General features: G+C 40.4%; 61 protein-coding genes, 1 pseudogene and 4 riboswitches (2 of these 66 running past the window's edge). Of the genes and pseudogenes, 51 read left to right on the plus strand and 11 right to left on the minus strand.

Annotation, left to right across the window (positions count from 1 at the left end; genetic code table 11):
* From hutG to ABIE66_RS11560, 5 genes are all read left to right on the plus strand, one after another.
* Positions 1-499, plus strand: the 3' portion of a protein-coding gene (gene hutG, locus ABIE66_RS11540) for a formimidoylglutamase (RefSeq protein WP_289324797.1). 458 nt of this gene lie to the left of the window's left edge; 499 of the gene's 957 nt are visible here — the last part of the coding sequence; its start codon lies beyond the left edge, outside the window; it ends in the stop codon at positions 497-499.
* Between the two features lie 294 nt (positions 500-793).
* Positions 794-949 (plus strand): hypothetical protein, encoded by a 156-nt coding sequence (locus ABIE66_RS11545; RefSeq protein WP_370014768.1) that lies wholly within the window; start codon positions 794-796, stop codon positions 947-949.
* 60 nt (positions 950-1,009) lie between these two features.
* On the plus strand, positions 1,010-1,681 hold the full coding sequence (locus ABIE66_RS11550) for an SOS response-associated peptidase (RefSeq protein ID WP_370014770.1): 672 nt from the start codon (positions 1,010-1,012) through the stop codon (positions 1,679-1,681).
* A 336-nt stretch (positions 1,682-2,017) separates the two neighbouring features.
* Positions 2,018-2,126: riboswitch (SAM riboswitch) on the plus strand.
* Positions 2,127-2,187: 61 nt separating this feature from the next.
* Complete coding sequence (locus ABIE66_RS11555) at positions 2,188-2,316, plus strand: hypothetical protein (RefSeq protein ID WP_370014771.1); 129 nt, start codon at positions 2,188-2,190, stop codon at positions 2,314-2,316.
* Positions 2,300-3,616 carry a Na+/H+ antiporter NhaC family protein gene (locus ABIE66_RS11560; protein WP_370014772.1) on the plus strand — a complete coding sequence of 439 codons (1,317 nt, stop codon included), beginning with the start codon at positions 2,300-2,302 and terminating at the stop codon, positions 3,614-3,616. The genes ABIE66_RS11555 and ABIE66_RS11560 overlap by 17 nt, the downstream gene beginning before the upstream one ends.
* A 199-nt stretch (positions 3,617-3,815) precedes the next feature.
* Here the strand turns inward: ABIE66_RS11560 and ABIE66_RS11565 are convergent, their stop codons facing one another.
* Both ABIE66_RS11565 and ABIE66_RS11570 read right to left on the minus strand, forming a co-directional pair.
* A complete protein-coding gene (locus ABIE66_RS11565) occupies positions 3,816-4,358 on the minus strand; it encodes a chromate transporter (RefSeq protein WP_289324800.1) in 543 nt (180 codons plus the stop codon).
* An 87-nt stretch (positions 4,359-4,445) separates the two neighbouring features.
* The gene (locus ABIE66_RS11570) at positions 4,446-5,069 is read right to left on the minus strand and encodes a chromate transporter (protein ID WP_370014773.1); all 624 of its coding nucleotides are present in this window, start codon (positions 5,067-5,069) and stop codon (positions 4,446-4,448) included.
* Positions 5,070-5,319: 250 nt separating this feature from the next.
* Between ABIE66_RS11570 and ABIE66_RS11575 the strand changes: the two genes are divergently transcribed.
* The 3 genes from ABIE66_RS11575 to ABIE66_RS11585 all read left to right on the plus strand — a co-directional run bounded on the left by ABIE66_RS11575 (position 5,320) and on the right by ABIE66_RS11585 (position 9,183).
* Complete coding sequence (locus ABIE66_RS11575) at positions 5,320-6,198, plus strand: LysR family transcriptional regulator (RefSeq protein ID WP_370014774.1); 879 nt, start codon at positions 5,320-5,322, stop codon at positions 6,196-6,198.
* 109 nt (positions 6,199-6,307) lie between these two features.
* Positions 6,308-6,448: a hypothetical protein gene (locus ABIE66_RS11580; protein WP_370014775.1), complete on the plus strand. Its 141-nt coding sequence runs from the start codon at positions 6,308-6,310 to the stop codon at positions 6,446-6,448.
* A gap of 743 nt (positions 6,449-7,191) precedes the next feature.
* Positions 7,192-9,183, plus strand: a complete 1,992-nt coding sequence (locus tag ABIE66_RS11585; protein WP_370014776.1) for an alkyl/aryl-sulfatase — start codon at positions 7,192-7,194, stop codon at positions 9,181-9,183.
* Here the strand turns inward: ABIE66_RS11585 and ABIE66_RS11590 are convergent.
* Complete coding sequence (locus ABIE66_RS11590; protein ID WP_370014777.1) at positions 9,153-9,320, minus strand: hypothetical protein; 168 nt, start codon at positions 9,318-9,320, stop codon at positions 9,153-9,155. The genes ABIE66_RS11585 and ABIE66_RS11590 overlap by 31 nt on opposite strands.
* Positions 9,321-9,479: 159 nt before the next feature.
* Here ABIE66_RS11590 and ABIE66_RS11595 point away from each other — a divergent pair, with 159 nt between their 5' ends.
* The 6 genes from ABIE66_RS11595 to ABIE66_RS11620 all read left to right on the plus strand — a co-directional run bounded on the left by ABIE66_RS11595 (position 9,480) and on the right by ABIE66_RS11620 (position 15,679).
* Positions 9,480-10,718: an MFS transporter gene (locus ABIE66_RS11595; protein ID WP_289324807.1), complete on the plus strand. Its 1,239-nt coding sequence runs from the start codon at positions 9,480-9,482 to the stop codon at positions 10,716-10,718.
* Positions 10,719-10,842: 124 nt separating this feature from the next.
* Positions 10,843-11,748 carry a LysR family transcriptional regulator gene (locus ABIE66_RS11600; RefSeq protein WP_370014779.1) on the plus strand — a complete coding sequence of 302 codons (906 nt, stop codon included), beginning with the start codon at positions 10,843-10,845 and terminating at the stop codon, positions 11,746-11,748.
* 169 nt (positions 11,749-11,917) lie between these two features.
* Positions 11,918-13,093, plus strand: coding sequence for an acyl-CoA dehydrogenase family protein (locus ABIE66_RS11605; RefSeq protein ID WP_370014780.1), 1,176 nt, complete (start codon positions 11,918-11,920; stop codon positions 13,091-13,093).
* Positions 13,094-13,121: 28 nt separating this feature from the next.
* A complete protein-coding gene (locus ABIE66_RS11610; protein ID WP_370014782.1) occupies positions 13,122-14,696 on the plus strand; it encodes a class I adenylate-forming enzyme family protein in 1,575 nt (524 codons plus the stop codon).
* Positions 14,697-14,834: 138 nt separating this feature from the next.
* On the plus strand, positions 14,835-15,206 hold the full coding sequence (locus ABIE66_RS11615) for a hypothetical protein (protein WP_370014783.1): 372 nt from the start codon (positions 14,835-14,837) through the stop codon (positions 15,204-15,206).
* Positions 15,207-15,481: 275 nt separating this feature from the next.
* Positions 15,482-15,679, plus strand: a complete 198-nt coding sequence (locus tag ABIE66_RS11620; RefSeq protein WP_370014784.1) for an AbiH family protein — start codon at positions 15,482-15,484, stop codon at positions 15,677-15,679.
* Between the two features lie 307 nt (positions 15,680-15,986).
* On the opposite strand, the gene ABIE66_RS11625 is transcribed toward ABIE66_RS11620, so the two are convergent.
* Positions 15,987-16,772, minus strand: coding sequence for an IclR family transcriptional regulator (locus ABIE66_RS11625; protein WP_370014785.1), 786 nt, complete (start codon positions 16,770-16,772; stop codon positions 15,987-15,989).
* Positions 16,773-17,014: 242 nt separating this feature from the next.
* On the opposite strand from ABIE66_RS11625, the gene ABIE66_RS11630 reads away from it, so the two are divergent.
* The 6 genes from ABIE66_RS11630 (at position 17,015) to ABIE66_RS11655 (ending at position 23,840) form a co-directional block, all read left to right on the plus strand.
* Positions 17,015-17,671 (plus strand): CoA transferase subunit A, encoded by a 657-nt coding sequence (locus tag ABIE66_RS11630; RefSeq protein ID WP_370014786.1) that lies wholly within the window; start codon positions 17,015-17,017, stop codon positions 17,669-17,671.
* Positions 17,672-17,677: 6 nt separating this feature from the next.
* Positions 17,678-18,343 (plus strand): 3-oxoacid CoA-transferase subunit B, encoded by a 666-nt coding sequence (locus tag ABIE66_RS11635; RefSeq protein ID WP_370014787.1) that lies wholly within the window; start codon positions 17,678-17,680, stop codon positions 18,341-18,343.
* A gap of 24 nt (positions 18,344-18,367) precedes the next feature.
* Complete coding sequence (locus ABIE66_RS11640; protein WP_370014788.1) at positions 18,368-19,549, plus strand: thiolase family protein; 1,182 nt, start codon at positions 18,368-18,370, stop codon at positions 19,547-19,549.
* A 70-nt stretch (positions 19,550-19,619) separates the two neighbouring features.
* Positions 19,620-20,894 carry an Nramp family divalent metal transporter gene (locus ABIE66_RS11645; RefSeq protein ID WP_370014789.1) on the plus strand — a complete coding sequence of 425 codons (1,275 nt, stop codon included), beginning with the start codon at positions 19,620-19,622 and terminating at the stop codon, positions 20,892-20,894.
* Positions 20,895-21,975: 1,081 nt separating this feature from the next.
* Positions 21,976-23,403, plus strand: coding sequence for an alanine/glycine:cation symporter family protein (locus ABIE66_RS11650; protein ID WP_370014790.1), 1,428 nt, complete (start codon positions 21,976-21,978; stop codon positions 23,401-23,403).
* Between the two features lie 215 nt (positions 23,404-23,618).
* The gene (locus ABIE66_RS11655; protein ID WP_370014791.1) at positions 23,619-23,840 is read left to right on the plus strand and encodes a YozQ family protein; all 222 of its coding nucleotides are present in this window, start codon (positions 23,619-23,621) and stop codon (positions 23,838-23,840) included.
* Between the two features lie 104 nt (positions 23,841-23,944).
* On the opposite strand, the gene ABIE66_RS11660 is transcribed toward ABIE66_RS11655, so the two are convergent.
* The 4 genes from ABIE66_RS11660 to ABIE66_RS11675 are packed head-to-tail and all read right to left on the minus strand — an operon-like array spanning position 23,945 to position 26,628.
* Entirely contained in the window at positions 23,945-24,790 is an 846-nt protein-coding gene (locus ABIE66_RS11660) for an energy-coupling factor ABC transporter ATP-binding protein (protein WP_370014792.1), read from the minus strand.
* A gap of 18 nt (positions 24,791-24,808) precedes the next feature.
* The gene (gene cbiQ / locus ABIE66_RS11665) at positions 24,809-25,585 is read right to left on the minus strand and encodes a cobalt ECF transporter T component CbiQ (protein ID WP_370014793.1); all 777 of its coding nucleotides are present in this window, start codon (positions 25,583-25,585) and stop codon (positions 24,809-24,811) included.
* On the minus strand, positions 25,572-25,883 hold the full coding sequence (locus tag ABIE66_RS11670) for an energy-coupling factor ABC transporter substrate-binding protein (protein WP_289324814.1): 312 nt from the start codon (positions 25,881-25,883) through the stop codon (positions 25,572-25,574). Before ABIE66_RS11670 ends, cbiQ begins: the two co-directional genes overlap by 14 nt.
* A 1-nt stretch (position 25,884) precedes the next feature.
* The gene (locus ABIE66_RS11675; RefSeq protein WP_370014795.1) at positions 25,885-26,628 is read right to left on the minus strand and encodes an energy-coupling factor ABC transporter permease; all 744 of its coding nucleotides are present in this window, start codon (positions 26,626-26,628) and stop codon (positions 25,885-25,887) included.
* 175 nt (positions 26,629-26,803) lie between these two features.
* A riboswitch (cobalamin riboswitch) is annotated at positions 26,804-26,999 on the minus strand.
* Between the two features lie 202 nt (positions 27,000-27,201).
* A riboswitch (cobalamin riboswitch) is annotated at positions 27,202-27,392 on the plus strand.
* 149 nt (positions 27,393-27,541) lie between these two features.
* Between ABIE66_RS11675 and ABIE66_RS11680 the strand changes: the two genes are divergently transcribed.
* The 18 genes from ABIE66_RS11680 (at position 27,542) to ABIE66_RS11765 (ending at position 43,218) form a co-directional block, all read left to right on the plus strand.
* Positions 27,542-27,910, plus strand: coding sequence for a (2Fe-2S) ferredoxin domain-containing protein (locus tag ABIE66_RS11680; RefSeq protein WP_370014796.1), 369 nt, complete (start codon positions 27,542-27,544; stop codon positions 27,908-27,910).
* A 14-nt stretch (positions 27,911-27,924) separates the two neighbouring features.
* The gene (gene cobJ / locus ABIE66_RS11685; RefSeq protein ID WP_289324816.1) at positions 27,925-29,580 is read left to right on the plus strand and encodes a precorrin-3B C(17)-methyltransferase; all 1,656 of its coding nucleotides are present in this window, start codon (positions 27,925-27,927) and stop codon (positions 29,578-29,580) included.
* A gap of 18 nt (positions 29,581-29,598) precedes the next feature.
* The gene (locus ABIE66_RS11690; protein WP_370014797.1) at positions 29,599-30,513 is read left to right on the plus strand and encodes a sirohydrochlorin chelatase; all 915 of its coding nucleotides are present in this window, start codon (positions 29,599-29,601) and stop codon (positions 30,511-30,513) included.
* Positions 30,510-31,277, plus strand: coding sequence for a precorrin-6A reductase (gene cobK / locus ABIE66_RS11695; protein WP_289324818.1), 768 nt, complete (start codon positions 30,510-30,512; stop codon positions 31,275-31,277). Before ABIE66_RS11690 ends, cobK begins: the two co-directional genes overlap by 4 nt.
* A gap of 15 nt (positions 31,278-31,292) precedes the next feature.
* Positions 31,293-31,940 carry a precorrin-8X methylmutase gene (locus ABIE66_RS11700; protein WP_230156409.1) on the plus strand — a complete coding sequence of 216 codons (648 nt, stop codon included), beginning with the start codon at positions 31,293-31,295 and terminating at the stop codon, positions 31,938-31,940.
* Between the two features lie 5 nt (positions 31,941-31,945).
* A complete protein-coding gene (locus ABIE66_RS11705) occupies positions 31,946-33,079 on the plus strand; it encodes a cobalt-precorrin-5B (C(1))-methyltransferase (protein ID WP_289335531.1) in 1,134 nt (377 codons plus the stop codon).
* A complete protein-coding gene (cbiE, locus tag ABIE66_RS11710) occupies positions 33,054-34,256 on the plus strand; it encodes a precorrin-6y C5,15-methyltransferase (decarboxylating) subunit CbiE (RefSeq protein ID WP_370014798.1) in 1,203 nt (400 codons plus the stop codon). Before ABIE66_RS11705 ends, cbiE begins: the two co-directional genes overlap by 26 nt.
* Complete coding sequence (cobI, locus tag ABIE66_RS11715) at positions 34,249-34,956, plus strand: precorrin-2 C(20)-methyltransferase (RefSeq protein ID WP_289316648.1); 708 nt, start codon at positions 34,249-34,251, stop codon at positions 34,954-34,956. The genes cbiE and cobI overlap by 8 nt, the downstream gene beginning before the upstream one ends.
* Positions 34,953-35,729 (plus strand): precorrin-4 C(11)-methyltransferase, encoded by a 777-nt coding sequence (cobM, locus tag ABIE66_RS11720; protein ID WP_289324822.1) that lies wholly within the window; start codon positions 34,953-34,955, stop codon positions 35,727-35,729. Before cobI ends, cobM begins: the two co-directional genes overlap by 4 nt.
* Positions 35,726-36,850: a cobalt-precorrin 5A hydrolase gene (locus tag ABIE66_RS11725; protein ID WP_370014800.1), complete on the plus strand. Its 1,125-nt coding sequence runs from the start codon at positions 35,726-35,728 to the stop codon at positions 36,848-36,850. Before cobM ends, ABIE66_RS11725 begins: the two co-directional genes overlap by 4 nt.
* Positions 36,851-36,866: 16 nt before the next feature.
* On the plus strand, positions 36,867-38,282 hold the full coding sequence (locus ABIE66_RS11730; RefSeq protein ID WP_370014801.1) for a cobyrinic acid a,c-diamide synthase CobB: 1,416 nt from the start codon (positions 36,867-36,869) through the stop codon (positions 38,280-38,282).
* Between the two features lie 14 nt (positions 38,283-38,296).
* Positions 38,297-39,106 (plus strand): uroporphyrinogen-III C-methyltransferase, encoded by an 810-nt coding sequence (gene cobA / locus ABIE66_RS11735; RefSeq protein WP_370014802.1) that lies wholly within the window; start codon positions 38,297-38,299, stop codon positions 39,104-39,106.
* Positions 39,085-39,648 carry a nitroreductase family protein gene (locus tag ABIE66_RS11740; protein WP_289335526.1) on the plus strand — a complete coding sequence of 188 codons (564 nt, stop codon included), beginning with the start codon at positions 39,085-39,087 and terminating at the stop codon, positions 39,646-39,648. Before cobA ends, ABIE66_RS11740 begins: the two co-directional genes overlap by 22 nt.
* Before the next feature lie 14 nt (positions 39,649-39,662).
* Positions 39,663-40,199, plus strand: coding sequence for a cob(I)yrinic acid a,c-diamide adenosyltransferase (locus tag ABIE66_RS11745; RefSeq protein ID WP_370014803.1), 537 nt, complete (start codon positions 39,663-39,665; stop codon positions 40,197-40,199).
* A 12-nt stretch (positions 40,200-40,211) separates the two neighbouring features.
* Positions 40,212-41,729 (plus strand): cobyric acid synthase, encoded by a 1,518-nt coding sequence (locus tag ABIE66_RS11750; RefSeq protein ID WP_370014804.1) that lies wholly within the window; start codon positions 40,212-40,214, stop codon positions 41,727-41,729.
* Between the two features lie 187 nt (positions 41,730-41,916).
* Positions 41,917-42,189, plus strand: coding sequence for an HU family DNA-binding protein (locus ABIE66_RS11755; protein WP_063233522.1), 273 nt, complete (start codon positions 41,917-41,919; stop codon positions 42,187-42,189).
* A 206-nt stretch (positions 42,190-42,395) separates the two neighbouring features.
* Positions 42,396-42,788 (plus strand): hypothetical protein, encoded by a 393-nt coding sequence (locus tag ABIE66_RS11760; protein ID WP_370014805.1) that lies wholly within the window; start codon positions 42,396-42,398, stop codon positions 42,786-42,788.
* Positions 42,789-43,095: 307 nt separating this feature from the next.
* Positions 43,096-43,218 (plus strand): hypothetical protein, encoded by a 123-nt coding sequence (locus tag ABIE66_RS11765; RefSeq protein ID WP_289324830.1) that lies wholly within the window; start codon positions 43,096-43,098, stop codon positions 43,216-43,218.
* Here ABIE66_RS11765 and ABIE66_RS11770 read toward each other — a convergent pair.
* Positions 43,211-43,996: a protein kinase domain-containing protein gene (locus tag ABIE66_RS11770; RefSeq protein WP_370014806.1), complete on the minus strand. Its 786-nt coding sequence runs from the start codon at positions 43,994-43,996 to the stop codon at positions 43,211-43,213. The two genes, ABIE66_RS11765 and ABIE66_RS11770, sit on opposite strands and share 8 nt — an antisense overlap.
* Positions 43,997-44,378: 382 nt before the next feature.
* On the opposite strand from ABIE66_RS11770, the gene ABIE66_RS11775 reads away from it, so the two are divergent.
* Positions 44,379-44,783: a flavin reductase family protein gene (locus ABIE66_RS11775; protein ID WP_370014807.1), complete on the plus strand. Its 405-nt coding sequence runs from the start codon at positions 44,379-44,381 to the stop codon at positions 44,781-44,783.
* Here the strand turns inward: ABIE66_RS11775 and ABIE66_RS11780 are convergent.
* Together ABIE66_RS11780 and ABIE66_RS11785 are read right to left on the minus strand one after the other, a co-directional pair.
* Positions 44,769-45,131, minus strand: coding sequence for a hypothetical protein (locus ABIE66_RS11780; protein WP_370014808.1), 363 nt, complete (start codon positions 45,129-45,131; stop codon positions 44,769-44,771). The two genes, ABIE66_RS11775 and ABIE66_RS11780, sit on opposite strands and share 15 nt — an antisense overlap.
* 37 nt (positions 45,132-45,168) lie before the next feature.
* Positions 45,169-45,402 carry a hypothetical protein gene (locus tag ABIE66_RS11785; RefSeq protein ID WP_370014809.1) on the minus strand — a complete coding sequence of 78 codons (234 nt, stop codon included), beginning with the start codon at positions 45,400-45,402 and terminating at the stop codon, positions 45,169-45,171.
* A 107-nt stretch (positions 45,403-45,509) separates the two neighbouring features.
* Between ABIE66_RS11785 and ABIE66_RS11790 the strand changes: the two genes are divergently transcribed.
* From ABIE66_RS11790 to thiO, 12 genes and pseudogenes are all read left to right on the plus strand, one after another.
* Positions 45,510-45,938, plus strand: a complete 429-nt coding sequence (locus tag ABIE66_RS11790) for a MaoC/PaaZ C-terminal domain-containing protein (RefSeq protein ID WP_289335517.1) — start codon at positions 45,510-45,512, stop codon at positions 45,936-45,938.
* A 5-nt stretch (positions 45,939-45,943) separates the two neighbouring features.
* Positions 45,944-47,266: a sigma-54 interaction domain-containing protein gene (locus tag ABIE66_RS11795; protein WP_370014810.1), complete on the plus strand. Its 1,323-nt coding sequence runs from the start codon at positions 45,944-45,946 to the stop codon at positions 47,264-47,266.
* Between the two features lie 271 nt (positions 47,267-47,537).
* Positions 47,538-48,691 (plus strand): annotated as a pseudogene (locus ABIE66_RS11800) (acyl-CoA dehydrogenase family protein).
* A 388-nt stretch (positions 48,692-49,079) separates the two neighbouring features.
* Positions 49,080-49,880 (plus strand): 1,4-dihydroxy-2-naphthoyl-CoA synthase, encoded by an 801-nt coding sequence (gene menB / locus ABIE66_RS11805; protein WP_370014811.1) that lies wholly within the window; start codon positions 49,080-49,082, stop codon positions 49,878-49,880.
* An 18-nt stretch (positions 49,881-49,898) separates the two neighbouring features.
* The gene (locus tag ABIE66_RS11810; protein ID WP_370014813.1) at positions 49,899-51,536 is read left to right on the plus strand and encodes an AMP-binding protein; all 1,638 of its coding nucleotides are present in this window, start codon (positions 49,899-49,901) and stop codon (positions 51,534-51,536) included.
* A gap of 51 nt (positions 51,537-51,587) precedes the next feature.
* Positions 51,588-52,334 (plus strand): SDR family NAD(P)-dependent oxidoreductase, encoded by a 747-nt coding sequence (locus tag ABIE66_RS11815; RefSeq protein ID WP_370014814.1) that lies wholly within the window; start codon positions 51,588-51,590, stop codon positions 52,332-52,334.
* A gap of 135 nt (positions 52,335-52,469) precedes the next feature.
* Positions 52,470-52,598: riboswitch (TPP riboswitch) on the plus strand.
* Between the two features lie 136 nt (positions 52,599-52,734).
* The gene (tenA, locus tag ABIE66_RS11820) at positions 52,735-53,418 is read left to right on the plus strand and encodes a thiaminase II (RefSeq protein ID WP_289316638.1); all 684 of its coding nucleotides are present in this window, start codon (positions 52,735-52,737) and stop codon (positions 53,416-53,418) included.
* Between the two features lie 13 nt (positions 53,419-53,431).
* Positions 53,432-54,016 carry an ECF transporter S component gene (locus ABIE66_RS11825; protein ID WP_289316637.1) on the plus strand — a complete coding sequence of 195 codons (585 nt, stop codon included), beginning with the start codon at positions 53,432-53,434 and terminating at the stop codon, positions 54,014-54,016.
* A 12-nt stretch (positions 54,017-54,028) separates the two neighbouring features.
* A complete protein-coding gene (locus ABIE66_RS11830; RefSeq protein ID WP_370014815.1) occupies positions 54,029-55,498 on the plus strand; it encodes an ABC transporter ATP-binding protein in 1,470 nt (489 codons plus the stop codon).
* Complete coding sequence (locus ABIE66_RS11835; protein WP_289324842.1) at positions 55,499-56,281, plus strand: energy-coupling factor transporter transmembrane component T family protein; 783 nt, start codon at positions 55,499-55,501, stop codon at positions 56,279-56,281.
* A 32-nt stretch (positions 56,282-56,313) separates the two neighbouring features.
* A complete protein-coding gene (gene tenI / locus ABIE66_RS11840; protein ID WP_370014816.1) occupies positions 56,314-56,925 on the plus strand; it encodes a thiazole tautomerase TenI in 612 nt (203 codons plus the stop codon).
* Between the two features lies 1 nt (position 56,926).
* On the plus strand, positions 56,927-57,437 hold the start of the coding sequence (thiO, locus tag ABIE66_RS11845) for a glycine oxidase ThiO (RefSeq protein WP_370014817.1). Its footprint extends 614 nt past the window's final position; the window shows 511 of its 1,125 coding nt (coding positions 1-511); its start codon is at positions 56,927-56,929; the stop codon falls past the right edge of the window.

A 57,437-nucleotide genomic window follows, 5' to 3' on the forward strand; every position in this document is an offset into this window, starting at 1 on the left:
AATCATTAATATTGATGCTCACTTTGATATGAGGCCTTATGAAAAAGAAAGTTCATCAGGAACGATGTTTAAGCAGATTTTGGACGAGGATCAAAGTTGTGGATATTTATGTGTCGGAATTCAGAAACAGGGAAATACGAAGGCCCTGTTTGAAACTGCTGAGAGGAATAAGGTCGATTACATATTGGAAGAAGATTTGTCATTGAACGAAATGGATGAAACCAAGCAGCGGATAAATGAATTCGTTAAGAAAAATGACTTCATTATTCTTACATTATGTACGGACGTTATTGATTCAGCCTACGCACCTGGGGTAAGTGCCCCCTCTCCGTTTGGACTTAATCCGAAATTGGTCCGTGCGATTATTAGGCATGTCGTATCAAATGAAAAGATCCTCTCCTTTGATATCTCGGAAGTGAATCCTTCGTTGGACGAAAATAATAAAACGGTTACTTTGGCAGCACATTTAATAAATGAGGTTTTGCTGAATTTTAAATAATATATGGACATGGATTATGGGTAACTCCCACGCAATAACAAGAGGTATTCCTCATCGACCTTTTTGCTATCCCCATTATCATCATCAGTAAAAATTTGTTGAAGTGAAAAACCTTTTGACCAGACTGTCTGTGATCATTCATGGACAGTCTTTTTTATGTATATGTAAATAGCGGTGAACTCCTATATAGACTCAGCATTAGTGGATTAACTACGACTCTACTAAAGGTCAATAATGATACTTGAGGGTTTTTGGTTTATAATAACAACCATCTAACCTAATGAGGGGGATCCTATGAATGAATATAATGTAACGGTCAGGAATGGCAGTACCTTAATTTTGTCAGAAATCATTAAAGCTGAAGATGAGAGAGAAGTCCTGGGCACACTTTTGATTTCCAGCGAATTATTTAATCAATCATTTACTGACATCAGGATTTTAGAACGCTGATTTGTACCTGCCCGTCCCATTTGTTACACTGTAATAAATCCTAAAACGGTAGGCGATATTATGTGCGGACGTTTCACGCTTTTCACGGACATTGAAGAAATAAAAGAACGGTTTAATATTCAAGGACCTTTTGATGAAGAATACCAATTCAGCTACAATATTGCACCTTCCCACTCCGTGCTATCCGTCATTAATGACGGGGCAAGGAATCGACTTGGATATCTTCGGTGGGGACTCATTCCTTTCTGGGCAAAAGATGAAAAACTGGGCTACAAAATGATCAATGCCAGAGCGGAAACCATTGCTGAGAAGGCAAGCTTCAAGAATGCGTATAAGAAGAAACGATGCTTGATAATCGCTGATTCATTTTATGAGTGGAAGAAGGAACCCGGGCGAAAAATACCCATGCGAATAAAGCTTAAAAATCATGCGCCATTTGGAATGGCCGGTCTCTGGGAATCCTGGAAATCTCCAGAAGGAATCAACATCTATTCGTGCTCAGTTATAACAACCGTTCCTAATGAGCTAATGACCAGCATTCATGACCGCATGCCTGTCATCCTTAAACCTGAAGATGAAAAAGATTGGTTGAATCCATCCATTAATGATCCTGCCTTTCTGCAGCAGTATTTAAAACCATTCGATTCTGAACAAATGGAAGCATTTGAGGTATCGACTGATGTGAATTCAACTAAAAATAATTCACCAAACCTAATACAACAAATTTGCTAAGAGGTCCTTAGACCTCTTTTTATTTTAGTTCCGTCCCGACAAATGACATTATTCGAGATTTCATCCAAATATCACAATTAACCCAAAAACCTTATTTACTGTACATGTAAAAGTCCGTTTATAATATTAAGGTCCACACTTGAAATACTTTTAAACTAAACCTTGCGAAAATACATAAAATGCTGTACTCTTATATTTGCTTTTCAAAAAGGGCTTTCGATGTCACTTTCCGAGAGTGGACAGAGGTAAACTTGGAGTGGTTATAGCAAGTTACCAGCCTGCTTCTTTTCTCTTGGACACCGGTGCATTTGATAATATCATTATATAATTTAAATCTTCTTATCAAGAGAGACGGAGGGACTGGCCCGAAGATGTCTCGGCAGCAGACTTTAATAGGAGTGCTGTGCCAAATCCAGCAGGCTGATTTTTGCCTGAAAGATAAGGAGGGCGTTTTTTATAAACTAAAAGACCTCTTCTTGTTGTGTTTAATGGAAGAGGTCTTTTTTATGCTGAAAGTATTTTTAGCTATAGCTTCCATGAAGGTGTTATTTACGAAAAATGTTAGAAGAATAAGTGCTGTGACACATGTCATGGGAAAAATAAAAAGAGGTGTTCATCATGAGTGCAAACAATAAAGGGAATCCGTGGGCATTGATCCCATTTGTCGTTTTTTTAATTTTATTTATAGGGTCCGGAATCATTACTAAAGATTTTTATTCTTTTCCGGTGATTGTAGCGATTTCAATTGCATCGGCAGCTGCATTGGCAATGAATCGGAAAGAGACACTCAATCATAAGGTTGATATCTTCTGTAAAGGTGCCGGGGACGCCAATATTATGTTAATGGTTATCATTTTCCTTTTGGCAGGCGCTTTTGCCGAAGTTGCAAATGGCATGGGGGCAGTTGAATCTACGGTGAATCTTGCCTTAGCGGTTTTTCCGCAAAATCTATTAATGGTAGGGATTTTCATCATCGCTTGCTTTATCTCTCTATCCATGGGGACGAGCATGGGAACGATTGTAGCACTAGCACCTATTGGGGTGGGAATTAGTGAGCAAACCGATATTTCGCTTGCTTTTTCAATGGCGGCCGTTATTGGTGGTGCGATGTTTGGGGATAACCTTTCCTTCATTTCAGATACGACAATCGCTGCAGTTCGTACGCAGGGAACGAAAATGAAGGATAAGTTCAAAGTGAATTTTTTCATTGTTTTACCTGCGGCCATCATCACATGTGTCATCCTTGGAGTTTTAACAATGGGTGAACAAGCTGCCATCGCTCAACATTCTTATAATTGGGTGAAGATCCTTCCATATCTTTGTGTATTGATCACTGCATTGGCAGGTGTAAATGTGTTCCTGGTCCTATCCATCGGAATCGTATTTGCCGGAATTATCGGCTTGGCGGATGGAAGTTATCAACCGTTGGGTGTCATTCAAAAAATCGGAGAAGGGATGGCGGGAATGTATGAAATCTCTTTCCTGGCCATTTTAATCGCAGGCATGGTAGCTGTAATCAAGCATAATGGAGGTATCGATTATCTTCTCCACCTCGTGACCCGAAACAGCAAAACTAAAAAAGGGGCTGAATTCAGCATTGCCGGGCTTGTTGGTTTGACGAATCTTTCCACGGCAAATAACACGATATCAATTATCATTGCCGGGCCACTTGCCAAAAATATTGCTGAAAAGTATGGGATTGATCTGCGTAAATCGGCGAGCTTGCTTGATGTTTTTGCATGCTGCATTCAGGGGTTAATTCCATATGGGGCACAACTGCTTGTTGCAGCTGGGGTAGCACATATTTCTCCGATAAGCATCTTGCCGTATTCATATTACCCAATACTAATTGGCCTTTGTGGAGTCATAGCCATCTTGATTGGTTATCCGCGATTTCAGCCGGTAGATAATGAAACGAAGAAACGTACTTCTTAATAATGAGAATAAGCATGAAAATAAACCTTGAATCATTAGATTCAGGGTTTTACTTTGTAAGGTGTATGGAAACATTGGTAAAAAATAATTAAAAAGAGCGATGTCACCTCGCTCTTCCATCAGTTTAAGTGTTATCAATGTTTAAGAATTCCGATTCATATTGATTAACCCAACGCATAATGGTTGTGTGAGCTAGTCGTTATGAATAGAGGACAACACCAACTAAACCAGAAAGAATAATGACATAGGCTGGGTGCCAGCGTAATTTCAATAGGGCAAATAACGATAATCCAAAAACGAGTAATAAGCTTATCGTATGCCAAGAAAAGTTCAGGGCTATCAAATGATTGGAAAGTGCAAAGCTGATAGCTGCAAAGAGGATTAAACTAGTGACAACGGGTCTTAATCCATAAAACATCGATTGAATAACTGGATAATGATTCAATTTGCTGAAGAAGGTGGCTATAACGGTTACGAGTATAATGGCTGGAAGCAAGATTCCGAGAACGGATGATATGGCTCCTGCTAATCCAGCAGTCGAATAGCCTACGAGAATGGCACTATTGGTGGTGATAGGCCCGGGAGACATGCCGGAAATAGCGATTACATCGGTAAATTGTTGCGTCGTCATCCACCCATGCTGTAAGACTTCCGATTCTATTACCGGAATCATGGCGTATCCGCCTCCAAACGATACAAAGCCGATAATAAAGAAGGTGCTAAACAACTCCCACAATTCCATTATTATACATCACACACTTTCTTGAAAATTAGTTAGACCGTTTATTCCTATAACCTTCAGAAAAATAACTGTGATCTTTCATGGAACCTATATGCCAGCACCCATGAAGTATTCGAAATCGTTTTCTTCTATTTTCTTTTCTTTTCGGTCCATCTTGACATCGAAACCTAATTTCCTCTTAATAGAGATGGTCACAATACCTGTTATAGCCCCTGCTAATATAACCAAAACAGGGTGAACGAAGAAAAGGACTGGGATTCCAACTATCAAAATACAGAAAGTTGATTTGTCAACAATAGCCGTTTTTCCTATCTTGATAGCCGCATAAGCGATGATGGCCACTATCGAAGCTCTAATCGATATGAATGCGGATTCTATCTTCGGATTATCGTGAATGAAAAAATACATAATGCCGAGGATTAGAACAATTAAACATGTAGGTAATGAAACACCGATCATGGCTGCCATTGCGCCCTTCATTCCGGCAATTCGATGGCCGATAAAGGTGGCGGAGTTAATGGCGACAGCTCCCGGTACGGATTGAGATAAAGCAAAAACATCCGTAACTTCTTCGTTTGTCAGCCATTTTCTTTTCTCCACTACTTCTTTTTCGATTAAGGGGATCATCGCAAACCCGCCTCCGAATGTCACAGGTGCCATTTTAAAAAAGGTCCAAAATAATTGGAACAGTGTTTTCCATTGTCCTTTCATTGACATCCTCACTTCCTTTGCTGCTCTGTTTAATTCTTATCATTAACATATCAAAGAAAAAGGACTAGGTAAATTGCAACAAAATCATCGGGTATAACAAAACGTTATACCCAGAAGCTTTATCCGTTTTATATAGAATTTCATTAATGCCCACCTAATCAGGGGAAATAGCGTTGTTTTCTTATTTCACCATTTAGCTATATGATGCTATCATTTTATTAAACCATTAAAAGACAAGGAGGTCGGTTTCTTGAAAATAGAAAATCTAAGAATGTTTTGTTTAGTGGTGGATGAAGGAAGTATAAGCCAGGCAGCGAGGTTAAGCTTCTTATCTCAACCCGCGGCAACAAGACAGATTCATCAATTGGAAAATTTTTATAACACTTTGTTATTTGACCGAGAGGAAGGGAGGCTGAGAGTGACGGAAGCAGGAAAGTTGTTATACCCTTTTGCAAAAGCTATTGTAAATGACTTTAACCATTCAAAAGTAGTGATTCAGCAATCAACGGGCGAGTACAATGCTAACCTCATAGTAGGTGCATCCTTGACAATCGGCGAGTATTTGTTGCCGAGCTTGCTCGGGAAATTCAAAAAACAACAGCCTGAAATAAAAGTGACATTAACGATAAAAAATACCCCCCGGGTTCTAGAGGATTTATCAAACGATGTCATTGATTTGGCCTTGGTGGAAGGACTTGTGGAAAACACCGATTTTATTGTAGACAAGTTCGCCGAAGACGAATTGATATTGGTTTGTCCATTTGACCACCCATGGAAAGACAGAAAAGAAATCCAGCTAGAGGAATTGGGAAATGAAAGGATGATATGGCGTGAATCCATATCAGGGACACGACTTATCGTAGAAAACATGTTAAGGGAGCATGGGGTTTTAGAAAAAATAGAAAGCTACATGGAGATTGGTAGTACTCAAGCGATAAAAAGTGCGGTTGAGGCTGGACTTGGAATCAGCATTTTGCCAAGGTTGACCGTTGCCAGGGAATTGGAACAAGGTTTTTTGCGGGAAGTGGGTATTTCCAGAATAGATATAACAAGAAATCTGTGGCTGGTCAGGAAAAACAAGCGTTTTAATAAAATAGGGGTGTCTAATTTTGTGGATTTTCTTCGATAGTGAGTGAATTACGTCACCTCTCATCGTTTGGTTACATTTAAAGTGAAATTTTTGGCAGGTGACAAAGTGTTCAAATAATTTTTGAAAAAAGTTTATTGGCAGCGTTTTCATGGTTTTGGTTACGATGTGGCTGGGACTATGGAGGTCAGGTTACGTTACTAGAATCGCAGAGATGAAATTGGGATATAGCGTATTGAAAACAGGCATGGTCTTGGCTTCCATCACGATTTTCATGCCCCTACCTGGATAACCATCGCTCAAAGCATGGCAAAAGGCTGTGCCTATACTTTTTTAATGACTAGCCTTAAGGTTTTAATGTAGTTACTTCCTGGCCGATCAGGATTAATGACGAGCCAAAGCGCATCGTTTATGAATATAGCAGGGAGGCCTTTTATCACTGGTGTGCTTGACAATCGCATACGAAAACGTATCACTTGGTTTTGTGTATTCCTTCTTTATTGCCGCAGGCTTTCTTCTAATTTTTAGAATTGAGTTCTCAATCTTCGTTAAACCAGCTTAAAGGTTCGAATTAGTAGATGCAAAAGCAAAGACTTCTACAATATAAAAAGTTAGAGGTTTTTACATTGGATAAAGGTTCTTCTCAATAGAGAGGGGCATTTTTGCATTTGGATATACAGCTTACGCACCTTTATATGAAATGTATAACAAAATGGGGCATTACATATTTTCTATAGAAAAAACTATCTCATAATGTCTTTATGTTCAAAATATACCGGAAATTAAGTATGCATGAATGCTTTTTAGCTTCCGAGCCATAGCTAAAAAACGAATTGTATTAATGGATACAAGTGGATTTTATATAAATAAAATTGAAGTTACCATGAAAAATAGTAAATTTACTTAATGACAAATCAATTATAAAATAAAGTTACATTATTCTAAATATTTAAAAAATAGAAAGACTACCGTTTCAATATAAAGAAGAAATTACAACTTTGATATCTAAAAACTCAAATGGGAAAGGGGTATGGAATGTCCAATAAATCTTTTATTAAAGGAATTGTTTCCGTTCCATTTGTTTTTGTTTTACTAGTAGGACCTTCTGTTACAAATGCTGCGCCCGATATGCCAATGCCGGCAACACATTCAACAATTTCAGCAAATAAGGCTGTTTATAAACAGTTGGATTTTACAGATAAGGAAGATTTCGAAAATGCACATAAGAGATTTATTGCACCTTTAAATATGAATCCAATTAAAAATTCAAAAGGTAACGTAGTATGGGATAGCAATCGATATTCATTCATCAAAGAAGATCAGCCGGCAAGTTATACTGTAAACCCTAGCTTGTGGAGACAGGCTCAATTACAAAATATAACGGGCTTATTTAAAGTTGTAGATGGAGTTTATCAAGTTCGGGGACAGGATCTATCAGTGCTTACCATAGTTGAAGGAAGAACAGGATTAATCGTTTTGGATACACTTTCTACAATTGAAACAGCCAATGCAGCCATGGAACTGTATTTTGAACATCGACCCAAAAAACCAGTAAGTGCAATAGTTATTAGTCATAGTCACGCGGATCACTTTGGTGGTATAAAAGGCATTGCTCAATACGCTGAAAATCCAGCAAAGGTGCCCATTATTGTCCCAGAAGGATTTAACGAAGAAGCGCTAAGTGAGAACATTCTTTTAGGTAATATAATGTCTCGGCGTGCAGGGTATATGTTCGGAAATCTTTTACCTGCAAATGAAAAAGGATTTGTAACTTCTGGTATTGGCCCGGGATTAAGTAACGGAACTTTTAGCTATTTACCTCCAACGATTGAAGTAAAGGATGATATTCAAACGGTGGAAATAGACGGAATAACATTTAAATTTTTATTGACGCCGGATTCAGAAGCTCCATCTGAGATGCATTACTATATCAATGATTACAAAACTTTAGTGGTAGCCGAAAACACCGGACACACGTTACATAATATTTATACATTAAGGGGAGCTAAAACCAGAGATACCTTAAAATGGGTAAAGGCACTTGATGAAACAGTAGATCTGTTTGGAAATGAAGATATAGATGCTATGGTTACCGCCCATACATGGCCTATATGGGGGAAAGACCGTGTTCTGGAACAGTTGGAAAGTCAACGTGATTTGTACAAATATATTCATGACCAAACCATACGATTAGCTAATTTAGGTCTCACACCAGATGAAATCGCGGAAAAGTTAAAGCTTCCTGAAAAGTTGGATAAAGTCTGGGCCAATCGGGGGTATTACGGAACATTGAAACACAACGTAAAAGCGGTGTACAATTTTTATTTAGGATATTTCAACGGTAATCCATCCGACTTGGATCCATTACCACAAGAGGAATCGGGAGCTAAATATATAGAATATATGGGTGGGGAAAAGAAGGTCATCAAGCGGGCAAAACTTGATTATAAAAAAGGGGAATATCGCTGGGTTGCTCAAGTCTTAAAGCATGTAGTCATGGCCAATCCCAAAAATACAGAAGCAAAAAATTTACTGGCTAAAGCTTATGAGCAATTAGGATACTCAGCTGAATCTTCTGTGTGGCGTAATTTCTATCTTACCGGCGCAGATGAGTTAAGGAATGGTGTGGCAGACTCGAAGGGAAGTGGCGGAATGATGAATCTTGATACGCTGCTCAATATGCCAATGGATGATTTCCTGAAATTCTTATCCATTAAATTAAACGGAACAAAAGCGGAAAATAAAAATATGACATTCAATATGAAATTTACAGATTCGAAAACTAATTACATGATTGATTTGGATAATTCTGTGTTAAATTTCAAAAAAGGGAAAATGGCGTCCACTCCTGATGCAACATTAACATTAGATAGAATAACCTTCTATCAGATTGCTCTAGGACGTGAAGATTTATCCAAAATGGAGGCGGCCGGGAAAGTTTCCATTTCTGGTAATAAAGAAAAATTCGAAGATTTCTTGTCTTTGCTGGATCAATTTCAACCAAAGATTAATATCGTTACTCCGTGATAATCAATCGCTTTATATTCTGTAAGCAGGATGGATCGGTGACCAATATCTGTACCCACGAGTCTAATATATAGTCTAGTGGGTTTGAATGTATCAATTAATCCTGTAGGCATCCATTTTCGTTTTAATAAATTCATTCATTGTTTTTTAATGAATGAAACGCTCCTAAAAGTCACAGAACAATAATCAATAACCATAAAAAGAAAAATTTCAAGTCTTGTAATTTGAAAGGGATTGTAAGCGCTTCCTTCAAGGGAGGGAGTTTTGTGAAAATATAAAAGATGGAGTGATGGGTAATGCAGCTGTATGCAAGTAAGAAACGAAAATTAATGATTAGCGGCCTTTTATTTGTTGGAATGATTTTAAGCTTTTTTGATCGTGTTGCCATAAATGTCGGTATTATTCCAATTGCAGATGAGTTTCATCTCAATACGTCCCAGACAGGTTTTTTAATCAGTATATTTTTTGTTAGTTACTCTCTCATGCAACCGCTTGGTGGATGGATGACCGATAAGTACGGAGCCAGAGTCATGGTTACTGTTTCTTTATTCAGTTGGTCTTTGTTCACGGTAATGTCGGGGTTTGCTTGGTCATTTATGTCTTTATTATTCATCCGTTTTCTGTTCGGGTTAGGTGAAGGGCCTTTCTATCCTGCCAGTATGTCCACTATAAGAGATAACTTCCCGGAAGAAGAACGGGGCCGGGCAAATTCGTTTTTCTTGTCTGCCCAGAATATTGGCGGGATATTAGGTACTGCACTTGCCGCTTCCATGGTGGTGGCTTTCGGTTGGAGGGGCTTGTTTACCATTGCCGGAATTCTAGGGATATTAATTTCTTTCGGAATTTGGTTCATTCTAAAGCCTCAAGAAACTCAAGCGGTTAAAAAAGATAAACCGAAACAAAAAAAGGTTGCTCTGAAACTTTTATTTAAAATTGAAAACATTTGGAAACTCATAACTTTCAAGTTTATATCAAATATTATCAACTATGGTCTGATCACTTGGATGCCTATATATTTGGTTAAGGAAAAAGGGGTTGATTTAATAGCAGCCGGGGGTTTATTGGCAATCCCTTATATTTTTGGTTTCTTGATGTTTAATGTAAGCGGTTGGCTTCTGGATAAGCATATGGCTAACCGGGAGAAGTATCTTGCCGCTGCAGGTGCTTTATTATCGGCAATTTTTCTCTTTTTAATGTCTAACGCCACGTCTATAGCACTTATCATCACTTATCTCACTCTCAACTCCGTAGCGCTGTCCTTCTTTGGAACCGTTCTATACACGATCATCATAAAATACTCACCAAAGGAACTTACGGGCTCTGCATCCGGACTCGTAACTTTTGCCGGTCAAATTGCAGGTGCGGTTTCTCCTTTAGCCCTCGGTTTGATTATCAGTTTGTTTAATGACTCCTATAATGCAGCTTTCCTGTTTTTGGTGATAACGGCGCTATTGGGAACGGTTGTTGCCGTATCTATTAAAAATAATCGGGCACAGCCAGCTAAAGAATACGAAAAAACAACTACCATAGTTTAAAACTAGGAATGGAGTCCTGCTTTGGTGCAGACATTGTGATGGGTTCTGATTCTCCTTCTCTATAATTGAAAGGGCTTTCTGTTAGAGGTATTATATTTGTAATAGGATAGAAGGAGAATGAACCATGAATATTGAACAATTGGAATATATCATTAAGGTAGCCGAGGTTAACTCGATTTCCACGGCTTCAGAAAGCCTACATATCTCTCAATCTGGAATCAGCATGGCCATTACGAGTTTGGAGAAGGAATTAGGTATAAAAATCTTCAAGAGGTCACGATTAGGAACCATACCTACAGAAGATGGAAAGGAAATCATCCAGAAAGCTCTTGAAGTATTAAGCAAATTGGAAGAAATAAGAGACAGTGCCCAAATACATTCAGATACGATGGAAAAAGAGTTACGCCTATCATCTACACAAGGTTTATTTCTTACGGTTTTACCTAAATCATTAGCGTTATTTAAGAAGAAGTATCCCGAGGTGAAAATTATGATTGAAGAGAAAGGGGGACAAGAGATAACCGAAGATATACTGAATGATAAGATAGACATCGGACTATTAAATATTCCAAGGGTTAAACCGAAAGAAAATGAGTTGGAATTTCAGCCCCTAATGGAAGCAAAAGTGATTGTGTCGGTCAGTAAGAATTCCCCTCTAGTGAACCGGAAAAGCATAACCCCACAAGAGCTGCTGGACCAAGATTTAGTCGTCTACAATGGACCAAGAATGAAGACATTTATTAAAGAATTTTTTACTCTTTACGGTGAGATGAATATTTTGTTTTTCACAAATAATACAGAGATTATCAAAAAAACGGTCGCTGAAGGATTAGCCATTTCCTTTTCTTATGATATTGGAATTAACAGCGATCCCTATTTCCTAAGCGGGGAACTTGTGGCTATTCCTTTGCAAGATCTGGAAAATAATTCAATGGAATTCGGTTACGTTCGCTCTAAGAAGCAACATTTTTCAAAAGCTGCCAGAGAGTTTATTAAATGTCTCGAATTCTACACTACTCTTAAATATTAGTTTCCTATGATTATAGGGAAACTAATATTTTTTTGCATTTACATCAATATTTCTTATGTTTGTATCATATTTCTTTATTTTACTTAAATATAATTTACATTTAAAATTAATTTTATAACATTTTGAATATTAAATTAAATGTGAAATTCAAAGGTGAAAGGAGAAAATTATGGTAACTATGAAGGAAGAGAAATTAGAGGTGCTTCAAACAAAGTTACAGGATTTTATTCAAAATGAATTGCTTCCCTACGAACAGGAGCATGAATTAAACGCTGAAGAGGATATCCCGATGGAAGCCATACAATGGGTAAGAAAACGCTCTAGGGAATTGGGCTTTTACGGGATTAACCTCCCTGAAAAATATGGGGGACAAGATGTTAGCTTAAAAGGGCTATGCATGTTTAAGGAAGAATTGGCCCGTTCCGGAGCGGTTTTATGGGGGCAGGTTATAGGGGAGGTTGGCGGGCCGCTAAGAATTGGTCAGATGTTGGAAAGTTTTACACAGGAGCAAATAGTAAAATATGTGATGCCCGTGGTGACGGGAGAGGCTAGCTGCTGCTTTGCCCTTACAGAACCAAATGCTGGATCAGATGCTTTTGCTATCGAAACAACAGCCGTTAAAGACGGGAATGATTATATATTAAATGGTAAAAAACATTTTATCAGTGCGGCCCCCTATGCTGATTTCGCCATTGTCATAGCGAAAGAAACTCAGAAAGGAGAAAAAGAAGATAGAATCACTGCTTTCCTGGTAGATAAAAAAACACCCCATCATTCGGGGTTTGAACTAGGAGACATTCAAGTCCCACTATCAGGAGAACGCATACATGCTGAATTGAATTTCAATCAATGTCGAGTTCCTGCCGCCAATATAATCGGAGAAAGAGGAAAAGGGTTACTGCTCGGATTGAAAAGAATAAACACAAATCGCGCTTCCCATGCGGCCGGTTTCATCGGGATGGCTCAACACCTTCTCAATTTATCTATTGAACATGCTAAAAAGCGAGTCCAATTCGGCCGGCCTATCGGTGACTTCCAGGCAATTCAGCATATGCTCGCAGAAATGGCGACGGAAATCTACGCGGCAAAGTGCATGGTCTATGATGTGGTTGAAAAAATTGATCAAGGAGAAGAGGATCGGGCCAGCACCTCCATGGCTAAACTGTTTGCTTCAGAAGTAAATAGCCGTGTGGCCGATAAGGCTATCCAAATCTTTGGCTCTAAAGGCTTGGTAAAAGGGCATCCGGTAGAAAAAATGTACAGGAGTGCACGAATGTATCGGATATTAAGCGGAACCTCAGAAATTCAAAAAAATACAATTGCCAAAGCATTATTAAAAGGGTAAAACCCTTTATCGAGGGAGGAAATGATCTATGCTGAATAAGTTGACATTTCAGTCACTGTTGAATAAAGGAATGAAACGATTTGGAGAACTGCCGGCCATTACCTTGTTGCCAAACGGAGAAACGATAACTTACGAAGAGTTATGGAGAAAAACAGAACTTATCTCTTCTTATTTACTTCGCTTGGGTGCAGGAAGGGGTGTCCGCATAGCTTCTATCATTCCAAACAGTTTGGAAAGTGTGATGTTTGGTTTGGCTATCCAGCAATGTGGAGCTACCCTAGTGCCATTAAGTGAAAAACTGGGGAAACGAGAAATAAAATTCATTTTAAAGGAAGCAAAACCAGAAGTGGTCATAATAGCTACGCAGACACACTTTGAAACCTTATTTGAGTATTTAGAAGAAATGAAGAAGGACGGTGTCCATATCATTGGGCTTCCTGGATTTAATATTAATTATCCGGAGGAGTTTGAACAGTTTCAATGGCCCGGTGAAATAAAAAATATGGACTTGCCATTAGCTGAAGCAAAAGACATTGCCCTTCTGTCATACACAGGCGGGACGACGGGTACACCCAAAGGCGTCATGCATTCCCAGAAAGGACTCGGCGCCGCCATACTTTCTGCGGCTATCGAAGACCCGCTAGACGACCGAGACCGGGTATTGCTAAGTACGCCAATTGTGCATTCTGCCGGTTCATTACTTTGGAGATCCCTTGTTTCGGGCGTCCATGTATATGTGATGGGCTCATTTGACGCTGCAGCATTCATACAGGCGATAAAGGAACATAAAATTACGACGACATTCATGGTACCGACAATGTTATACAGACTCCTTGATCAGACAAAGAAGATGGAATATGATATGAGCTCCATGCGCAATATCTTCTACGGCGCGTCACCAATTTCACAAAAGCGCCTTAAAGAAGCTTTTGAAGTATTCGGGCCTATCATGCGCCAGCAATACGGTATGACAGAGTGTAATATTGTCATTACCAGACTATCGAAAAGCGCTCATTTATGGGCTTATCATAACAATTCGGAAATTTTGAAGAGCTGTGGAAAACCGTGCATTTTTACCGAAGTTCGACTGATTGATAAAGATGGAAATGATGTAAAACCTTCCGAGTTTGGAGAAATTATCGTAAAATCACCAGCAATGATGGTAGGCTATTATCAAAGACCTGATCTTACCCAGGAATACATCCGTGATGGTTGGTTCTACACTGGTGATATTGGTAAATGGGATGAAAGCGGTTACCTTTATATTGTAGATAGGAAGAAAGATATGATCATTACAGGCGGGATGAATGTATATTCTTCAGAAGTGGAACGAGTGGTGAACCAGCACCCTTCTGTTGCATTAAGTGCTTGCATAGGCGTTCCCCATCCGGATTGGGGAGAAGTAGTTTGTGTCGTGGTAACACTGCGAGAAGGATTGACCTGTACTAGTGAGGAGTTAATTGATTTCTGCAAACAAAGAACCTCTAAGTATATGGTTCCTAAAGTAGCCTATTTTCTTGATAAGTTTCCATTAACGCCGATTGGAAAAATTGACAAGAAAGAATTAAGAAAGATGTTTGCACAAGGTATTCTAACCATCTAGGAGAGGCAGAACAAGGATATCATAAAAGACCTAATTTCAACATTTATACCTACAGCAAACCAGGAAATAAGATAGAGCAGATGAATGCAAAATAAGCCTCGCATGTTAACCTGGAATCGGGACGTGTGAGGCTTTTAGTTGCTATATCTATGTTGGGGGGCTTTCCGGTTAGACGATCCTGTAAACGCAAATATAGAACAGACACAGATCAAGGTTAACGTATATAAAATCGTTTCTTTCCCAATCTGGCACACTGGGACTGTCATTGATGGTCGTAAGAACTATGTCCAGATGAGCAATCGGGTTGAAACTTGCAATCCAAGAGGGAGGGCTCTTGATCACCATCGCACAATGGTACGGCTAGTGCCCGGTAACTTGGAAAAGGTGAGGTCGGAACTCGACACCGTCATTGAGCGCATTACCCGTGTCCCGGACAATGTAAGAAAAGAACTAGAATTGTTTTTCAATCACTTCCCATTACCGAATCCGCCAGATGATTGGCCCTTTTAAATTAATGAGTGCTTCTCATGATTTACGTAATAAGGTTTCATGAAAAAAGTCATTATTAACAAAAACTGTATATTTATACCTGAGATTAGGATCCAATATGTTTAATCTTTTTAAAATGGATTCTATTTGTTTCCTGTAAAATTAGGAATTAGCTGCATTATTTTAAAACTTTATTACTAATATTTGTAACTTCTAAATAAATACGATGGAGTTTTATTGTTAAGATAACATGGATGTTTAATTATTGAAAATTTATTAATGAGAGGAGTATGATTATGTTTAAATTTTATATAATCGGTAACGGATTTGATAGTTCTCATAAATTAAAAACATCATATGATGTTTTCAGGCAATATCCACTTTCTAATTATCCCGAAATTAAAATTGATGAATTCATAGTACCAGATGAAAATCATCAGCCAGATGGAGGGATAGCTTATAATGAAGTACAAGTTTTGTCTATGTTATTTTAATTAACTGAAGCTGAAAGTGATACAGGGAAATAAAAAATGACAACTTCAACAAGGGGTGAAGTCTGTCCAAAGCGAGATTGAATTCATACACAAATTATTTTAAGTTACATCATAATTCATACATGAATAGGATATTCAGGTATATGTTTCTAAAAAATCATTTTTGCACCAGAACCCTTAATAATCAAAAAGACGACTCCAATTTTATGAAAATAAATTGGAGTCGTCTTTTTTACTACTAAATCAAATATCACTAAAAAAACGAAAGTTTTCAGTGGCCTCAATTTTTATAAGTGGGTTTTTGATTTTAACTTTTAGATCCCGTTTGATGATTTAACTTTTTAACTCCTTCTTGAAGGGCTGGTAAGTAGATTTCTAATAATTTCTTTTTATCTGTTCGGATGACCTGGGTAGAAACATTTACTGCGGCTATCGGTGCACCCTGCCAATTGATAATGGGCATTGAAATGGAGCGGAGTCCTTCCTCTAGCTCTTCATCACCTATCGCATAACCCCGTGACCTGGTTATGGCCAAGTCTTCCTCGAATTCTTCATAAGTGGTGATTGTATTTTGGGTAAAAGCTTCGATATTGGTGATTCCCCAAATTTTTTTCCTCTCGTTTTCGGGTAACCAGGCAACAAGTGCTTTACCTAATGAGGTTGCATAATAAGGCAACCTTGAACCGACCTTCAAGTTTGCCCCGACAATCCTTTTAGCTGCATTCACTCTGGAAACATAGACAACTTCCGCACCATCCAGAATGGCCAGGTTTGTTGATTCCTTTACAGTGGCAGAGATAGATTCCAAGATTGGTTGAGCGAGATCCGGTAAATTCAATGTTTGTAAATAATGGACCGCTAAATCCAAAACCTTAGGGCTGAGTTGAAATCTATTGTCTTCTATTAACCTTAGATAACCGAGGTCGACAAGGGTTAATGCAAAGCGTCTAACTGTCGCTTTATTAATGCCTGTCCGCTCTGCAAGTTCCCGAAGCGAAAGACTAGCTGAACTTGAATCAAAAGCTTTTAACACTTCAAATCCTTTTGCGACTGATTGGACGAAATAAGATGATTGTTCCGTTTCATTATCCATCACGAACTTCCTCCTAAAGTTAATGAGAATTTAGTGAATTATCAGTCTAATTGTTAGGGAAAATAAACAATTAGGTTGACTTCTTAACAAAAGATACTTATGATTATCCCAAGGTACACTATATGTACAAGGTGTACGTATAGTGTACAGCTATAATTGGATTTACACAACTATTATTTTAAATTTTTTTCAATGAATATGTAAGGGATTACATTACATGGAAGAGGAGGCTTTAAGCTACATTGAATAAGATCATTACTGCATCAGAAGCTGTTTCGTATATAAAAGATGGAGACACCGTTGCTGTAGGAGGTTTTGGATTGGTAGGATGCCCCCTTAACTTGGTAGAATCATTGGCTGAACATCCAGTTTCCGATTTAACAATCATTAGCAATAACCTAGGGGAACCAGGAGGAAAAGGTCTAGGTAAGATTCTACTCCAAAATAAAATAAAAAAAGGGATAGGTTCATATTTTACGAGTAATATGGATGCCGTCCGTTACGTCAAGCAAGGCATTTTGGAAGTGGAGCTGGTTCCGCAGGGGACATTAGGCGAAAGGTTACGAGCAGCAGGTGCCGGTATAGGTGGATTTTATACTCGCACGTCAGCAGGGACACTTATAGGAAAAAATAAAGAATCACGCGTGTTTAATGGAAAAGAATATGTTTTAGAGTTACCGTTATTTGCTGATGTGGCTTTAGTGAAGGCTAAAAAAGCAGATAGGTTGGGTAATTTAATCTATTCAAAAACAGCTCGGAACTTTAATCCTGATATGGCTAGTGCAGCAAAAATAACTATAGTTGAAGTGGAGGAGATTGTTGAAGTGGGCAAGATATCTCCCGAGGAGATCATTACGCCTCATTTGTTCGTGGATTTTATAGTGGAAAGGAGAAATTGACCGAAGATGTCGTCACTTACTATTAAAGAAATGATTGCCAAAAGGGTTGCTATGGAAATAAAAGAGGGAACAATCGTCAATTTAGGAATCGGAATTCCGACCCTGGTTGCTAACTATATACCCGAAAATAAATCCGTATACCTTCATACGGAAAATGGGCTCCTTGGAGTAGGTCCTTCGCCAGAGAAAGGGAAGGAAGACCCTGAAATCATAAATGCCGGGAAATTACCGGTCACCGCACAAAAAGGTGCTGCTTATTTTTCATCCTCCGAATCATTTGCGATGATTCGCGGCGGACATGTTGATACAGTCGTTTTAGGAGCCCTTCAAGTCAGTGAAACAGGAGATTTAGCAAACTGGGCTGTACCGGGAAAGGATATTTTAGGAGTTGGTGGAGCAATGGATTTAGTCGTGGGTGCAAAGGAAGTCATCATTGCAACTCAGCATTGCACGAAAGAGGGCGATCCGAAAATTGTCAATCACTGCGATATTCCACTAACAGCCCAAGGTGTTGTATCGACATTAATATCTGAATATGCAGTTTTTCGATTTAAAGATAATGAAATGGTTTTAGAAGAGTTAGGCAAGGGGTGTACAGTAGAGAAATTAAAAGAAATCACACCTGCAAAATTTATAATTTCACCAAATTTGAAAGCGTATTCAGTCGAATGAATTTAAAAATCCGGAGGTATTATAATGGATCATGAATTTGTAATTGTTAGCGCAAACCGAACAGCCATTGGTAGATTTGGCGGACGATTAAAAGATGTACCTGCTGGAAATCTAGCTGCAACAACCATTAAAGATGCGATTGAGCGTGCTGGGCTAGCACCTGTGCAGATCAATGAAGTAATTTTTGGTGAGGTACGGCAGTCCACTGAATCATCTAATCTAGCACGTGTTGCTGCATTAAGAGCTGGTATTCCCCAGGAGGCCTCTGCTTTCACAGTAAACCGACTATGTGCTTCAGGCATTCAGGCTGTTGTATCGGGGGTTCAGCACTTAGCATTTAATCCGGATGATATTGTCGTTGCCGGCGGAGCGGAAAATATGAGTAGAGCCCCCATTTATTTAAGAAATTCACGATATGGAGAAGGAAATCCTTACCTTGTTGATTCTAATCTCGAAAATGGCCAGCAGCCAATCGAAGTTTATGGAAAAGACTTAGGTATGGGGGTTACGGCTGAAAACGTTGCGGAAACATATAATATTTCCCGTGAAGATCAGGATGCATTTGCTTTGGAAAGCCAGAATCGGGCAAAATTAGCAATTGAGTCTGAATCCTTCAAATCGCAAATTGTTCCGATTGAAATAAAAACTAGAAAAAACACATCGATTTTCCAAATAGACGAGCACCCAAGAGACACAACCTTAGAAAAATTAACCCAATTGAAACCAGTCTTTAAAAAGGATGGAACTGTCACAGCGGGTAATGCCTGTGGCCGTAATGATGGAGCGAGTTCCTTAGTTTTAATGACTCGAGAAAAGGCTTCTAACTTAGGTGTCAAACCCATTGCCAAAATCGTTAACTGGTCTACAGCTGGTGTCGATCCACGATATATGGGAATCGGTCCAGTTCCCGCAATTGAAAATCTTTTGAAAAAGACTGGTCTGAAGGTTGATGATATTGGGCTGTTTGAATTGAATGAGGCTTTCGCTTCGCAATCACTTGCCGTGATACGTGAAGCGAAGCTGGATCCAAATAAAATCAATGTCAATGGTGGGGCTATCGCATTAGGTCATCCATTAGGGGCAACTGGAGCGATAATCATAACAAAATTAATTCATGAAATGCAAAAACGACAAGAAAGATACGGGATAGCGACTCTATGTATTGGCGGAGGTCAGGGTATGGCTATTTTATTAGAATTAGCCTAAGACGATTCTAAATGAATGAACTACATTAAACAAATATATTTGGGACATTTACCATCTGAGGAGGTATTACATGAAGACAGAACTTAATAAGCCACAGCTCAAAATTCCACCAGCTACGATGGGGGAAAAACTAAGACAGGTTGGACCAGGTATAGTTGTCGCTGCCACAGGTGTAGGAACTGCCGATTTGATAACATCTATCGTTATTGGAACGTCTTTTGGAATGACCTTTGTATGGGCCATTATTGTCGGTTCAATTTTGAAATACTTTTTAAATGAAGGTGTAGGGCGCTGGTATTTGGCAACCGGACAAACCATGATTGATGGATGGCATTCATTAGGGAAATGGGCAACAGGTTATTTTGGTATCTATTCAGTCATTTGGGGATTTATCTATGGAGCAGCTGCAGCATCGACTTCAGCATTGGCCATGCACGCCATGTTTCCAATCATGCCGCTTTGGGCTTGGGCTATCGTCCATTCGATTCTAGGCTTCGGTCTCGTTTGGACAGGCCGTTATCTTCTGTTTGAACGTGTAATGACAGTTTTAATAGGTGTTATGTTTGTAACGATTATCGGTACAGCGATTCTTTTCCTACCTAGCTTAGGAGATTTCGCAATCGGATTCGTTCCTAGAGTTCCAGAGGGCTCATTCATTTTAATGCTAGGCTTGATTGGTGGAGTTGGTGGAACAATCACAATGGCTTCCTATGGTTATTGGTTAAGTGAAAAAAGCTGGAGTGGAAGAGGTTGGATTTCCATGATGAGAACAGATACCAAGGTTGCCTATACATTAACAGCTATTTTTACATTGGCTGCATTGATAATCGGTGCTCAATTTCTTGCGGGTACAGGTGTCAGCATCCGTGACGATCAAGGGCTTATCCAACTTGCCGAAATGCTTGGGGCGGAGTTTGGCACACCCATGCGCTGGTTATTCTTAATTGCATTTTGGTCTGCAGCTTTTTCTTCCTTACTTGGAGTTTGGAATGGGGTTCCGTATCTTTTTGCTGACTTTGTCAAAACGATACGCAAGAAAAAGGCTCCAGGAAAACAGGCTGTTTCAGAAACGGAACCTGCTTATCGTGCCTATCTAGCCTGGCTGACATTCCCTCCAATGATTTTGTTTTATTTCGGAAAACCGGTCGAGTTAATCATCATATATGGAGCTTTAGGAGCATTATTTATGCCATTTCTGGCGATCTCCTTGATTTTACTATTAAATTCGAAAAAGGTTGATAAAGAGTTTAGGAACAAAGCGGTTCCTAATTTGGTTTTAACAGCTTGTCTCATCATGTTCGTCTATTTAGGGGTTAACGAACTTATTGAAATTTTTACGAAATAATCGGTAAAGGCTGTGGGGAATCTTCTTCTTGACAGCCTTTATTTTTCCCTTTAGCTGGTCAGTCTCACTTTCATACCAAGGTTTTTTTTTACGCTCAAATCTCATTTTCATTTATTACAGGAATGCTGCCCCGTTAGCTCAATAAAAAAAGCATATGTGCTTTACGTCTTCACGGAAAAGCTGATGGTCATCGATAAAAATTATACTAAAGAAGGATTTCTAGCAAACATATTCAATCCAAAAGTAGCTGTGTTTTTTAAGTTTTTCCCCTAATTTATATCCAGAAGACAAGAACATAGCTTTTACTTTAGAGTTTGGAATTACTTATGGTATTTCTTTTATATGTCACTAATTAAAGGATTATATGCCTTAAATGAAAAATTGAGAAAATCGATGGAGATGATCTGTGTTCAATCCTTTTAATGAAATATGGATCTTTAATACAGACCACTATGGTAAGTTTAAATATGAGATTGCTTACATGGAGAATATATTTGCTACTGATTAGCTGTTGAAGAAAGAGACTTTGAAATATATAAGAAACAAGGATTTACTTTTGTAGAGGGTGAGAAAAAGGTAGGAATCATCAGAGATATTACAGGGGAGATAACCTATATTGATCCTGATATTATTGAGGCAATAAGTTATAGTTTTATGTAGGGGGAGCTGAAATGCTCCTTTTTTTTATGAGCCTCTGCCTACTGATTTTACGTTAGGCACAGCAAAATCTTTTTGTGTTTTTCAATTTTAACAGTACCCCCTTAGTACTTTTTTATAATGATGTGGATAAAAATAGAAAATAACTCCCGTTGGGAATGAACGTTAAATGAAGTGAGTCAGAAAGATTATTATCTAAAGGGAATGATACTGAAATATTAAATTTTTCGATTGATTCCACCAATTCATGAATGAAAAAAAATGTGAGTTAGGATATAATATATTATTGTATTGGAGATTCATTCTGGAATTTCCTTTTTTTTATGGGCTTCATTTGTTTATCTCCCTGATGAAACGGGAAATAAATTATAGTTGTATATGTTTTTATAATAATAATTAGAGTTAAGTAGAGGGGTTTGTTTTAATGGAGATGTTAGAAAATTTTATTAGTGGGACAAATGATGTGTTATGGTCATCCATATTGATCATCATGTTGATTGGTTTGGGTCTTTATTTTTCCGTACGCACGAAGTTTGTCCAATTCAGAATGGTAGGGGAAATGTTCAGGCTTTTGGGCGAAGGTGCCACGGCGGATAAAAAAGGTGTGACATCCTTCCAGGCTTTTTGCATCAGCACGGCTTCCCGGGTAGGAACGGGTAACCTTGCAGGTGTTGCCATCGCAATCACGATGGGAGGTCCGGGAGCCGTTTTCTGGATGTGGTTAATTGCACTGATTGGAGCTGCTTCGGCTTTTATTGAAAGTACACTTGCTCAAATCTATAAGGTCAAGGATGGGGATGCATTCCGTGGCGGTCCTGCCTATTATATGGAAAAAGCATTGAATGCCCGTTGGATGGGGATTACGTTCGCTGTGTTGATTTCGCTTACATTTGGACTTGCTTTCAATTCGGTACAAGCCAATACGATTACAAGCGCATTCAACGAATCGTTTGGGATTGAAAAGTGGGTTACGGCAATCATCCTGGCTATCGTCACGGCTGTCATCATTTTTGGCGGGATCAAAATGATTGCAAAGGTCTCTGAAGTCATTGTCCCAATCATGGCAGGAGCCTATGTGATAGTGGCGTTGATCATCATCATCATGAATATTACCGAGTTACCGAGTGTTTTTGCTTTGATCTTTGAAAGTGCATTCGATGGAATAAAAGAAGTGGCTGGCGGAGTACTGGGAGCAGCCATGATGCAGGGAATCAAGCGCGGCCTATTTTCAAACGAAGCCGGGATGGGTAGTGCACCTAATGCTGGCGCGACAGCCGATGTCAGTCATCCTGTCAAACAAGGTCTCATTCAGTCTCTTGGTGTTTTTGTCGATACGCTCATCATTTGCAGTTCGACTGCCTTCATCATTTTGTTTTCAGGTCTTTATACATCGAAGGAAACGGATGGAATCGTCCTTACCCAAAATGCCCTTGGAACCGCATTGGGATCTTGGGCTGGTATTTTCCTTGCCATCATTGTACTGTTATTCGCCTTTAGTTCCATTGTGGGTAACTATTATTATGGGGAGTCGAATATCGGCTTCATCAATGAAAATAAGGTTTGGCTAAACATCTATCGTATCGCAGTTGTAGGGATGGTGATATTTGGTTCGCTTGCCTCACTTGAATTTGTTTGGGGACTTGCTGATTTGCTGATGGCCCTTATGGCCATTATCAACCTAATCGCCATAGCATTACTAGGGAAGATTGCATTTGCTGCACTGGCGGATTATCAAAAGCAAAAGAAAAGTGGAAAAAATCCCGTTTTCCATGTGAACAATATTAAAGGTTTGAAGAATGTGGAATGTTGGGGTGATCCATCCGATAATATGGATGTGAAGAAGGAGAGCTAAACTCTCATTAAGCTTACATGTAAAGTCCTTGTGAAGGGATTTTGCTTGTAAGTTTTTTTTGTGAAATCAATTGATTGAAAATAAGTAAAATCAGCCTTTTTTCCTCCTTTTTTTATCATTATTGAATATTGCTTTGTTTTTTACACAAAATACCTTTGTCTTTATTACTGCTGTCAATCGATGATTGGACAATTTGAAAACTGGGAGTGAAAACAATGGATAGCAAGCAATCAAAAAATGAATCTTCAGAAATCGCAGGAAGAATATATGATGTCAGCGACTATAAACGGGAAGATACTTTATCTTCTGGATTGGCTACAACCCACGAACAAGTCTCGGATACTTATGCAGAAGGCGAGATAAAAGCTGTCATTGATGATGTAAACGGAAAGGATATCGAGATTAAAAAAGAAGGATCTGAGGAAGAAAGGAAATGACTTGTTTTTTGGTTAGGGTCAAGAATTTTCGACTGATATATTTAAGGATATAACGATTTAATCCCCTAGCTTTTTGAATGATGAAACAAGCTAGGGGATTTTAATTAATAAATTTTTTCTGTCTCGATTTTTTGAAGCAACTCTTCCTTCGTTCTTGGGACAAGTTCCTTTTCTCCGGGTATTCTTGATTGAAGGAGGGCTTGAAACATTTCAAAAACCCACGGCTTCTCGAGATGAGCCTTCATCAAAATGTCTTCATCATGAAAAACGGATACAGGGTCCCCTTGGTATATGACCTTACCATCGTTCATGACAACGACTTCATCAGCCCATTGATAGGCTAAATTAACATCATGAGTTGATAGAATTATCGTTTTGTCTGGGTGGTGGATACTGTCCAGCAGAGCCATGATCTGTCTGGAGAAATAAGGATCCAATCCAGCGGTAGGCTCGTCTAAGAGCCAGACATCTGGTTCCATGGCAAGTACCCCGGCAATGGCGACACGTTTTTTTTGCCCTAAGCTCAAAAAATGGGTAGGTTTGTCTTTCAGTTCCGTTACTGCCGTTTGATCCATCGCCCATTGCACTTTCTCCTGGACTACATTTCTATCCCATCCTAAATTCATCGGTCCAAACGATATATCCTGTTGAACATTAGCGGAAAAAAGCTGGGAGTCGGGATCTTGAAAAACGATTCCGACTTGTTTTCGTAATGATAATAATGCTTTACGGTCATATTTCATTTTCTTGCCTTTAAATCTGATTGTTCCTGATGTTGGTTGTAAAAGACCATTTAAATGGAGGAATAGAGTCGATTTGCCGGCTCCATTATTGCCTAATAATGCAATCTTTTTACCTTGTTGAATCAGTAGTGAAAGATCTTTTATCGCGAACGTCCCGTCTGCGTATTGATGCGTGAGGCCCTCTATATTAAAGATATCTTCTTCCATTTTTGAATTGCCTCCAATTTACATATATCCATAAATAAGGATTAAGCTTCCTAGTATTACAATGGCGATCAGCCAATTGCTTGAGGAAAAGGTGTAAGTATCCTCGATATAAGAAAGGTTCTCCTGATATCCTCTTGCGTTCATGGCCATCGTCAATTGCCCAGAGCGCTGGAATACTCCCAAAAATAATGATGAGGTTAGTAACCCGAGAGATCGAATGCCTTGCCTTACCGAACCATATCCCAGTCGTGAAGCTTGTGCTAAGTGAATGGCCAAAGCTGTATCTAAAAAAATAAAGATGAAGCGATAGGTCAATTCTATTAAATCGATCAATAAGGAAGGCACTTTAAGTTTTCGCAGTACGGATAGAATGACGGTAATGGGTGTAGTCAAGGTTAAGAAATATAAACAGCTTATACTGCTAAATACGACAGTGATCAAATTGATCACTGTACCAATGCTGCCATCGCTGATGAAAATTTGCCAATTTCCGACTTTCCAGGACCACCAAATATTCGGTATCGAAGTAAATGTACTGGAGATAGAAAAAAGGATGGTAAGTGTGCCTGATAATAGAAAGAATCCTGGTAATAAGAGTAATTTCAGATAATACAAAAGCGGGATTTTTGCCACAAAAATGATTAAAGCGCTCATCACCATAAAAGTGATGAGCGAAACGGCCAAATCCCTTACCGTTAACGAAAACAGCATAAGGGAGAGTGCAAAAATCATCTTTTCCAATGGATGTACATCCTTTAGCCCATTGAAATAGGCATATTTATCAATGAGTAACATGTTTCGATTTTTCGTTCATTTCTTGTTTGGTTTGTTTATTCCTTTGTCTCATTACGCCAATGAAGTATCCAATGAAACCAGCTCCGATTGCAGCTTGCAGCGCAAATAATAAGCTCTCGGTTTCCGCACCTGGCGGCTCCCAAATACTATTAAACCAAGGCTTGTATTCCGGCTGAATTTTAGTGATGGCTTCTTCAGCCTCGCCGTCGGCACCGCCAAATTCCGTTCCTTGCTGGGTTATTAACGGTATGGTGGCAAGAATGACGACCAGGAAAAGCAGCAATAAACTTTTTTTCATGTTAACGGGCCTCCTTAGATAAAACTCGCAGCAATTTCAATTCGCCTAGATTGTATTTTTTCAGGAAATTCATCACAACCACTGTCAATAATCCCTCGCTGATTGCCAAGGGAATTTGGGTCAGGGCGAATATTCCAGCAAATTTATTGAATGAGGCTATGAATCCACCTACCTCGGATGGAAAAGCAAGTGCAAGTTGAACGGAAGTTACCACATAGGTTCCTAAATCGCCAAAAGCAGCTGCCAAGAAAACGGCCAGCGAAAAAGACCACCCCAATTTAGTTGCGCCCTTGAAGACAAAGCAAGCAATGAAAGGTCCGCATACAGCCATGGAAAATGCATTGGCCCCTAATGTCGTCAATCCTCCGTGAGCCAGTAGAACAGCTTGAAATAATAGAACGATGGAGCCTACGACACTCATGGCCAATGGCCCGAATAATATGGAACCTAAACCAACTCCGGTAGGGTGTGAAGAACTTCCCGTAACGGAAGGAATCTTCAAGGCAGATAATATGAATACGAATGCACCCGATAGACCGAGCATCATTTTTGTTTCTGGGTTTTCCCTTACTTTGGACCTAATGGACCGGTAACCCAAGATTAGAAATGGAAGGGTCACGGCCCACCAAAATATGGCCCATTCAATTGGTAAAAAGCCCTCCATGATATGCATGGCCATCGCACGTTTTGGGACAAGAAGCAGTAAAATGACAAAATAAAGAATTTTCCAATTGACTCTTTTCATTCTTTCTCCTTTCAACACCTTTAATTTTTCTGATCAAAACTTTAGAAGAAAAGCGGCGCCCAACATAAAAAGCACTTCTCTCAAAAGAAAGAAGTGCGTAATGAACAGGAATTTTGCAGCTTAAACCAATATGGGCCATTCTGCCTGATCCGCACACCCATCCTCGTAGGCTGAAACAGTTTCACGCTTCATGGCAGGTCTCCTGGCTTAGGTTCATTGTCCCGTTACATCCTTCCCATCTCATTTGACAGTGGATTAATGTTAACGTAATAGGACTTCCCTTTACAGTGGCGGGACCGCTCCGGACTTTCACCGGCTTCCCTTTTAAGCTGAATTCCGAGAAATTCAACACCATAAAACTTATGTAATTATTTCGAAAATTCTCGTATAGTGTACCATAAAGAAATAATTCCAGCTACACTCTCTTTTTTTTTTTTGACTAAGATTGCAGAGAGGAAAGGCTTATGGCTGGATTTACACTATTAAACTTTTCTAAACAGTCGGAATAAACTATTGAATTTTGCTAAAGTTGTTATATGATAGATAAGGTTAGCTATAATTGTATAATAAAACCAAATATTTCATTTTAAAAGTGCTCTTGTGTGAAAAATGCAAGGGATAATAGGGAAATCGGTGAAAATCCGATGCAGCCCCCGCTACTGTAAACGCTGATGAATTTGTCGATAACCACTGGCTTAAAGCCGGGAAGGGACAAAGTAAAATGAAGCGTAAGCCAGGAAACCTGCTTTTTAAATTGTATGATACTTTTCGGAGGGAAAGGTAGAAGGACTATGACGATTTTTGGAGATTCAGCATATTTGCGGAGGGCTCCTCATTCATATAGTTTTTTAAACCTTGACTCTTATGTTAAGGTTTTTTATTTTGCCTTTTCCCTGAACTCAGGAGGAAGAAGATGACTACTTGGAACTTGAAGGGTACAAATACGCATTTGTTGATTTGCAATGGAAGCAGTTGCATGAAAAAGGGCGGGGAAGAAGTAACTCAAGCGATTCGCGATGAAATTACTTCAAAGGGACTGGATTTGAAAATTCATACAACCAGGACACGCTGTAACGGAAGATGTAAGGATGCCTGCGTTGTGATTGCCTATCCCCAAGGGAAATGGTATAGAGTGGATACGCCTGATTTCGGTCGGGAGATTGTCAGCAATATCGATGATGGGGAATATGTCCCACAGATGATCTACCAATTCAGTGATGGGGAAATGAAACCTAATCCAGATTTTCCTGCTCATACGGGTATTTCAAAGAACAAATCGTAAAAGGAGATGTCTTAATGAGTACAAACGGTAAATTATTCGTCGTGGGCTTTGGACCAGGGAATTTTGAACACATTACCAAACGTGCTGTCGAAGCCCTTCAAGAAAGTGACTACATCATTGGTTATAAAACTTATGTTGAACTCATTCAGGGTCTGCTTACAGATCAAACGATCATTAGTACGGGGATGACTGAAGAGGTATCACGTGCTCAGGAAGCAGTAAAACAAGCGGAGTTGGGAAAAAAAGTGGCTGTCATTTCCAGTGGGGATGCCGGAGTTTACGGGATGGCAGGGTTGGTTTATGAAGTATTGATTGAAAAAGGTTGGAAAGAAGAAACTGGAGTGGGCATTGAAGTCATTCCTGGTATTTCTGCAATCAACTCTTGTGCGTCTTTACTTGGGGCACCAGTCATGCACGATTCGTGTACGATCAGCCTCAGTGATCATTTAACTCCTTGGGACCTAATCGCTAAAAGGGTGGAAGCAGCTGCAATGGCTGATTTTGTCATTGCGCTTTATAATCCGCGCAGCGGCAGGCGGACTAGGCAAATTGTTGAAACACAGAAAATTCTCCTTCGCTACCGTTCGCCAGATACACCAGTCGGGTTGGTGAAAAGTGCTTATCGCGATCGGCAGGATATTGTCATAACCAATTTGAAAGATATGTTGAATCACGATATTGGAATGTTGACCACCGTCATTATCGGTAATTCATCCACCTTCTTATACGATGACAAAATCATCACACCAAGAGGTTATCAGAGGAAATATACATTGAATTCGGAAAAGCAAACATTGAAGCCGCATCAGCGTCTGCAAAAAGAAGCAGAACCGTGGGCATTAGATCAAGAAGCCGATTCCATGCAAGAAACCTTAACCGAGCCTGCTGGAGGAGTTGGATTACTTACAAAAGCACCAGAAAAGAAGTCCGCTTCTTTTGAAATGGCAATGGAAGCCTTGTCAAGAGTGAAGGGTCAAACCGTTCAGCAATCCATTAAGCCGATTGTCCAGCAAAAAATGGAGTCGGTATTCGAACTTGCCGTAAGTCCAGGTGTGGCGAATAAACAATTCACTCCCAAACAAATGATGACACTTGCGGAAGTTGTCGGGGAAAAGGGAACGATGGAATACACGCCAAATCATAAGATCGTTTTAAAGATCCCGACAACGGACCCGGAAGTCATTACGGGGAAATTGCAATCAGCAAACTTTCTATTATCGCCGATTGGAGATGTACTGACATTAAAAGCCTGTGATTTCTGTGATGGTGAAAAAGCGGAATCCATACCATATGCGGATGAAATACACCGGGTGCTTGGCGGAATGAAAATGCCTAAGGAACTGAACATCGGATTTAATGGGTGTGGAATGGCTTGTTATAGTGCCGTGATGGATGACATCGGGATTGTTTTCCGAAAAGGGAAGTTCGACTTATTTCTTGGAGCTAAACCGGTTGGAAGAACGGCCCATCCAGGTCAGCCGGTAGCTGAAGGCATTGAACCGGAACGGCTTGTTGAATTGATTACGGACATTGTCGGGGAGTATAAGCAAAATGCCCATCCAAATGAGCGGCTTTTTAAATACTTCAAACGTTCAAAAAAGATACAGAATTTTTCTTATCAGGACATTGCTCCCAAAATAAACATAGAGCCTGCGCCTTGTGAAGACTAATCAAGAGGGGGAAAGTAAATGAAAGCAGTTTTGTTTGTAGGACACGGAAGCCGCCTGGCTTCGGGAAACGAAGAAGTCGTTCATTTTATTAAAAATATGATTCCGGCAATGGATGACAGTTTTTTGGTAGAAACGTGCTTCCTGGAATTTGCGACACCGAATATATCAAAAGGCATTGATAATTGTGTAAAACGAGGGGCTACGGAAGTTATCGTCATACCAATCATTTTGTTGCATGCAGGACATTCGAAATTACATATCCCAGCTGAAATAGAGGATGGGAAAACCAAATATCCAGAAGTGAAATTCACATATGGTCAAACGATCGGGGTCCACCATGATGTATTGACGATCCTGACAGACCGACTTGAGGAAGCCGGCTTCGATACATCCTCGGAACAGGCTGAGACAGCAATATTGCTAATTGGCCGAGGGGGCAGTGATGCTGATGCAAATAGTGATATATATAAAATTTCACGATTATTATGGGAAAAATTAAACGTTAAATGGGTCGAAACAGCGTTCATGGGTGTAACGGACCCGCATGTTGATGAAGGCATTGAACGATGCATCCGGTTGGGTGCAAAAAAAATAGTGATGCTGCCATATTTCCTCTTCACGGGGGTGTTAATGGAAAGAATGGAGGATATGCTGAAAGGCTATCAAGAGCAATATCTTGATCGGGAATTTATTTTGGCGAAGTATTTTGGGTATCATCCAACCTTACAGAACATTCTGCAAGAACGAGTAATTGAAGCTAGTGAAGGCAGATCAAGTGGGGCACGTGATTTGGAAAACTATCGAAAATATGTCGAGGAACATGGACATGCCCACCATCATCACCATCACGACCACGACCATGACCATCATGACCACGACCATCATGACCACGACCATCAGCACGATGGGCAAGAGGTGGGTACGTCAAAATGATTTTGTTCTTGGCGGGTACAAGTGATGCGCGGGAATTAGCGATTGAGATGCAGCAGGTGGGATTCAAGGTTTTGGCAACTGTTGTAACCGAGTCGGCGGCGAAGAGTTTGCAAGATGCAGGGATATCCACCCGGATTGGCCGATTAACTGCAGAGGATATGACCTCTTTAATCTCTGAAAAAGGTTTTCAGGCTGTAGTTGATGCAAGTCACCCATTTGCGGAAGAAGCATCCAAAAACGCTCTTAACGGAGCAAAGGCAGCAAATGTTCCTTATATTCGTTATGAGCGTGAAAGCCAACGGTTTCAGAATGACAAATTGATAGTTGTCCGTGATTATGAGGAAGCTTCCAAGCTGGCTGCTGCAAAACGGGGAGTCATCATGCTCACGACCGGAAGTAAAACCCTAGCGGTGTTCGCAAAAGAATTGGTAGGACTCGAGAATACCAGAGTCATAGCAAGAATGCTGCCACGCATGGATAATATGGAAAAATGTGCGCAGCTAGGCATTGAACAAAAAAATATCGTTGCGATTCAAGGTCCATTTTCCAAAGAATTAAATAAAGCCCTATATAAACAGTATGGCGTCACATTGATGATAACGAAAGAAAGTGGCAAGGTCGGTGCGGTTGATGAGAAATTGGAAGCCGCGTTGGAATGTGGAATAGAGACGATTATGATATCAAGGCCAGATGTTGACTATCAAAATGTTCATTCCAGTTTTGATCATGTCATTGCCGAGTTGAATAATCAGTTGAATAAATAATAGGAGGAATGCAAGATGGACTTTAAAACGGATTTCAAACCACTAACGGTAGATCCAGACAAAATATATGATTATAGTTTTTCAATGATAGCTGAAGAAATGGGCGATCATGATTTTTCTGAGGATGAATGGAAGATCGTCCGCCGGGTCATTCATGCTTCAGCTGATTTTGAATTGGGAAGAAGTGTCATCGTCCATCCAAATGCCATTCAAGCTGGTGTGGAAGCCATTCGCAAAGGTAGACATGTCATTGCGGATGTGCAAATGATCGAGAGCGGTACAGGCAAAAAAAGATTTCAAAAACACGGCGGGGACGTTCATTGCTACATTTCAGATCCAGATGTGATGGTCGAAGCAAAACGTTTGAATACGACAAGAGCGATCATTTCGATGCAAAAAGCCGTAAAGGAAAATGAAGGGGGCATTTATGCCATTGGCAATGCACCTACAGCTTTACTTGAGCTCATTCGCCTTATTAAAGAAGGGATTGCAAAGCCGGACTTAATTATTGGAATGCCTGTTGGGTTCGTTTCTGCAGCGGAATCGAAAGAGGAACTGGCTAAGATCACAGAAGTGCCATTCATTACGAATATTGGCCGAAAAGGTGGAAGTACTGTCACGGTTGCAGCATTGAACGCAATTTCCCTTTTAGCTGATAGTTAATAAACATGGAAAAGAAAGTAAAAAAAGATCCCTCACAAATGCGCCATGGGTATACGACGGGGGCATGTTCGACAGCCGTGACTAAAGCGGCATTGACCGCTTTGATCACGGGGGATGCCCTTGAGGAGGCTACGATCTCCTTGCCTATCGGCCGTGATGCCACTTTCACCATTGAGAGATATGATATATCGGAAAATTCGGTTAGTGCAGAAACGATTAAAGATGCCGGAGATGATCCAGATGCCACCCATTTGGCACATATCATTTCTACTGTCAGCTGGTCGGATGCACCAGGAATCATCTTGGATGGAGGGATTGGTGTGGGGCGAGTGACCAAACCCGGGCTTCCCGTTCCTGTAGGGGAAGCGGCCATTAATCCTGTACCGCGCAAAATGATATTAACCACTGTGCAACAAACCTTGGAAGAATTTAAGATTAATAGAGGAGTGAAAGTCGTTATCTCCGTGCCTGCAGGTGAAGAAATAGCTAAAAAAACATTAAATGGCCGCCTTGGGATTGTGGGAGGCATTTCCATTTTGGGAACAAGGGGCACCGTCGTCCCTTTTTCCAGTTCCGCCTATATGGCAAGTATCGTCCAGGCTATCAGTGTCGCCAAGGCGAGTGGGTGTGAGCATCTTGTCTTAACCACTGGCGGGCGTAGTGAAAAGTATGCAATGGGCCTTCTTCAGGATTTACCTGAGGAAGCCTTTATTGAAATGGGTGATTTTGTAGGCTTCTCACTTAAGCAATGTAAAAGGCAGGGAATTAAAAAGGTATCACTGATTGGTATGATGGGGAAATTTTCTAAAGTTGCCCAAGGTGTGATGATGGTGCATTCAAAAAGCGCTCCGGTCGACTTCGGTTTTCTATCGGAAATAGCCCAAAGCGTCGGAGCTGAAGATGATCTTGTTCTTGAAATCAAGAATGCAAATACAGCGTCACAAGTCGGGGATATGATGTCAGCGATCAATAATTTTGATTTTTTTAATAAACTATGTGAATCCTGCTGTCACTCTGCTATAAAGCAAGTGAAGGGTGGCATTGAAATGGAAACGGCGATTTATTCGTTGAAAGGACAATTACTGGGAAGGGCTGTTGGAATTGAGTCAATCGATGAAATTAATCGGGATAGGGGATAACGGTCAGGAAAGCTTACTGCCTCAATATGCCCAATGGATAGAAGAAAGTGAAGTGCTGGTCGGGGGTGAGAGGGTCTTATCCTTCTTTCCTAACTATTCCGGCAAGAAGATTGTCATAAAGGGCGGTTTGAAAAAAGTGGTAGAACAACTGCAGGATGAAACTCGTCCAACTGTTGTCTTGGCTTCCGGTGACCCATTGTTTTATGGAATGGGAGGCTATCTTTCCAGCAAAATCAACATGGAGGTTTACCCATATTTCAGTTCCATTCAGCTTGCTTTTGCAAAAATGGGTGAAAGCTGGCAAGATGCTTTTATAGTTAGTGTTCATGGCCGCAGTATGAAAGGGCTGGCCCAAAGGATTGATGGGAAAGCGAAAGTTGCCTTGCTTACTGACGTCGAAAATACTCCCAACCAACTGGCTAAATATCTCCTTTCATTCGGAATGACTGAATATCGGGCATTCGTGGCTGAAAATCTTCAAGGAGAAACTGAAAACTCAGGTTGGTATGAACTTGAGGAAATGATGGAGCGGGAATTTTCCCCGTTGAATGTCGTCATTTTAAAAAGAAAATCTGAAGGTCCAAGTTGGACTTTAGGGATAGAAGATGAAGAATTTTCGCAACGTAAGCCGGATAAAGGACTCATAACCAAAAAGGAAATTAGAGTATTAAGCCTGCATGCGCTGAAGCTCAGAAAAAACAGCATAGTTTGGGATGTTGGGACGTGTACGGGGTCAATGGCAATTGAAGCGGCTAAGTTTGCATCCGAAGGACAAATCTTCGCAATTGAAAAAAATGAGCCTGACTTAGAAAACTGTTATCAAAACCAACGTAAATTCCGTACCGATATAACAGCCATTCATGGTAAAGCTCCGCAAGGATTGGAAACTTTTCCAGATCCTGATGCGATCTTCATTGGGGGGACCGGCGGCGAAATGGTAGATTTAATCAATACTTGCTGTAAACGGCTTAAAGAGGGCGGCAGGATCGTTCTAAATGCTGCAACGATTGAGAATCTTTACCGGGCTAATGAGGCATTTGCGGAAGCTGGTTTTCACACTTCCATCATGCATGCGCAAATTTCCCGAAGTAAGCCAATATTGGGAATGAACAGATTTGTACCACTTAATCCGGTTTATATCATTACTGCACAAAGAAAGGAAGACATGAATGAGTAATCTTGGTACATTATATGGCCTTGGCGTTGGCCCAGGCGATCCAGAGCTTATTACAGTAAAGGCATTTCGCGTGATTCAGGAATCTCCGGTCATTGCATATCCAAAAAAAAGAAAAGGCAGTAAAAGCTACGCCCACCGTATCGTTGAAGTTTACATCCGTCCTGAAGAGAAGGATATGCTGGGCCTTGTTTTTCCGATGACGAAAGATCAAGCGATTTTGGATCGGGAATGGAACGGAACGGTTGAAAAGGTTTGGCAAAAGTTATACGAAGGAAAAGATGTCGCTTTCGTTACGGAAGGTGATCCTCTTTTATATAGTACGTTCATACATATGATGAAATTGATGCAGGAGCTGCATCCCGAAGTCGAAATCAAGACAGTCCCGGGTATTTCTTCGTTTAATGGATCGGCGTCAAGGTTGGGCATCGCTTTGGCAGATGGTGATGATCATGTCGCGATTGTTCCGGCAAGGGATGATTATGAAGCGATGAAGAAGGCAATTGAAGATCATGATGCCGTGGTGTTCATTAAAGTGGCAAAAGTCATCGATTTAATGATTACTGTTTTAAAAGATTTAGACTTGCTTGAAAAGGCCTCGGTCGTTACCAAAGTCACATCCGATGAAGAAGTGATTTGGAAAGTGAGTGAATTGGAAGGACTTGAACTAGAATACTTAACATTGATGGTGGTGAGAAAATGAAGATATTTATTGTAGGCGCTGGCCCAGGAGATCCGGATTTGATTACTGTAAAAGGATTGAACATTCTTCAAACGGCGGATGTGATTTTATATACGGATTCGTTAGTGAATGAGGAATTGATTGCTAAGGCAAAACCGGATGCCGAGGTGCTAAAAACGGCTGGAATGCATTTGGAAGAAATTGTTGGCATTATGGTTGATCGGGTTAAAGAAGGAAAGCTGGTTGCCAGGATCCATACAGGGGATCCTGCCATGTACGGCGCAATCATGGAACAAATTGTCCTATTGAAGAAAGAAGGTATTGGTTATGAGGTGATCCCTGGCGTAAGTTCGGTGTTCGCCTCGGCAGCGGCAATAGGAGCAGAGCTGACTATCCCGGATTTAACCCAGACACTCATATTGACGAGGGCTGAAGGGCGTACGCCTGTTCCGGAATTTGAGAAGTTACGTGATTTGGCTAGTCATCACTGTACGATTGCCCTCTTCTTGAGTGCGACCTTGACTAAAAAAATCGTTAAAGAACTCCAGGCAGCCGGTTGGCAGGATGATACTCCGGTCGCAGTCATTCAACGGGCAACATGGCCGGACCAAAAAATCGTCCGTACCACTTTAGTGAATTTAGATGATGATATGCGTAAAAATGGTATCCGCAAGCATGCAATGATTTTGGCTGGATGGGCGTTAGACCCTAATATCCATGATAAAGATGAATACCGTTCCAAACTATATGATGCGAGTTTTACCCACGGTTTCAGAAAAGGTGTTAAGCCATGATCATTGAATTGAAGGAAGAGGAACTTGCTCCCATTAAACGGTCACATACTTATGCGATCGTTGCGATTACAAAGCATGGTGTCGAGCTGGCACGAAAATTACATACCGTTTTTTCGAATTCCGATCTTTATTACATGAGCAAATTTGAAAAAGGGGACGAAGAGCATAAACAGATCCAGCTTTTTTCGGGAAGTGTCCGTATGCTTTTACCAGCTTTATTCAAGGAATATAAAGGAATCATTTTAATTATTTCACTCGGTGCAGTCGTGCGGATGATTGCACCAATTTTGAAGGATAAGAAAACGGATCCAGGTGTGGTTGTCATTGATGACAAAGGGGAAAATGTCATCAGTGTACTGTCAGGGCATCTTGGGGGAGCAAATGAACTGACTAAGGAAGTTGCTGCTGCCCTTGACGCAAAAGCTATAATCACTACGGCTTCGGATGTACAAAAAACGATTCCTGTCGACTTATTCGGCCAGCGTTTTGGCTGGGTTTGGGATTCTGCAGAAAAATTGACGCCAGTAAGTGCGTCCGTTGTAAATGAAGAGCATGTTGCCGTTGTACAGGAGTCAGGTGAACGGAACTGGTGGTCGTATGAAACGGCATTACCTGAACGGATAATCGTATACCCGTCTATTGAAGAAGCGCTTCAAGCAAAGCCACAAGCAGCCCTGGTCGTGACTCACCGCATGCTTAGCCAGCCGGAAAAGAAAATCTTGGAAAATGGGATCGTCTACCGCCCTCAAGTCATTGCTCTCGGTATCGGGTGCAATAGAGGAACAGCGGCTGCCGAAATTGAGCAGGTGATTGAAGAAACACTAGCGGAATTATCGTTTTCCTTAAAAAGCGTTAAAGCGATCTGTACCATTTCCTTAAAGAAAGACGAAATTGGCTTAATTGAAGTTGTTAAAAAATATGGCTGGGAATTTGTTTATTATGAACCGGAAGAGCTTAATCAAGCTCAGATCGAAGCGCCATCCGATACAGTATTTAAATATACAGGTGCATATGGTGTGAGTGAACCGGCTGTCAGGATTTATACGAAAGCCGAACAATTGGAACTGGTTAAAAAAAAATCGGGGAACGTAACCATATCAGTTGGGATCATTCCTTTTTAAGGAGGCAGAAACCTATATGAACGATAGAAGATTGGTAATTGCAGGTACCGGAAGCGGTGTCGGAAAAACGACATTGACCATCGGAATCATGGCAGCCCTCCAGAAGAAAGGCTATACGGTTCAAGGGTTCAAATGTGGTCCTGACTATATTGATCCAACCTATCATACTGCAGTTACAGGACGAATTTCACGTAATCTTGACAGTTGGATGTTCGAACATGACACCGTCAAGGAAATTCTTAACAAAGCAGCTACTGGAGCTGATATATCGATCATTGAAGGAGTCATGGGCTTTTTCGATGGCAAAAGTCCTTTATCCAATACAGGATCGACCGCTGAAATCAGCGTCATCACGCAAAGCCCTGTCCTGTTGGTAGTCAACTGTGCCAGCATGGCACGGAGCGCGGCTGCCATTGTAAAAGGATTTCAGGACTTTTCGACCGGTCCGAACATCATTGGGGTCATTGCCAATCAAGTAGGAAGTGTAGGCCATTACAAAATCGTCAAATCAGCCATTGAGCAAGAATGCGATGTACCGGTGCTGGGATATATGAAACGGGAAATGGATATTGATATTCCTAGCCGTCATTTGGGCTTGATTCCTGCGATTGAACGCGGTGAACTTAACCCGTTTTTCGATAAGCTTGCACAATTGGTCATGGAAACGATCGATATCGATCAGTTATACCGTTTGTCAAAGACAAGGGCCGTTTCCAGTGGAAACTCAAATATATTTCAACCCCAAAATGAAAAGGAGGTGTGCATTGCCGTCGCAAAAGATGCAGCCTTCAATTTCTATTATCAGGAAAATCTTGAGTTGCTTGAAGCATATGGGGCGAACATCAAGTATTTTTCTCCATTAAAAGGGGAAGAAGTTCCAATGGATGCTGATGGCTTATACCTTGGAGGCGGTTTTCCTGAGGAATTTGCAGATGAACTTTCCGGGAACGTGGGTGCTATCAGATCCATCAGAACCTCCATTGAAAAGGGGATGCCGACCCTGGCGGAATGTGGGGGTTTCATGTTTTTGAGCAAATCGATTGAAACAACTTCAGGAGAAACGCATCAGATGGCAGGAATGATACCAGGCAGGATTAAAATGCAGAAAAAACTTGCGGCACTTGGGTATCGTGAAATTACAGGAACTTCAAGCAATTTTTTGATCAATGAAACTGAACAGGCAAAAGGTCATGAATTCCACTACTCGACATTTGAAGCGGATGATGATCTTACACATGCTTACGAAGCCAAAGGCAGATTCGGTTCCAAACAAGAGGGGTGTGTATTAGGTAACCTTGTTGCAGGGTATACACACTTTCACTTTGCTTCCAATCCAATATTGGCAAAGAACTGGATCAATGCTTGCTTAAAACAAAAAAACAGATTCACACAAGAAACCATCAACATGGAAAAGGTATTTTTTGAAGATTAAGAGGAGGCGCGAGCATGAAACCGGGAAAAGTACATCTGGTCGGTGCGGGTCCCGGAGATCCGAAACTGATTACGGTATATGGGCTGGAATGTATCCAAAAGGCGGATGTCATTGCATATGACAGGCTTGTCAATCCAGAACTATTAACCTATGCTAAAGAAAATGTAGAATTGGTATATTGCGGAAAATCACCAGGGAAACATCATCTCATTCAAAATGAAATACATGAACTTTTAGTGGAAAAAGCATTACAGGGGAAAAACGTCACCCGTCTAAAAGGTGGAGATCCATTTGTCTTTGGTCGGGGCGGTGAGGAAGCAGAGATACTGGCTGCTAACGGAATTGAATATGATATCGTCCCAGGAATCACAGCGGGAATCGCAGCTCCGGCTTATGCGGGCATCCCGGTTACCCACCGTGAACATGCCTCAAGTTATGCCATTGTGACAGGACATGGCCGTGATTACAAGGGGCAGGATAACCTGAATTGGCAGGCATTGGCCCAAGGCATCGATACCATCGCTTTTTATATGGGAATAGGTAATATGCCGTTTATCTGTGAAAAATTGATGGAGCATGGCAGGGACGGTAAAACGCCAGTGGCTGTCATCGAATGGGGTACGACAGATAAACAGAGGACGATTACAGGTACTTTGAGTTCGATTTCTTTGCTGGCTATAAAAGAGGAAATTCAAAATCCGTCAATCTTTCTAGTAGGCGATGTCGTCCAATTAAGGGAGAAAATCCAATGGTTTGAAAGAGTGATTGAATCAGAGTCCACTTTTGAAGGGAATGAGTCGGAATGTCCATCATTCAAGAATTGAAGGAACGCAGGGCAATAAGGAATTACGAAGAAAAAGAAGTGGAAGACCAAAAAATCAGGCAGTTATTGGAAGCGGCTACCTATGCCCCTAATGACCGTTTACGTGAACCTTGGAGTTTTTATGTGATCAAGGGAGAAGCGAAGCAACGTTATGAAAGATTGGCAGAAAAGTATTTACATGAACGCTTCCCGACCAAACCAAAATTGATTGATAGTTCACTGGAAGTCGTAAAGACGACACCGCTTATCATTGTCGTGACTTCCGATATATTGCCTGACGATCCGGATTCATCCGAAGACAATGTTTTTGCTTCTTGTTGTGCCGTCCATTCGATGTGGCTTGCCGCAAAAGAACTTGGTCTTGGATTCGTTTGGCGCACTAGGGGAGTGGGTCTTGTCAGGGATGAACGCCTGCACGGATTCATCGGTTCACCGGAAAATAAAAAAGTGATCGGCACCATTTTTGTCGGGTACCCTAAAGCCGATCAACCAGCTCCTGCTACTAAAAGGACTTCATACATAGAGAAAACAGTATGGCTATGAAGGTAGGTGAGTGAGTGGCACGCAGAGGATTATTCCTTATTTATACGGGAAATGGGAAAGGGAAGACGACTGCCTCATTAGGGGTGACTTTAAGGGCGATCGGCAGAGGAATGAATGTCAAATTCCTTCAGTTCATAAAATCTCCAGAGCGTACATATGGGGAAGCATTGGCTTTAAAGAAATTAGGAGTTGAAATGGAACAGCTAGGTATTGGTTTTACATGGACCAAAACACCAGAAGAGCATCGCAGCGCATTACAGTTAGCTTGGGAAAAGGCGAAACAGGCCCTTGGTGATCCTGACATTGATTTACTTGTTCTGGATGAGTTGAACAATGCGTTAGCCATCTCCAAATTCCCGATAGAAGATGTCTTGCCACTGACTGAAATCATCGATGCGATTCATAATCGTCCCGCTCATATGCATTTAGTCATTACCGGTAGGGATGCCAAGCAAGAGATTATGGAAATGGCGGATTTGGTTTCATCCATTGAGGCGACCAAGCATTATTATGACGAGGGTATCGGCGCTGTCAAAGGATTAGAGTTTTAGGGGGTGAGCGGAATGAAGGCACGATCCATCATGATACAAGGGACGTCATCCGATGTAGGGAAAAGTTTGATTTGTACGGCATTTTGCCGGGTATTTTCCAATAAAGGATTACGTGTTGTCCCATTCAAATCACAAAACATGGCTTTGAATTCTTTTGTAACCTTGGATGGCGGTGAAATCGGAAGGGCTCAAGGAGTACAGGCGGAGGCAGCGCGGATCACGGCAACAACGGATATGAATCCGATATTACTGAAACCGAAGCAGGATATGGTTTCGGAAGTCATCGTGCATGGCAAGCATTTTCTTGATATGAATGCAAAAAGCTATCGGAATCAATTTGTCCAAGAAGCCATGCCCATCATCCGTAAATCGGTTGAAAAGCTTCAAGATGAATATGACATCATCGTACTCGAAGGTGCAGGAAGTCCGGCTGAAATTAACCTTAAGGACCGGGATATTGCGAATATGCGAATGGCCAAACTCGCGGATGCGGCTGTCATTTTAGTGGCCGATATTGATCGTGGTGGAGTATTTGCGTCCATAATCGGGACGCTTGCCTTATTGGATAAAGATGAACGCGATTGTGTAAAGGGGATCATCATCAATAAATTTCGTGGCATGCGAGAACTGTTGGACGATGGCATTGAATGGTTGGAAAAGGAAACCGGGATTCCGGTTCTCGGGGTGCTTCCCTATTTAGATGTGAATATTGAAGCGGAAGATTCGCTTGCACTCTCTTCCTTACGTTTTAAAAAACCTAAAAAGGCTGAGTTTCCGATTGATGTAGCCGTCTTGAGATTTCCGCGGATTTCCAATTTTACAGATGTGGATCCTTTTTTTGATGAACCTGGAGTAGGTGTCCGGCTAGTTAGCAGTGTCAATGAGTTAGGTAATCCTGACCTTCTTATTTTGCCGGGTACAAAAAACACGATGGAAGATTTAGAGTGGATGAAACATGTGGGGTTGGATGGAGCCATTAATGAACTGCGTGAACAAGGGGCGATGATCTTTGGTATATGCGGCGGTTTTCAAATGCTTGGGACTAAACTTTTCGATCCTGACGCTGTAGAAGGTAACGGTGAGAACGCAGAAGGGCTTTCGCTTCTTCCGGTGGAAACCGTATTTCAAGCAGAAAAGAAAACAGTACAAATGGAAGGTGTACTTTCTGCTGGGATAATGGAAGGTCAAATGAATCTTAACGGTTTCGAAATACATTTAGGCAGAACGACATTGAAGTCACAAGTAAAGCCCTTTCTTTTATTGAAGGATGGAAGAGAGGATGGAGCCATATCCACTGACAACAAGGTAATGGGAACATACCTTCATGGGATTTTCCATAATCGCTTGTTCACTAGATTACTAGTTAACCAAATTCGGCGGAACAAGGGGTTGGATGAAGTGAATGAAAACGTTCAAAGCGACTCGGAGCGTAGGGAGGAAGCGTACAATCTCTTGGCTTCCCATTTGGAAGAAAACATTGATATGGATACCATCTATCAATGGCTGCAGCTGGAAACTACAGAAAGTTGAAAAATGGTCCGACAGAATCAAATTATGAGTTAATCAAAGCCCCCATCCTTAAAAAATGACTAAAAAACACATCAGTATAGGGTTACACTTCCTTTTATTTAGCCATATTAAGTGACAGACGCATATAAGATATGTTATGTTGTCTTCTCTACATACTTTAAAGAATATAAAAGGATGAGGTGTTCATATGAATAAAACAGAATTAGTGAGTAGTGTGGCAGCACAAGCTGAACTGACAAAAGACGACGCAAAAAAAGTAGTGGATGCATTGTTTGAAACAATCACGGCTACTCTTGCTAAAGAAGAAAAAATCCAATTAGTTGGTTTCGGTACATTTGAAGTGCGTGACCGTGCAGCTCGTACAGGAAGAAACCCGCAAACTGGCGAAGAAATCCAAATTGCAGCTAGTAAAGTACCCGCTTTTAAAGCAGGTAAGGAATTAAAAGAAGCTGTAAAATAAAAATCAATGAAGAAAAACCTGGCGATGAAATTTTCGCCAGGTTTTTTTATTTACTGCCTGATACTCGTTCTTGAGCAGGGCGATTCGTAAAACGGTAGATTATTTTCAATTAACCCGTCTTATGCTATTCTTGAGTTACCAAGAATCCACTGAAATGGAAAAGGTAAATAACGATCTGTTATTTTTTTATGAGGCGGGATATAGTTATGAAAAGGCCATTAGGAGTTTCTTTAATTGGTTATTTTTATATTTTCGGTGCGAGCATTTTACTGTTTACATCAGTTTTCTATGATCCTAATGCCAATCAAATAGGGTTGATGACAAGATTTGGATTAGCTGATGTACCAGAACGCTTGATTCGAGTATTAGTGGCGCTTATATCCATCGTGATGATCTACGGATATATGAGGTTGGAAATGTGGGGATTTTGGATGATGATTGGATATTCAGCCCTGTTCGGAATGATTAGTTTGACTTTATTATTATCACACAATCAACAGCCTTTTATTGGAAATTCGATTTGGTCAATGATTGTTTTGATATATTCCATTTATGTAAAGCCCTCGTTCAAGATGAAACAGCAAGGCATACCTAATTAGTCCACTTAAGGAGAAGTGGTCCAATATACAATTCGGTTTATCGATTCTTTTTAATAATGTCATTTTAAATGGATGGCAGTAAGGGCATTATCATTTCACCAACAATGAAAATAATCTCACTCCACCAGAAAAGTAAGGCAGTAATGGAATTAACCCGAATGAAAAAAATTTATAGTACTTATTAATAAGGTTTATACTGTGACTATGTTAGGCTAATGAATAACAAGCTTTAAAATCAATATAAAAGAGGTGAAAGATATGTTGAAGAAAATAATGAAAAAAATCAAACAACTTTCCCAAGGCAGCAGTGAGCGAAGACATGGTCATTATCGCCGAGGCAGCAGCAGTAGCAGCAGAGGGTATAAACGATCTCCCATGGGTGGAAGTGACCGCTACAAAAGAAAAGGACGAGGCAGTAGCAGCTAATTGAAATTCTTAGACTCTAAAGCAGCATGCAGGTCCATTGAGAGTTCTTTAATATCTGAATAAGGTTCTTGGATGCTTAATAACCTTTTCAGTATATGCACGGTTCCTTTTTCTAACGAAAGCTCTTCTGTCCAAGGAAGAGCCTTTTTACTTTTGGAAGCGTACGTCGTATAAAGTACATATAAGAGTATTTCCCCCAAATCGTAAAAATCCTGCCTTTTCATCTCCAAAATGGATTCTTTTGCGAGATTGGCCGAAACGGCCCGTTTAGACAAACCAAAGTCTATCAAGATGGGATGATGGTCTTTAAGTAAAATATTTGGTATACGTAAATCTTGATGGAAAATGTCATGGTTGTGTAGAAAAGATACTAACCCCACCAGGTCATCAAGAAAAAGTAGAGACTCTTTCTCAGTGAACGTTATATGATTCAAGAAAATATGATCTTCTAAATTATCCCCTTCAATGAAATCCATCACAAAATAAACATTTCCGTCTTGTGAAAATTTCTCGTGAAATTTGGGCATGTTTTTGTGGTTTAACATTCGTAATATGGAGATTTCACTCTCAAACTGTTCAAGCTCTTTTTTGCTGCGGCGTTTACTTGTCCGGAGCTGTTTGATCACTATATTTTCATTCGTTTTCAAATCATTGCAAAGATAAACAATGCCGTAGCTACCTGTTCCTATTACAGACGTTACCTTGTAGTGGTTATTCAAAACCACTCCTTTTTTTAAAGGTATATCCACAAAAAATTGATAGATCTTTCGAATGGAACGCAAAATTGAAACTTCCCTCACCACTTTCATTTATTTGAGTCAAGAATACACCATACTGATTAACTAAGCTGGAAATATGAATGTTCATGGATAGTTTAACACTGATTTTTGATAATGCGGTAATGAAAGTCTTTTCTTCGGGGTGTTCCTTTATACGATATCCAATAAAATATTGAAAAAATACCAATCGTAAGAATTCCCATCAATGAAAAAAGTATTGAAAGACTATTAAAAATTTTACGTAATTTCATATTATGAAATTATCGGATTTTTTTAATTTTTACCTTTACTATAATGAATTCATAATAAAATAGCAGGAGGTGAAAAGATAGATGGGCGAGAGTTAAGAAATTGCTTTGGTAAATTCCCAACCGGAGTTACGATCGTGAGCTGGTTTGATGGGGAAGTTCAAAAGGGTATTACTGTGAATTCATTCACCTCGGTTTCATTGGATCCCCCGCTTGCTTTAGTGTCAATTCATAAAGAAGCAAAAGCTTGCAATAGCATGAAGGGTAGATCATTTACCATTAATATTTTGTCGGATGAACAAGAATCCATTGCATGGCAATTTGCGGGCAGTAAACAGGAAACACTTGAAATTGACTGGGATAACAAGGGGATTTCGCCAAAAATAAATGGAAGTGTTGCCTGGATGGAATGCAAACCATGGGAAGAGTATGATGCTGGTGATCATATTTTGTTCATAGGTGAAATCCAAGAATTACATTTCGAAGATTTGGAAGCGCTTACTTCTGTCAAGGGAAAATGGGGTCTGCTAAACAACTCGTAAAATAAGGGGGATTCTTATGGGCATTAAAATCCCGAGTAAAACAGCTAAACTTACGAGTAAACCGGCGAAACTCGCGAGTAAAACAGCTAAATTCACGAGTAAACCGGCGAAACTCGCGAGTAAAACAGCTAAATTCACGAGTAAACCGGCGAAACTTGCGAGTAAAACAGCTAAATTCACGAGTAAACCGGCGAAACTTGCGAGTAAAGCTGCAGAATTCATGAGTAAACCGGCGAAACTCGCGAGTAAAACAGCTAAATTCACGAGTAAACCGGCGAAACTTGCGAGTAAAGCTGCAGAATTCATGAGTAAACCGGCGAAACTCGCGAGTAAAACAGCTAAATTCACGAGTAAACCGCGAAACTCGCGAGTAAAACAGCTAAATTCACGAGTAAACCGCGAAACTCGCGAGTAAAACAGCTAAATTCACGAGTAAAATGGCGAAACTTGCGAGTAAAACAGCTGAATTCACGAGTAAACCGGCGAAACTCGTGAGTAAAGCTGCAGAATTCATGAGTAAACCACCTAAACTCACGAGAAAAATAGCTAAACTCGCGAGTAAACCCGCCAAATTCACGAGTAACCCATCCAAACTCACGAGTAAACCATCCAAATTCACGAGTAAAACAACAAATGAACTCCCATTTTATAGTATTTGCTTGGAAAGTTATGTATAGTTAGCATTATATTAAAATTGAATATTCAGAAAAATAAAGGAGCGATGTTATGAGTTTAACAATCACAGATTTGTTCATCGGCCAGGTTGCTAGTTTGCAACGCACATTTAATGAATCTGACGTAAAATTATGTAATGAACTAACAAAAGATTACAGTCCGATTTATCAAGTGAATAAAGAAGCATGGAAAAGTAATTTCAGCAAGCCGGTTGTACCTGGTTTGTTAACGGAAGGCCTTATCACTCAAGTGATCAGTGAAAAACTCCCTGGTAGTGCCTGTATACTTTTACAAAAGGAATTGGTCTTTTATCATCCAGTACATATAGGCGATATGATTTCAGCTGAACTGGAGATCATTGATATTAATTTGAATAGAGATTGGGTTACGCAAAAGGTGACTTGTTTTAATCAGGAAGGAATTGAAGTCATTAAGGGGCAAGTTGTAATTTTTGTTTTAAGTAATCAAGATATTAGGTGATGTAAATGGAAAATGTCAAAAACGTGTTAAGGAATTGGGGATCGATTGAAGTTGATGAAAATGGAAGAGTTATAGGCGCCACTGCTGACTTTTATGAATATTTCATGATTATGCCGACTGATTTGATAGGAGAGTCCATAACGAGGGTCATTCACACTTCTTCCACCCTTTCTTTGAAAGGTCTTGCTCACAAACATGTATTTTCTGGTGTGATCAGCGGACACTCTTGTTTCATAAGGGTAGTTCGACGAGAAGCTGGTACCCTTTATACCATAATCATCCGACAAGGTGAACTGGAATACAGTGATTTAGTGTATTTTGCCAACTCTTTGGAGAAGAATGAAGCCAAGAAAAATTCCTTGTTACAAAGTCGATATAGCTTCGAAGAGATTGTTGGAAAGAGTGAGGAGATAGAGAGAGTAAAAGAGCTGGCCGCCAGAATAGCTACTAGCAGTTCAACCGTACTGCTTACAGGGGAAACGGGAACGGGAAAGGAACTTTTTGCCCAAGCGATCCATAGTTTGAGTACAAGAAAAGCACAGCCTTTTGTGCCGGTAAATTGTGCCGCGATTCCAGATGAATTATTTGAATCGGAGATTTTTGGTTATGAGGCTGGCGCTTTTAGCGGGGCGAAAAAAGAAGGTAAGCCTGGAAAAATAGAATTAGCCCAAAATGGTACGTTGTTTTTAGATGAGATTTCAGAATTGCCTTATCAGGCTCAAGGTAAGCTATTACGAGTTTTACAGGAAAGAGAAGTGGAAAGACTAGGCGGGACGGGGACTAAAAATGTTGATATACGTATTATTGCGGCGACGAACAGGGATTTAAGAACCCTTATTCAAGAAGGAAAATTCCGCCAAGATTTATATTATCGACTTTATGTTTTTGAATTGAAAATTCCTTCTTTAAGGGAGCGGCACGAAGATATTCTTCCTCTGGCATATCATTTCGTCGAGTATTTCAATAACAAGTTAGGCTCCAATGTGAAAGAAATTGATCCTAAACTCCAAGATTGGCTTATCCAATATGATTGGCCTGGTAACATCCGTGAAATCAAAGCGATAATCGAACGCGGAATGAATATCGTGGATGGAGGGACTCTAACTCTGGATTCTATATATTTTACACCTAATTTCATATTGGAGGTTCCCTCAGCTATGGATAATTCTATGTCCGGTACGTTGGATGAAGTTGTAGGTAATGCTGAAAAATCAGCCATTCAGCGAGCATTAAAAGATTCGGAAGGGGATCGTTCTTTAGCAGCTCAAAAGCTGAAAATTCATGTTGCTAGTTTATATAGGAAAATTGCCAAGTACAAATTGAAATAGCAGAATCATCCAATGAAAGGTAATCAGGTTAACCATTAGGGCACACTTATAAAGTGTGTATTTTTTTGTGAAGTTTCGCAAATTCGATTTGCAGTATTGCGAAAAAATGCAAACTTGCGAAAGCTTTAGGAAACAATAGCCAAATTTGTAGCGAATTCTAGTTGGCACACAACTTGCAATAATAGTTTGTCATGTAAGAGGTTTCATGTTTCGTAGAATGTCCAAAATATAGGTATCGGATAAATTAGTAATTAAACTTGGAGGTAATGATATGCTGAATTTTTCTTTTACGGAAGAGCAGGATTATTTTCGTAAAATATTGAAAGAATTTGCTAAGGAAGAGTTGCTTCCACATTATACAAAATGGGATCGCGAAGGGATTACTCCAAAACATTTGTGGGAAAGGCTGGGGGATCTTGGCGTGAATGGTCTTCGGATTCCAGTGGAATATGGAGGAAGCGGTGCGGATTGTGTGACAACTGGGATAGCTGCTGAGGAGATAGGTCGTGGAGATTTCAATCTTACTTACGCAGTGATGTTGAATGCATTAATTGGTGAAATTATCAATAATCACGCTAGCGAGGAACTGAAAAAAGAGTGGCTTCCCAAAATCTCAAGTGGTGAAAAAATTGTTGGCATTGCCATTACGGAGCCATCCGCCGGTACGGATGCAGGCGGAATTAAAACAACAGCTGTCCATAAAGGAAATAAGTATGTGCTTAATGGAGAAAAGTCTGGAATTAGTGTAGCTATGTGTGGAGATGCCTTTGTTATATTTGCAAAGACGGAACCTGAATGGGGAAATCGAGGGATAAGTGCTTTCATGGTTCCTGCCGATATTCCAGGAGTTGAATGTAGAGGGTACACAGACATGGGGAATATCCCGATTGGAAGAGGTTCGATATATTTAACCGATGTCGAGGTTCCGGAAGAGTATATGATTGGTCTTCAAAATAAAGGGTTTTCCCAAGTGATGAATGGGTTTGATTTAAGTCGGCTGTTAATAGGGCTGCAATGTGTGGGCACCGCTTCACAAAGTATCGATGAAACCATCGAACATGTGAAAATCAGACATTCATTTGGTAAACCGTTGGCGACATATCAAGGGTCTCCTTCCCCATTGTGACCCACTATACCCAATTAGAACTGGTGAAGTGGCAAGCCTATCGAGGACTTTGGCTTCGTGACCAGGGGTTGAATCATAGTAAAGAATCGGCTTCTGTTAAGTGGTTAGGTCCTAAATATAGTGTAGAAGCTATCCATGAATGTTTACTGTTGAATGGTCATTATGCTTATACGAAGGAAATGCCTCTTGAGCAACGCTTACGTGACGTGATTGGGTTGGAAATTGGTGATGGCACTGCACAAGCCAATATGATGGTCATTGCAAAGGACATAATAGGAAAGGAGTTCCGTTCTCATTAATCCAAAGGAATGTAGTTTATGGTAAAAGTCAAACCGTAGAATACAGTGGACTTTTACCATGGGTGTTAGGAACGATGGAGTTTATCAATGAATTATTTCAAAGAAGTCAGCGAGCCCAGAGTCTTCAATAAGTAATAAGACCACTGTTCCAGTGATTAAGAGAGGGGCTTATGGCCGAGGCCATAAGTAAAGAGTTGAAAAAGATACATGGGTAATCATTCATAAAGGTTAGTATTTTTCATTCAGTTGAAACCGAAACGATTAAAGAAGAAATAGAAAACATTTACAGTCGTAATAGTGCCGATTACGTTCGTAATGAACAAAGAATTGATGTGATGCAAGGTAAATCATCCTAAATGGACTAGGACAATGAAGGGAATGAAAAACGATGGAATTAACAGATGTAATCTATGAAAAAAAAGGTGGAATTGCAAAGATAACAATGAACAGACCTAAAGTTTACAATGCTTTTCGTGCCAGAACCATTCAGGAATTAATTTGGGCCTTCCGGGACGCTTGGGATGATAATCGTGTTGGTATAGTGATTCTGACTGGAGCAGGTGAGAAGGCATTTTGTGTAGGTGGGGATCAAAAAGAAAAGGGAGAAGAAGGAGGATATGATCATTCGGGTGGTTTAGGTGGTGGAATGGGATTGGAAATCGAAACGCTGCACCAAACGATCCGCAACATTCCTAAGCCGGTCATTGCAGCGGTTAATGGGTTTGCCATCGGAGGCGGACATGTCCTTCATGTCATTTGTGATCTAACAATTGCATCTGACACGGCAAAATTCGGCCAGAGCGGGCCAAAGGTCGGTAGTTATGATGCAGGTTTTGGTTCAGCTTATTTAGCACGAATTGTCGGAGAAAAGAAAGCAAGGGAAATCTGGTATTTGTGTGAACAATATTCTGCACAAGAAGCAAAGGAAATGGGACTTGTGAACAAAATCGTTGCCCCAGAACAACTGCACGAGGCAGCAGAAGAATGGGCAAGAAAGATCCTTGATAAGAGTCCTACTGCGCTAAAAATGCTTAAATATTCCTTTAATGCAGATAGTGCAAACATTCAAGGGATTTCTCAGCTATCGATGGGCAGTTTAGCGATGTTTTACAATACACAAGAATCGGAAGAAGGAAAAAATGCCTTCCTGGAAAAGAGGCCTGTAGATTTTAAAAAATTCAGAGGTTGATGAGGGGGATGGAAACTGGTGAAATTGGAGACGATTTTGACTCAGGAATATGTGGGGAAATATCAAGGCGTTTGGCCAAACCGAACGATCTTGGATTATTTGAATGATGCTATAGTGAAGCATCCAGATAAGATAGCGATTATCGATAAAAAAAGTAGTTTTACTTACAAGCAGCTTGGTAAGTTGGTCGATCGAATCGCTTTGGGTCTCTTGCATATAGGATTGGGTAAAGGGGATGTTGTCTCTTTTCAACTGCCTAACTGGAATGAATTTATAATCTTACACTATGCTGTTACAAGAATCGGTGCCATTAGCAATCCCTTGATACCGATTTATCGAGATAGGGAAATTGGCTATATGGTTGGGATGGCAGAATCAAAAATGATTGTTGTACCAGATTATTTCCGTGGGTTTTATTACCCTGACATGATTGAGAGACTAAGCCATCAATGGCCATCAATGAAACATATATATGTGATTGGGGACAAGGCGCCGAAGGGGATGAAACTGTTCTCCTCACTATTTGAGGAACCTTGGGAAGACCGGATGGATTCATCCATTTTGGATGAAATCACACATGACCCCAATGATGTGACTGAAATTATCTTTACCTCGGGAACCACTGGAAGTCCAAAAGGAGTAATGCATACACATAATACTCTTTGTATATCAACGGATTATTGGATTGACCACTTACATTTAACCTCCGATGACGTTCATTTCATGGCGTCAACGTTCGCTCATCAAACAGGTTTTGGTTATGGAGTTAGGCTCCCTACTCATATTGGAGGTACAGGAGTCTATCAAGACATTTGGAATCCGAGAGAGTTTATTGAATGGGTTGAGAAGGAAAAGATAACGTTTACGGCGGGAGCTACTCCTTTTCTGCAAGATACGATTCAAATGGAAGGGATAGAAAGTTATGACCTCAATTCGCTACGAGTCTTCGTAGCTCTAGGTGCCCCGATTCCCAGGCATTTAGTAAAGGAAGCCGTGGAAAAAGTACCGTTCAAGATATTGTCAGGATGGGGACAAACGGAAGATGGCTTGGTAACCTTGACGAGACTTGAGGATCTAGAAGAAAAACTGACGAATACCGACGGAATTCCCTTTCCGGGGATGGAGCTAAAAGTAGTGGATCTTGAAGGGGAGCTCTGTGCTCCGAATATAGAAGGTTCTTTATTAGTAAGGGGTCCGGCTCTTTTTGTCGGCTATTTTAAACGGATCGATGATACTTTAGCTGAGTATAGTGACGGATGGTTCATTACCGGTGATCGAGCATTTATTGATGAAGATGGATATATCCGGATTTCTGGAAGAAACAAAGACATAATCATACGTGGCGGCGAAAATATTCCAGTTGCTTATGTAGAAAATGTATTGTATGAACACCCGGATATTTCTAGCGCTCAGGTTATCGCTGTTCCAGATTCTCGTCTTCAGGAAAAAGCATGTGCATGTATCAGCATGAAAATGGGAAAGAGCCCGATTACGATGGATTCCATGCAGGAATTTCTCTCGGAAAAGGGTTTGGCCAAACAATATTGGCCTGAATTTCTTGAAATAATGGATGACTTTCCTCGTACGGCAAGCGGGAAAATCCAGAAATTCCGGCTCCGGGAAATGATAAATGAAAAGATAATAGACAATATATAAGCAGCTTAAATAAATCCATATTGACTAAATGGTGAAAGTGGAGGGAATATGATGAATAAAAGAATGGCATTTATCACAGGTGCCGGGAGCGGAATTGGCAGAGAGATTGCAAAAAAATTGGCTTCTCGCAATTTTAACATCATCGTGGCTGATATAAATCTTAAAAATGCAGAGGAAACGGTTTCTATAATCGAAAAGTCGGGTTTTGAAGCCAGAGCGGTCTATTGTGATGTAACGAAATTAGAAAGTGTTAAAAAAGCCGTTGAAGAATCAGTGAACCATTATCAAAGAATAGATATATTGGTTAATAATGCAGGCTGGGATAAGGTGGAACCTTTTTTAAAAAGTGATCCAAGCACTTGGAAAAGGATTATCGATATTAATTTACTTGGGCAGATCCATACTTGCAAGGAAATTTTACCTCTTATGATTGAAAATGGTTACGGCAAGGTAGTAAATATTGCATCAGATGCAGCTAGGGTCGGATCAAGTGGAGAGGCAGTTTATTCGGCTGCTAAGGGAGGGGTGATTGCCTTCACAAAAACGATAGCAAGAGAAATGGCACGTCACAAACTCAACATCAATTGTGTTGCACCAGGCCCTGCTGATACTCCTTTATTTCAAGAAATAGGCTCTTATAATGTTGGTATAGCAAGCGCCTTGGAAAAAGCTATTCCATTCCGTCGGCTAGCTCAACCCGAGGACATTGCCAGTGCTGTTGCCTATTTCGTTTCGGAAGATGCAGGGTATATTACGGGGCAAACTCTTTCCGTAAATGGTGGATTAACAATGGTTTAATTGATCGTGGTTAGGTGAGTATGCAAGATTGAAAGGCTAGTAATCCTAAAGCAATATAGCTTGAAAACTTTTTCTAATCGTTTGACAATTGGATTTATCGTGTTAATATAAAGGCAAATGAATTATATATACAATTTGTACCACTAGGGGTGCTTTATAGGTGAAATTTGGTTTTACCTGAGAAGCTGAGATTAAAGTATGACTTTAAGACCCTTAGAACCTGATCTGGTTTATACCAGCGTAGGGAAGTGGGGTCTGGGACAATACGTTTCTGTATTATTTCAAGTAAAACCACTTTCTTTACGTTAAAGAAAGTGGTTTTTTATTTGCAAAAAAAGAGGTGATTTAAGGTTTTTATCCCGTATCATTCATTGAAAAATAGAATTTGGAGGTAATGGACATGAAGTTTTCAGAGGAAATCCGCCAGGAAGTTGATCATATTTGGGAAGCTAGTTTTAATCACCCGTTTGTTGCAGGAATTGGAGATGGCACATTGCCATTAGAGTGTTTTCGTTTTTATGTCATGCAAGATGCCTATTATTTATCTCATTTTGCTAGAGTTCAAGCTTTAGGAGCAGTAAAGGCAACAGACTTACATACAACAAGCAGGCTTGCCGGCCACGCACAAGGAACATATGAAGCGGAGTTGAAGCTTCATGAAAATTTTTCTGAGAGATTAGGCATCACAAAAGAAGAAAGGGAAAATTTCAAACCCGCCCCGACTGCTTATGCTTATACTTCCCATATGTATCGTGCGGCTTATTCTGGACATTTAGGGGATGTTATTGCAGCTATCTTGCCATGTTACTGGCTGTATTATGAAATTGGCGAAAAGCTGCAAGGGTGTGAACCGGAAGAGCCGATTTATCAAGAATGGATAGCGGCTTACGGAGGAGAGTGGTTCCGCTCTTTGGTGGAAGAACAAATTGCGAGGCTTGATGAGATTGCTGAAAAAGTAACAGATGAAGATAAGGAAAGAATGAAGGAACATTTTATCCTTAGCAGCCAATATGAATACTCATTTTGGGAAATGGCTTATCGCTTAGAGACATGGCCTGTTCATAAGGAAATACTGGAAGTATAAAGGAGAATGAAACATGAAAAAAGGATTGAAATTAACGGATATATTAGTCACTATCGTGATTGCCGTAGCATTTGGAATCGTTTATATCCTTTGGGGTTCGATATATTATTCCGTTAAACCATTAGGATTACATCTAGATCAACTTATTTATGGAATGTGGTTTATTGCTGGCCCCGTTGCCTTTTTGATTTTACGGAAACCGGGTGTAGCACTTCTGGCAGAGATAGCTGCAGCTTCCGGTGAATTCTTTCTGGGTTCACCATGGGGGCTGACCGTACTCTTATATGGGGTGGTCCAAGGTTTGTTCGCTGAACTGCTGTTCATGGCGTTCAGATATAAAAAATTCAATATGTCGGTGGCCGTTTTAGCTGCGGTGGCTTCCTGCCTGGGATCAGTCATCATGGATTTTGCATACGGGGAAATAGGTGCGCTCTCCCTTTGGAATCTATCGTTATTCATGATTGCGAGGTTCTTGGGTTCCATATTCTTTGCAGGTGTAACAGCTTATTATCTAGTTAAAGTCCTGGAAGCAACAGGAGTAACTAATCTTGTTCGTCCAGTTTCAAGTAAAGATTATGCAGAACTGGACCAAAAGTAGAGGTTGATGGCCATGGAACGAATCGTTCATGTTGAGAAGTTAAGAATGAAATTTCCAGGTGATGAGTCATTGATTTTCAAGGACTTATCCGTCTCATTTGATAAAGGTGAAAAAGTTCTATTGTTGGGACCATCAGGATGTGGTAAGTCGACTCTTTTGCAAGTATTAAGCGGATTGATTCCGAATTCCATCGAAGTTCCGATGAAGGCGGAAGAATTGAAGTGTCCTTCTTCATGGGGATATGTTTTTCAAGACCCTGATAGTCAGTTTTGCATGCCGTTTGCTGATGAGGAAATTGCCTTCGTCCTTGAGAATCTTTCCGTCCCTAAAAAAGAAATGAAAGAGAAGATCCAAAAACATATCCGTGAGGTAGGATTGAATCTAGACGATATCCATACAAGTATTGATACATTATCAGGCGGGATGAAACAGCGTCTGGCCATTGCTTCAGTATTGGCCCTTGAACCGGAAGTGATATTTTTAGATGAACCAACCGCCATGCTCGATCCGGAAGGAACAAAAGAAATCTGGGACTTGTTGAAGGGAGTCGGACGAGACAAGACGGTTATTATCGTGGAACATAAAATTGATCATGTTTTAGAATTCATCGAACGAATCGTGCTTTTTAATGATGACGGTCAAATCATAGCTGATGGTCCAAAAGATACCATTCTTTCCCTATATAAAAATGAAATGAAAGAACATGGAATTTGGTTCCCAGGTGTTTGGGATGAGTATGTACATGACCATGAGCTCATTCGTGAAAACCCATTTAGTGTGGGGGCCCCCCTTATTCATGTGCAAGGTTTTAGCGGATTCCGGAAAAAGGAAGCGAAAATCAAGGTTGAGGAGCTGCAGGTCCATTCAGGTGAATGGATTGTAATCAGTGGAGAAAATGGCGCGGGGAAGAGTACTCTTTTACATGCACTGATGCAGTTCATAAAAACGAGTGGTCAGTATGAATTAATGGGGTCCCCTATTAGAAGGGTGAAAAATCTAACGGATCATATGACGTTTGTCTTTCAAAATCCTGAGTTTCAGTTCGTTGCAAATTCTGTATATGAAGAAATTGCTTATTCATTGAGAATTGAAAAAAGGCCGCAACAAGAAATCGAGGAGAGAGTCCAATCATTACTTGGAGTGTTCCGCCTTGAGGCACATCGGGATAAACATCCGTTTCAATTATCAATGGGTCAAAAGCGTCGCTTAAGTGTAGCTGCCTCAATCGTAATAGACAAAAAAATCATTCTCCTGGATGAGCCAACCTTTGGCCAAGATTCGAAAAATACCTTTGCATTACTGGAATGGTTTGAGGAATACCGAAGGCGCGGAACAACAGTGATCATGGTAACTCATGACGATCATATTTCAAACAACTTTGCAACCAGGATCTGGACGGTTAAAGACGGATACGTAATAAGTGATGAAAACATCACGCAATCAGGATTTTTGGAGACAAAAGTTAAAAGGAGTGTCATGTAGATGAATCTTACAAATGCAGAAACATGGCTCCATAAGGTTAATCCAAGCCTTAAACTTTGTGTATTGCTCGTGTTATGCATCGTGGCGCTATTCATTCATGACCTGAATTACATGATGAATATTACCATTGGCGTTTTACTTTTATTTTTGTTTTTTACCGGGCATTCGATAAAACGCATCTTACTTTTGTCGATCCCTTTTTGTTTCATTTTTATATCCACCTCTTCCGCAATGATATTATTCGGGCAAGGTGAAACGGTTTGGTTTGAGTGGGGTCTCATATCGATTTCGGAAGAAAGTTTCATGAGGGGATTACTGGTAGGCTTTCGAGCATTGCTTTTCGCGGCACTAGGTTTAACTTTTTCCTTAACGACGAGACCAGTGAACTTGTTTTATTCCTTAATGCAGCAAGTAAAGCTTAAACCGAAATATGCCTATAGTTTCATGGCGGCATTAAGGCTCATCCCCATCATGATGGAGGAATTTCAAACGATACGAAACGCGATGAAGGTACGTGGTTTCAAAAGGGGAAAAGGGATTAGATCGGTATATTTTAAAATGAAAGCTTATTCCATCCCGTTGTTATCCGGAAGCATCAGACGTGCTCACCGAATCGCGGTTGCGATGGAGGCCAAGCGATTTACAGACACTCGGGATCGAACATACTATTATGAATTTGGGTTTTCAAGAAAGGACCATGGATTCATTCTGTATTTTTTCATCCTGCTGTTGGCTGGGTTTTATCTATCGATTCAATTCCCGTTACTATCTTTGATTTTATGAGATTACAACTTTACTAGTTAGGGGTTCTTAGTATGAATGCACTAGAATTGCATATTATTTCTACTGGGAAACAGCCAATTGAGAAGTTCGTAGAAATCGCTTCTAGGATTCAGGAACATGTTGATTTCTTCTATCTAAGGGAAAAGCACATGAATGCATCAGAACTCTATCGTGCAGTGACCCTATTGCATGATAATAAGATTCCGCTGTCTAAGATCATCATAAATGATCGTGTGGATGTAGCCTGGGTACACAATGTATTTGGTGTGCAATTGGCTTTTCATAGTTTAGATGCAGGAGTCGTAAAAGGAGCATTTCCAGGGATGAGTGTTGGCTGTTCGATCCATTCCATGGATGAAGCGAAAGCCGCTTTCCGTAACGGGGCCGATTACGCGATCTATGGACATGTTTTTGAAACAAATTCAAAACGCGGCCTACCTCCTAAGGGAGTGGAGGAACTTCATGCAATCACAAGAAATGTCAATCTTCCGATTATTGCGATAGGCGGAATAACTCCTTCCAATTGCCAAGTTGTAAAGGATGCGGGCGCACACGGAATTGCGGTCATGTCAGGTGTGCTTGAAGCTGAAAACCCGGTTAGAGCCGTTAAAGAATATTCGAAGTCTTTAGGAAAGGAGACATAAAATGAATTCCATATATGATGCAATCATTGTTGGGGGAGGGGTAATTGGTGGATCCATTGCTTTTCAATTAGCCAAACGAGGTAAAAAGGTCCTTTTATTGGAAAAAGATAGAATTGCCAGTAAAGCATCCAGTGCTGCAGCCGGGATGTTAGGAGCACAAGCCGAATTAGATGCTGATAACCCGCTTTTTAGTTTGGCAAGCCGAAGCAGGGGGATGTTTCCTGCACTGTCGGAAGAATTAAAGGACTTAAGTGGAATTGACATCGAATTAGTGAATAAGGGTATGTTTAAGGTGGCGCTAACGAATGATCAAGTAGCCGAATCGATGGACATGATCAAAGTCCAGCAAGATGCGGGACTAGAGGCGGAATGGTTATCGACTGCCGAAATAAGGAAAATGGAACCACTTCTTTCGGATGAGATTAAGGGAGCCATGTTCATTCCGAAGGATGGACAAGTTTCAGCCACCAGGCTGTCGCTCGCTTTTGCTAAATCTGCAGCTACCCTTGGTG

Source organism: Peribacillus sp. B2I2, assembly GCF_041261685.1.
GTDB lineage: Bacteria > Bacillota > Bacilli > Bacillales > DSM-1321 > Peribacillus.

Excerpts from the sequence above, each read along its gene's own strand:
- ABIE66_RS11690 (WP_370014797.1), top strand. The coding sequence starts at position 29,599 with ATGAAAGCAGTTTTGTTTGTAGGACACGGAAGCCGCCTGGCTTCGGGA.
- ABIE66_RS11725 (WP_370014800.1), top strand. The coding sequence starts at position 35,726 with ATGATCATTGAATTGAAGGAAGAGGAACTTGCTCCCATTAAACGGTCA.
- ABIE66_RS11705 (WP_289335531.1), top strand. The coding sequence starts at position 31,946 with ATGGAAAAGAAAGTAAAAAAAGATCCCTCACAAATGCGCCATGGGTAT.
- ABIE66_RS11760 (WP_370014805.1), top strand. The coding sequence starts at position 42,396 with ATGAAAAGGCCATTAGGAGTTTCTTTAATTGGTTATTTTTATATTTTC.
- ABIE66_RS11755 (WP_063233522.1), top strand. The coding sequence starts at position 41,917 with ATGAATAAAACAGAATTAGTGAGTAGTGTGGCAGCACAAGCTGAACTG.
- ABIE66_RS11675 (WP_370014795.1), bottom strand. The coding sequence starts at position 26,628 with ATGAAAAGAGTCAATTGGAAAATTCTTTATTTTGTCATTTTACTGCTT.
- ABIE66_RS11815 (WP_370014814.1), top strand. The coding sequence starts at position 51,588 with ATGAATAAAAGAATGGCATTTATCACAGGTGCCGGGAGCGGAATTGGC.
- cobK (WP_289324818.1), top strand. The coding sequence starts at position 30,510 with ATGATTTTGTTCTTGGCGGGTACAAGTGATGCGCGGGAATTAGCGATT.
- tenI (WP_370014816.1), top strand. The coding sequence starts at position 56,314 with ATGAATGCACTAGAATTGCATATTATTTCTACTGGGAAACAGCCAATT.
- ABIE66_RS11555 (WP_370014771.1), top strand. The coding sequence starts at position 2,188 with ATGCTGAAAGTATTTTTAGCTATAGCTTCCATGAAGGTGTTATTTACG.
- ABIE66_RS11730 (WP_370014801.1), top strand. The coding sequence starts at position 36,867 with ATGAACGATAGAAGATTGGTAATTGCAGGTACCGGAAGCGGTGTCGGA.
- ABIE66_RS11680 (WP_370014796.1), top strand. The coding sequence starts at position 27,542 with ATGACTACTTGGAACTTGAAGGGTACAAATACGCATTTGTTGATTTGC.
- ABIE66_RS11570 (WP_370014773.1), bottom strand. The coding sequence starts at position 5,069 with ATGAAAGGACAATGGAAAACACTGTTCCAATTATTTTGGACCTTTTTT.
- ABIE66_RS11610 (WP_370014782.1), top strand. The coding sequence starts at position 13,122 with ATGCTGAATAAGTTGACATTTCAGTCACTGTTGAATAAAGGAATGAAA.
- ABIE66_RS11835 (WP_289324842.1), top strand. The coding sequence starts at position 55,499 with ATGAATCTTACAAATGCAGAAACATGGCTCCATAAGGTTAATCCAAGC.
- ABIE66_RS11580 (WP_370014775.1), top strand. The coding sequence starts at position 6,308 with ATGGTTTTGGTTACGATGTGGCTGGGACTATGGAGGTCAGGTTACGTT.
- ABIE66_RS11650 (WP_370014790.1), top strand. The coding sequence starts at position 21,976 with ATGGAGATGTTAGAAAATTTTATTAGTGGGACAAATGATGTGTTATGG.
- ABIE66_RS11660 (WP_370014792.1), bottom strand. The coding sequence starts at position 24,790 with ATGGAAGAAGATATCTTTAATATAGAGGGCCTCACGCATCAATACGCA.
- ABIE66_RS11625 (WP_370014785.1), bottom strand. The coding sequence starts at position 16,772 with ATGGATAATGAAACGGAACAATCATCTTATTTCGTCCAATCAGTCGCA.
- ABIE66_RS11825 (WP_289316637.1), top strand. The coding sequence starts at position 53,432 with ATGAAAAAAGGATTGAAATTAACGGATATATTAGTCACTATCGTGATT.
- ABIE66_RS11700 (WP_230156409.1), top strand. The coding sequence starts at position 31,293 with ATGGACTTTAAAACGGATTTCAAACCACTAACGGTAGATCCAGACAAA.
- ABIE66_RS11595 (WP_289324807.1), top strand. The coding sequence starts at position 9,480 with ATGCAGCTGTATGCAAGTAAGAAACGAAAATTAATGATTAGCGGCCTT.
- ABIE66_RS11590 (WP_370014777.1), bottom strand. The coding sequence starts at position 9,320 with ATGAATTTATTAAAACGAAAATGGATGCCTACAGGATTAATTGATACA.
- ABIE66_RS11830 (WP_370014815.1), top strand. The coding sequence starts at position 54,029 with ATGGAACGAATCGTTCATGTTGAGAAGTTAAGAATGAAATTTCCAGGT.
- cbiE (WP_370014798.1), top strand. The coding sequence starts at position 33,054 with ATGAAATTAATCGGGATAGGGGATAACGGTCAGGAAAGCTTACTGCCT.
- ABIE66_RS11600 (WP_370014779.1), top strand. The coding sequence starts at position 10,843 with ATGAATATTGAACAATTGGAATATATCATTAAGGTAGCCGAGGTTAAC.
- ABIE66_RS11550 (WP_370014770.1), top strand. The coding sequence starts at position 1,010 with ATGTGCGGACGTTTCACGCTTTTCACGGACATTGAAGAAATAAAAGAA.
- ABIE66_RS11655 (WP_370014791.1), top strand. The coding sequence starts at position 23,619 with ATGGATAGCAAGCAATCAAAAAATGAATCTTCAGAAATCGCAGGAAGA.
- ABIE66_RS11750 (WP_370014804.1), top strand. The coding sequence starts at position 40,212 with ATGAAGGCACGATCCATCATGATACAAGGGACGTCATCCGATGTAGGG.
- ABIE66_RS11605 (WP_370014780.1), top strand. The coding sequence starts at position 11,918 with ATGGTAACTATGAAGGAAGAGAAATTAGAGGTGCTTCAAACAAAGTTA.
- ABIE66_RS11560 (WP_370014772.1), top strand. The coding sequence starts at position 2,300 with ATGAGTGCAAACAATAAAGGGAATCCGTGGGCATTGATCCCATTTGTC.
- ABIE66_RS11795 (WP_370014810.1), top strand. The coding sequence starts at position 45,944 with ATGGAAAATGTCAAAAACGTGTTAAGGAATTGGGGATCGATTGAAGTT.
- ABIE66_RS11790 (WP_289335517.1), top strand. The coding sequence starts at position 45,510 with ATGAGTTTAACAATCACAGATTTGTTCATCGGCCAGGTTGCTAGTTTG.
- ABIE66_RS11635 (WP_370014787.1), top strand. The coding sequence starts at position 17,678 with ATGTCGTCACTTACTATTAAAGAAATGATTGCCAAAAGGGTTGCTATG.
- cobJ (WP_289324816.1), top strand. The coding sequence starts at position 27,925 with ATGAGTACAAACGGTAAATTATTCGTCGTGGGCTTTGGACCAGGGAAT.
- cbiQ (WP_370014793.1), bottom strand. The coding sequence starts at position 25,585 with ATGTTACTCATTGATAAATATGCCTATTTCAATGGGCTAAAGGATGTA.
- ABIE66_RS11640 (WP_370014788.1), top strand. The coding sequence starts at position 18,368 with ATGGATCATGAATTTGTAATTGTTAGCGCAAACCGAACAGCCATTGGT.
- cobI (WP_289316648.1), top strand. The coding sequence starts at position 34,249 with ATGAGTAATCTTGGTACATTATATGGCCTTGGCGTTGGCCCAGGCGAT.
- tenA (WP_289316638.1), top strand. The coding sequence starts at position 52,735 with ATGAAGTTTTCAGAGGAAATCCGCCAGGAAGTTGATCATATTTGGGAA.
- menB (WP_370014811.1), top strand. The coding sequence starts at position 49,080 with ATGGAATTAACAGATGTAATCTATGAAAAAAAAGGTGGAATTGCAAAG.
- ABIE66_RS11585 (WP_370014776.1), top strand. The coding sequence starts at position 7,192 with ATGTCCAATAAATCTTTTATTAAAGGAATTGTTTCCGTTCCATTTGTT.
- ABIE66_RS11620 (WP_370014784.1), top strand. The coding sequence starts at position 15,482 with ATGTTTAAATTTTATATAATCGGTAACGGATTTGATAGTTCTCATAAA.
- cobA (WP_370014802.1), top strand. The coding sequence starts at position 38,297 with ATGAAACCGGGAAAAGTACATCTGGTCGGTGCGGGTCCCGGAGATCCG.
- ABIE66_RS11545 (WP_370014768.1), top strand. The coding sequence starts at position 794 with ATGAATGAATATAATGTAACGGTCAGGAATGGCAGTACCTTAATTTTG.
- ABIE66_RS11670 (WP_289324814.1), bottom strand. The coding sequence starts at position 25,883 with ATGAAAAAAAGTTTATTGCTGCTTTTCCTGGTCGTCATTCTTGCCACC.
- ABIE66_RS11565 (WP_289324800.1), bottom strand. The coding sequence starts at position 4,358 with ATGGAATTGTGGGAGTTGTTTAGCACCTTCTTTATTATCGGCTTTGTA.
- ABIE66_RS11645 (WP_370014789.1), top strand. The coding sequence starts at position 19,620 with ATGAAGACAGAACTTAATAAGCCACAGCTCAAAATTCCACCAGCTACG.
- ABIE66_RS11740 (WP_289335526.1), top strand. The coding sequence starts at position 39,085 with ATGTCCATCATTCAAGAATTGAAGGAACGCAGGGCAATAAGGAATTAC.
- cobM (WP_289324822.1), top strand. The coding sequence starts at position 34,953 with ATGAAGATATTTATTGTAGGCGCTGGCCCAGGAGATCCGGATTTGATT.